The sequence below is a fragment of the Inquilinus limosus DSM 16000 genome (assembly GCF_000423185.1).
Classification (GTDB): domain Bacteria; phylum Pseudomonadota; class Alphaproteobacteria; order DSM-16000; family Inquilinaceae; genus Inquilinus; species Inquilinus limosus.
The window spans coordinates 1-55,701 of the sequence record NZ_KE383987.1; the positions used below are offsets into that span (position 1 = coordinate 1).

The following is a 55,701-nucleotide window of genomic DNA, read 5'->3' on the forward strand; positions in this document are numbered from 1 at the left end:
GGTCGAGGACCGCCCGGTGGGCTCGGTCGTGGCCGGGCTCGTCTGCGGCCTCGGCCTGGCCGGGGACTGGCGCCGCCGGACGCCGCGCTGCGGCAAAGGCCCGTCTCCGGGCCGGCCGGACGGCAGCCCGGAGGAGATCCGGGCCGAGCGCGCCCGCCGCCGGGCCGCGGTCGCCGCCGTGATCGAACAGGCCATCGCCGACCTCGCCCCTGCCGACCGGGCCGCCGACCTCAAGGCGGGGCTGGCGATCCGGATGCAGGAGCCCGATGTCGACACGCTGCTCGACACCGTGAGCATCGGCCGGGCCGTGATCCGCCTGTGCCGCTCCCTCGCCTTCGACATCTGGAACGACGTCGACGACTATCTCGACCGCCCCGCCCCCGACACCGGGTGAGCGGCCGGGGCGTCGCGGTGGCGGTGCGCCCTCGACCGCTGGGCTGAGACTCCCTATGGCCCATGCTTGGCGATATGATCTCGGCACCATCGGCAACCCATCGGGCGGATCGTGCGACGTTTCAGGCCCCCTCCCGGGTCGGCCGGCTTCACCCTGATCGAGATGCTGATCGTGCTCGTGATCCTCGGGCTGGCGATGGCCGTGGTCGGGCTGGCCGTGCCGGATTGGCGCGCCCGCTCGGCGCTGCGCGAGGCCGGCGCCGGGCTGGAGCGGCTGCTGGCGCAGGCGCGCGGCACCGCCTTGCGGCGGCAGAGTCCCGTGCTGGTCCGCTTCGATCCCGAGGACCGGCGCATCGGCATCCCTGCGCTCGACCGCTGGCAGGCGGTGCCGGACGGGGCCGTGCCGAGCCTCACCGGCGCTGCCGTCGCGCTTGGCGGCGACGCCCCTGCCCTGCTGTTCCTCGGCGACGGGTCGATCAGCGGCGGCGTCCTGACGCTCAGCCGCGGCGATCACCGCCTGGCTGACCGGCACCGTCCGGCAGGAGGATGCGCCGTGACCCGGACGCGGCGCGAGGCCGGCTTCACCCTGGTCGAGGTGCTGGTGGCCCTGGCCGTGCTGGGCGGCGTCGCCGCCACGGCCCTGGTGCTGCTGGTGTCGAGCCGCGACCGGGACGCCCGCGCGACCGCGCAGGCCCGGGCCACCCTGGCGGCCGAGGCGATCCTGGAGCGGGTCGGGCTGGACCTGCCGCTGGCGCCGCGCAGCGCCAACGGCCGCCTCGCCGACGGCAGCGCCTGGTCGCTCGCCATCGCCCCCTGGCGCGAGGAGGGGATGCCGCAGGCGCCGGGCCAGCCCGGGCTGCTGTCGGTCACCGTCCGGGTGGCGCCGCGGCGCGGGCCGGCGGTCCAGCTCACCACCCTCCGCGCTGCAGGGCTGCCGCCGTGACGGGCCGGCGCCGCGAACGCGGCTTCACCCTGGTCGAGGTGCTGGTGGCGCTGGTCCTGGCCGGGCTGGTGGTCGCCGCCGCCGTCGGGCTGCCGAACCTGTTCGCCCGCTTCGACCAGCAGTCGCGGCAGGCGGCGGAGCTGCGCGACCGCGTGGCCGCCGCCGGCCGGCTGCTGCGCGCCCTGGCCGAAGGCGCGGTGCCGGACCTGTCGCGCGAGGAGACTGCCGAGCCGGCCGACGCGGCGGGGCTGACCCTGTTGTCCTGGGGGCCGCCGATCCTGGCGCTCGACCGGCCGACCCCGCTGACCCTGCGGGTGGTGCAGGCCGACGGCCGGGCCGCGCTGCGGCTGTCCTGGACCGATCCCGGGACGGGCACGGCGCGGGAGGAGACGGTGCTGGACGGCGCCCGCTCGATCCGCCTGTCCTATTTCGCAACCGGGGGCAACGGCGGCAGCTGGCGGTCCGACTGGGCCCGGCCCTGGGCGCTGCCGGCGGCGGTGCTGCTGCGCATCGACGCGCCGGAGCTCGGCCCCCCGATCGACCTGATCGCCCGCACCCGCGCCCGGCTGCCGGAGGCCTGCCTGGCTCTGCCGCAGGAGCCGGCCTGCCGGCCGGGCTAGCCGCCGCAGGCGATCTCCGCCGGCTCGCCCTGGTCGCGCTGCGACAGGATCCGGATGTTCGGCGCCCGCGCCGACAGCAGGATCACGGCCTCGCGGGCGACACGCGCGCCGCGCGGCGTGGCGGCCTCGGCCCGCAGCCGGTAGACCGGCTCCTCATCGGCCAGGAAGCGCTGCAGATGGGCGAGGCGCGGATCGGCGGCCCCGGTCCAGCCGCCACGCAGCGCCTCGACATCGGCGCCGGTCACGCCGGGCAGCCGGTGCAGCCCCTGCTCCGCCAGGCCGACGGCGGAAAGGCCGCGGCTGCCGGTCAGCACCGTGAAGCGGTCCTCGAACAGCCGTGCCACCGGCGTCAGCCGGGCGCAGGGCGGCAGCAGCGCGAGCACGCTCGGCAGCGGCGCCGGCTGCCGCCGCGCCGCCTCGATCCGCTGCAGCGCTCGCTCGCGGAGATCCGGCGACACCGGCAGGCCGTCGAGCAGGGTCTGGATCAGCTCCATCGAGCCGGCATTGAGGTCGGCCCGGCCGCTCTCGCGCAGGAAGGACAGGCGAATCTCGGTGCCGGCGAAGCGCCACGGCACCGGCGCCGGCGAGGCCAGCATGCGTTTCAGGAGCGGGTCGTCCTCGGTGCGCAGCGCCTGGACCAGCCGGGCGATGCCGGCATCGGCGAGGGCGCGGGCCCGGGCCACCTCGCCCGCCGCGGCGGCGGTGCCGACCCCGGTGCGGCTCCGCTCCAGCAGCACCAGCGCCGCGGTGGCGACCGCCCCGACGATCACCAGCACCAGGATCAGGACGAAGCCCCGCTGGCGATCACGACGCGCGTTCATGCCGGGCGCCTCATTCGCATGCGGGATCAGAGCGCCAGGTCGTTGATGCCGAGGATGGCCAGCAGGATCGACATGACGATCCCCCCGACGGCGAGGCCCAGGACGATGATCAGCGTCGGCTCCAAGAGGCCGACCAGGCGCTTGACCGAGGTCTCCAGCTCCTGCTCGTAGGCGTCCGCCACATGGCCGGCGGTGAGGTCGATGCGGCCGGTCTCCTCCCCCACCTTCAGCATCTGCACCGCGAAGTCGGGGAACAGCCCGGTCGCCGCCAGCGGCTCCGACAGGCCGCGGCCCTGGCGCACGCCGGTGACCACGGTGTCGAGCGCCGCCGCCACGGCCCGGTTCGGCACCACGTCGCGCGACAGGATCAGCGCGTTCGGCAGGTCGACGCCGTTGCCGGCCAGGGTCGCGAGCGTCCGGCAGAACCGCGCCGTCACCAGGATGCGCAGCAGCGGCGCCACCACGGGCAGGCGCAGCAGCGCGCGGTCCCAGAGGAGGCGCGGTCCGGGCAGCGCCAGCGCCTGGCGCAGCAGCAGGGCGCCGGCGAGGGCGGCGAGCAAGATCAGCCAGCCCCAGCCCTGCAGGAAGCGGCCGAGGGCGACGACGATCGCAGTCGGCACCGGCAGCTCCGCCCCGGCGTCGCGGAACACCGTCTCGAACTGGGGCACGACATAGGTCAGGAGCAGGGCGATCGAGGCCAGCGCCACCACGACCAGCAGCACCGGGTACAGCATCGCCGAGGCGACGGTGTCGCGGATCTTCTGGGAGCGCTCGCGCAGATCGGCCAGCCGGTCCAGCACCAGGGCCAGCGTGCCCGAGGTCTCGCCGGCCCGGACCATGTTGACGGCGAGGCGCGGGAAGACCGGCCCCTGGGCGTCGAGCGCGGCGCTGAGGCTGTGGCCGGCGCGCACGCTGTCGAGGATCGGCTGCGCCAGCCGGCCGATCGCGCCGCCGCGCCGGCCCGAGGCTCCGGCGCCGCCCGTCATGGTCATCAGCGCCCGCTCCAGCGGCTGGCCGGCGGTGAGCAGGATGGCGAGCTGGCGGATGAAGGTGGTCACCTCCTTCGGCCGCACCCGGCCGAAGCCGCGCCGGGCCCGCGGCCGGGCGCCGTGGACCGGCGTCGCCTCCAGCGGGAACTGGCCGAGCTGCTGCAGGTGCCGGATCACCGCGGCCTCGTCGGCGGCCTCGAGCTGGCCCTCGATCAGGTTGCCGGCCCCGTCCGCGGCCTTGAAGGCGAAGAGCGGCATCGCCTACCCCTCCTCGGTGACGCGGCGCACTTCCTCCAGCGTCGTCAGCCCGGCCAGGGCCTTGGCGACGCCGTCCTGGAACATGGTGCGCATGCCGGCGGCACAGGCGATGCGGGTCAGCTCGGCGGTCGAGATCCGCCGGTGCAGCGCCTCGCGGACCGCGTCGGTCAGCTCGAAGAACTCGAAGATGCCGATCCGGCTGGTGTAGCCGAGGCCGTCGCAGGAAGGGCAGCCGACGGCGCGGTGCAGCGTGGCCTCGGCGTCCCCGGGCATTCCCATCTGGCCCAGCTCCTCGGCCGAGGCCCGGTACGGGCTGCGGCAGGCGGCGCAGAGCTGGCGGACCAGGCGCTGGCCGATCACGCCCCGGATGGTCGAGGTCAGGAGATAGCCGTCGACGCCCATGTCGAGCAGCCGGTTGATCGCGCCGGTGGCGCTGTTGGTGTGCAGCGTCGACAGCACCAGATGGCCGGTCAGCGCGGCATGCACCGCGATGTTCGCCGTCTCCCCGTCGCGGATCTCGCCGACCATGATCACGTCCGGGTCGTGGCGCAGGCTCGACCGCAGCACCCGGGCGAAGTCGAGCCCGATCTGCGGCTGGACATTGGTCTGGTTGATGCCGGGGATCTGGTATTCGATCGGGTCCTCGACAGTCAGGATCTTGCGGCTCGGCTGGTTCAGGATGCGCAAAGCGGCATAGAGCGTCGTGGTCTTGCCGCTGCCGGTCGGGCCGGTGACCAGGAGGATGCCGTGCGGATGCGCCAGGTGGCGGCGGAGGCCGGCCTCCTCGGCCGCGGGCAGGCCGAGCTCGCCGAGGTCGAGCGCCATGCCCTTGGTGTCCAGCAGGCGGATGACGACGGCTTCGCCGTGCATCGTCGGCATGGTGGCGACGCGCATGTCGACCTTCTGGCCGCCGGCGGTGAAGCGCGCCCGTCCGTCCTGCGGCAGCCGGCGCTCGGCGATGTCGAGCCGCGCCAGGATCTTGATCCGGCTGACCAGGGCCGGACCCAGCTTCGCCGGCGGCGCCTTCATGTCCTTCAAGAGGCCATGGATGCGGTAGCGCAGCTTCAGCTGCTCGCGATAGGTCTCGAGATGGATGTCGGAGGCCTGCAGCCGCATCGCGTCGGCGATGATCTGGTTGACCAGGCGGATGACCGGCGCCTCCTGCGCCAGGTCGCGGAGCTGCTCGACATCGGGGTCTCCCGCCGCATCGGCCTCGATCTCGGCACCGTCGGCGATGCGCTCGACGCCGGACCGGCCGCCTTCGTACCAGCGGGCGAAGGCCTCGGCGAGGTCGTCCTCGGCCGCGACCACCGGCGTGACCGGCCGGCCCAGCGCCATCGCCACCGCCCGCAGGGCGAAGCCGTCGCCGGGATCGGCCATGGCCAGGGTCACCCCGTCTTCGCCTTCCGCCAGCGGCAGGATCCTGGAGTCCTTGAGGAACCGCACCGGCAGCCGGTCGGCCAGGACCGGCGCGTCCGGGAAGTCGGCCCGGCCGGCGAGCGGCAGGCCGTATTGGATCGACAGCGTCTGGGCGTAGTCCCGGCCCGACACCAGCCCCAGCCGCGTCACCAGCGCGGCCACCGGCTCGGACGACGCCTCCTCCAGCCGCGCCAGCCGGGCGATATCGTCGGGGCCGAGCTTGCCGAGCTCGACCAGGATGTCGACCAGGGACCGGACCTGATCCATCAGCGATCCCTCGTCATTGCAGCGGCACCATCCCGCCCGGATTGGCCGCGTCGCCGACCGGGCGCGGGGCGAACAGCACGTGCTTGGCGTCGCCGGCCGGGCTGGTCAGGCGCACGGCGGTCGGGCTGATCGTCTCGACGTGCCAGCCGCCGGCGTCGTCGCCCTGCCGGGCGGTGACGACGGGGCCGCCGGCCCGCGGCTTCAACAGGACGAAGGGGCCCTCCGGCCGCTGCACGATGCCGACCAGCACGAACTCCGTCCGCTCGACCGGCGGCGGCGCGGGTTCCGGCACCGCCTCGATCATCGGGGTGGGCGCCGGCTCGGCGACGGGCTCGGGCGGCGGCGGGCGCCGGGTGGCGGCGAAGAGCGGCCGGGCGGTGGTCTCGGTCAGGGCCTCCAGCGGGGCCAGCCGCGCCGGCTCCACCGGCGTGGCGGCCGGCAGCGGTTCCGCCAGATCGGGGACAGCCGGGGCGTCGGCCCGCTCGACGGCGGCGACCGGCGCCGCGGACTGGTCGGGCAACAGCAGGGCGACAGGCACCGCGATCCCGCCGACGGCCAGGATGATCCAGGTCAGGGGACTCCAGGACCTCACGTCGCCCCTCCCGCCCCGGGCCGGTAGCCATAGACGTCGAAGGTGACGGACAGGACCGGGTCCGCCGTCTCCCGGTCCTCCGTCCGGATCTGCAGCGCGTCGACGAACAGGCTCGGCTGCCCGGCCTCGAGCGCGTGGAGGATGCGCTGCAGCGGGCCGATGCGGGTCGACAGCGACACCCGAAGCCCGATGCGCTGATAGGCCCCCTCGGCCCGTGCCGGCAGCACCAGCACGTTGTCGATCTGCGCCTCGGACCGGGCAGCGACGTCGCCGACCAGGCGCTGAAGCTCGGCGCCGCTGATCGCGGCGCCGGCGCCGCCGAGGAAGCGCTCGCCTTGCCCCAGCCCGGCCTTCAGCGCGTCGCGCCGGGCGGCGAGATCGGGCCGCGTGGCGGCGATCGTCTCGAACCGGGCGGCGGTGTCGGCCAGCGTGGCGGCCTCGGCATCGGCCCGCCACAGCCCGGACAGCGCGATGCCGAGCCCGGCGAGCGGGATCGCCACCAGGGCGACCAGCAGGGCCAGGGCGAGCCAGCGGGCGGGGAAGCGGAGCGACGCCATGCTCAGGGCTCCAGCCGCGGTTCGATGCGGGCGCCGACGCTGAACCGGTCGCGACCGGTGTCCCGGTCTCGCGTGCTCGGGGCCAGGAAACGGGTATCGGCGAAGCGGCCGGAGCCTTCGAGCACGCCGATCAGAGCGGAGGCGTCGGCGGCGCTGCCGCCGGCCCGCAGGCTCGTGTCGGCGATCGACAGGTCGGTCAGCCAGACGTCGTCGGGCAGCAGCCGGCTGACGGATTCGAGCACGATCGACGCCGCCGGGACGGACCGGCGCCTGTCGTCGAGGAAGCGCTGGCTGTCCGACAGATCGGCGATCTCCTGCCGCAGTTGCCGCACCTCCTCCACCGCCGGCCGCGCCGCCGCGATCCGGGCCTGCAGCGCCGCGATCTCGCGGCCACGCTCCCAGCTCTGCCAACCGATCCAGCCGCCGGCGCCGATCACCGCCGCCGCGAACAGAGCGGCCGCCGCCAGTGCCGCGCGCCGCAGCCGGCGGCGACCCGCCGCCGCGCGATCCTCACCGGGCGGCAGCAGGATGCGCCTGCCCTCCGGCCCGTCCAGCTCGATGGCCACGATCGGCACATCGAACTCCGCCAGGGCACGCCGGGCCGGCTCGACCGCAGAATCCGGCACCACGGTCAGCTCGATCTCGATCTTGCGCCCGCCCTCGGCGCGGCGCAGCACCTGCGCGGCGAGCCACACCCGGTCGCCCGGCCAGGGCATCAGCCGGTCCATCTCCCGGCGCAAGAGCTGCGGCAAGGTCGCCGTGGCCGCCGCGGGCAAGGTGAGATCACGGGACAGACCGGCTTCGGACTGGAGGCGCAGGACGACCGGCCGCCGCCGATTGTGCGCGGCCCAGTCTGCCAAGCCCCTGACCCTGGATCCCGTCTCCACCACCCAGCCATGGTCGGTCGACCGTGTCACCGGCAGCCGGTGGCGCGGACCGATGGTGCCCGTCAGCCGCTCGGGCAGGAACCCCGACAGCTCGCCGAACCACCATGCGACGAAGCGGCCCCAGGACCGGTGAAGCAGGTGAAACGGGGACGACTGCGACATGGGTCAGCCTGAAAAACGGCCTGGATCAGGCGCGGAGAATATTCCGCCCATAGAAGTCGAAGGACGGCTGCGCTGCAAGGGCCGATGCGACGCCAGACACGGACGAAAACCGCCGGACGTACATCGCCACCCGCGATCGCGGCTGCGGCGGCGCCGAGGCCATCCCCTCCCATTCGTGTTCGCGAATGGGCCCTCCCTCTCCCCGGGAGAGGGAAGAAAGTCCGGCGCTCCGATACGCCCCAGGCAGAAGGGCCAGCTCCGTGGCATCGTCGCGCGACAGGCCCGGCACCGCGCCTTTGGCCAGGGCACGCAGCAGCCGGCCAGGCAGGAGGAAAACGCCGTCTGCCCTTGGTAAACATTTTGTCCTGTTCCCCAAATGTTCTCATCCGGTTAGAGTCGATCTTGCGATCAGCGACGGGAGAGTCTCGATGCCGGAGAGCGCGGAGAACGTGACCTACGGCTTCAACCCCGGATCCGTCCTGCGGACCGTGGCGGCGCGGCTGCAGGAGGTCGCCTCGGCCAAGGATTTCGGGGCGAAGGGGGACGGCACGGCCGACGATACCGCGGCGCTAAAGACCGCAGCCGCCTATCTGGCGGGCCGCCCCGAAGGCGGTATCCTGTATCTGCCGTCGGGCGACTATCTCGTGACCGACACGGTGTTGTTCCACGGAAACGGGGTCTCGTTCCTGGGCGCCTGGCCGTCGACACGGATCATCAACGGCGCCGCCGATAAACCGGCGATCCAGTTCGGCGACGGCATCGGCATCAACTATCGATGCAGCGTCGAAGGCCTCGTCTTCGGGCAGAAGGCTGGGGTCACGGCCGGCGGCGGCAATTGCGGCCTGCGGCTGGTGAAGCAGCACAACGCCGTGGTCCGGGACGTGGAATGCTATTCGTTCCCGTCGAGGCTGCACCGCGGCATCGTCATCGAGGATTTCGCCGCGGCCGAGCTGCTCAACGTCAACGCCCAGGACATGATGGATGTCGGCATCTCGATCACCGACGGGCTGGACGTGCACGGCTTCCACCTGCGCTCCGACAACAACGACACCGTCGGCTTCGACATCGTCGACAGCGAAGGCATGTACATCGTGAACGGGACGGCCTACGGCAACGCCGCCAATGGCTGGCGGATCCGCAACGGCGCCAAGGCGGACAGCTATCACCAGTTCTACGTGAACTGTGTCGGCGACACCAACGGCACGACCAACTGGCAGATCGAGGGGCTGAAGCGCAGCACTTCACCGCCTGCTGGGGCGCGACGCAGAAGAGCACCGGGGTCGCCCCCTATGCCAGCGGCTTCCTGCTGGTCGGCGGCGGGTGCGAGAGCATCCTGTTCAACGGCTGCTGGGCGATCAGCAACAACGCCCACAGCATCCAGCTGTATCGTGACCCGGCGACCTGGACAGCGCCGAAGGACATCGTCATCGACGGCTGCATGGTCGGCACCCGCTCGGGCACCAATGCGGGCAACGGGCGCTCGGGCGCCGGCTACGGCATCTTCGTCGACACCGGCTGCGTCGGCATCAACGTGACGGGCGGGGATGCCCGCGGCAACACCAGCGGCGCGCTGCTGATCGCGGCCAATGCGGAGTGCCGGGTGACCGCGCTCGCCGGATATTCCTGACGAACTCGTGGGCTGGGCGCAGGCAGGGATCCACTGCCTGCGCCGGGGTCGCGTGTGTTGCGAATTGCAGCATCTGCTGTTTTTGGCGAGATGCGGGACGCCGCCACTGCTCGATCCGTCGCCCAGGACAGCAGGGCGCACTGTCCGGCTCGACTGTGGCGCCCGTGAGGCTCAGCTCGAACCGTCCGGCACCGCCCGCCGACGATCGAGCGCCAGAGGAATATGAAGCCGCTTTACCGCCCTTGCGGCAAGGGTGCGCCTCTGCCGCAAGGGCGTCAATCAACCTGACCTGCGCGAACTATCGGAGCTCACATCGGCGGTGCAGTCCAACGTTCGGACGTACCAATCAAGTGCACTATTACCGAATTCCTTCGTGGTTGGGAACTTCATCGATGCTCTCCTCACGGACGAATTGGCGTGATCGCTCTCCAGCAGCTGCCAACCGTACACCATTGACGCAGAGCCCTGATCCCGGCCTGTTCTGATGTCACCTTCCATTTTTGCACTATCTCGATTCGGCTATACGGACGATAAGCTATCTATTATTGAATTCGCCGATTTAGTCGAACGATTAATCTCCATAAAGCCGAACTAATTCAGAGCGCGCCTCCTCAAGAGCGGATTTGTATTCGCTCGAGAACAATAGGTTAATCTGCTTTTCAAGCTTGCCCTCAAGTCGCCATAACGCCTTTAGTTCCGCAGGATGGTCCGTTGGGAGGTTTTGAGCGTCATCGGTTCGAGCAAGCCACTCAAACAGCACCAACGCTTCAGCTGGGGTCAGCGTGATTGTGACGTCATCCTGTTCCATGATCCACCCTACCAAAGAACGCCACGAGCTAAAACATCATTGAGCTGTCTCGGCCCGAGCGAAAAGCCAGTCACGAAATTCCCCGCCGGCCCCTCAACAACGTTAAGACCGGTGCTCGGATCTACATGATGAGTAAATCCTGGTTGGCCATGATACTTACCTTTAATACTCTGCACTCCTGGACTGTTGATAAAAGATGTCACCTTTTCCTGCAACTCTGCTGCCTTGGTTGGATTCCAATTTCCTGACAGGCCGAAATCTTCGCCATGTTTTGTAAATGCCTTCTGTAATGATCTTTCCGTAAACGTTAGGACTTTGCCGGGCGTAGGCGCCGCTGCCGCACTCAAGCTTCTCGGCACACTCGCCAGAGGACCCGTCAGCGCGCCCGCAGCGGGCGCAAGCTCTTGAGCAGCCTGTTTGCCAATCAGGCGTCCCAACAGTTTAGCTGACGCGACGCCAATTCCAATTCCGGTTACAACATCAATAGGGTCTATTATTGGTTTCTCTAAGCATCGGAATAATTAGGATGCGTTCTGTCGAATTCTGACGAGCGGCTCGTTGTGCATCCTCGGTATCGCCACCAACCAAATGGCGGTCGTAATTACCCTGGACCGATGGAGAACTTCCTCCAAGGGCAGACGCAGCGGTATCGGATCCGATTCGATGACCACTCGGATCACTCTGATTGATCGGATCATTGAACGCGTATGCATACCGGTTCGTCCCGACCCCCGGCAGGATTGGATCCCACCAGTCGGGCGAGATGAAGCGGCCGATCTCCGGGTCGTAGTAGCGGGCGTTGAGGTAGACGAGGCCGACCTCCGGGTCCTCCCGCTCGCCGATGAAGCCCTTGGTCTCCTCCGTCGTCCCGCCCAGCGTCTGGCTGCGCTTGCCGTAGGGCGTGTAGGTCGACCACTCCTCGAACCCGCCGCCGCTGTCGGTCACCAGCCGGATCGTGTTCAGACCGTCCCGATGCAGATAGTAGGTCGCCGCCGCAGTGCCATTGCCCACCCGCTTCACGTCGGCGTGCGGGTACTTCGTCCACACGATCGGCGCGCTCCACACCCCGGCCGCGCACACCGGCTCCACCTTCCGCTCCATGTCGGCGCCGAAGGAGTACAGCTTGGTGTCTGCCGGCGTCCCCGGGCAGGCGGCGTTCGCCGCCGTCGGCGTGGTCTTCAACCAGCGCGACCCGTCCGGGCCGTAGGTGAACCGGGTGGTCTTGCCGCCCTTGGTCACCGCGACCGGCCGGTTCTCCCCGTCCCACGCGATCTCCCGGCCGCGGCCCCGGATCATGTTCCCGGCCGCGTCGTAGTGCAGCTCCCACTGCGCCGAGCAGCTCGCGGTGTTGCGCAGGCAGGTCGGCGTGTGCGGCCGCGGGTCGGTCGGCGCCGGGTAGTCGTACCAGCCGACATGGTTCTGCACCGTCATGTTCCCGGCCAGGTCATAGGCGAAGCCCAGGACCCGGGTGGGATCCTGCGTGTTCTCCGCCCGCACCAGCCGGAACAGCCCGTCATAGGTGTAGGTCCAGTGCTCCTCCTGCTTGACCGTCGAGATGTCGGCCTTCGCGATCAGGCCCTTGGCATGGTCGCAGGTATAGCCGGCATAGAACCGGCCCTGGTCCGCCCCGACGACCGTGTGCCGGACCAGAAGCCAGGCCCGGTTCGGATCGTAGGTGTCGGCCGTGCTCGCCCCGCTGGCAAAGCGCGTCAGCACCGGCTTGCCCGCCGCGTCATAGGTGATCGACGGGATCAGCCCCGGGGATCGACCTCAGCCGCCCAGCCCCGTCATAGGTGAACGGGCTGCCGCTGCTGCCGACCTTGCCGACGACGTCGTTCTCCGGATATTTCCGGCCCAGCACCCGGCCGCCGGCATCGTACTCCGTCCAGGCGGTGAAGGTCCCGGCCGGATCCGGATCGGTGCAGTAGGCGCCCTGGTTCGCCCCCGGCTGCCACACCGTCCAGCGCTGCTTCACCAGCCGGCCGGCCGCGTCGTAATCCGTGCACAGCCGCCCGAACTCGTTCCACTGCCGGACCAGATGCCCCTTGTTGTAGGTGCCGGCCGCATCGCCGTCATAGGCGTACTGAGTCACCGCCCCGCCGTCCTCCGGCTCGCCCGCCAACCGCACCCGCTTGCGCGTCACCCGGCTTAGCGCGTCATAGGCGAAGGTGATGATCGTGCCGCGCGCATCCGTCTGCCGGATCAGCCGGCCCGCCAGATCGTAGACGAAGCTGGTCTCCCCCAGATCCGGGTCCTTCGCCCAGATCCGGCGCCCCAGCGTGTCGTAGCTGTAGCTCCAAGTCGCGCCCAACGCCCCGGATGTGGTCGGATGCGGATCGCGGACTTCGACCAGCTGGTCTGCCGCGTCCCAGGTCAGGACCGTCTGCGCGACGGTGCTGTTGTCCTTCCACTGCTCGGTCGCCCGCACCCGGCCGAAGGTCCAGGTGGTGACCTGGGCGTTGAGGTCGGTCGTGGTCTTCGGCTTCAGGCAGACCGGGTCGACCTCCGCATAGGTCTTCTGCCCCAGCGCATTGGTCACCTGCGCCCGGAACAGGTGGAAGGTCGCGTCATAGGCCGTCGCCGTCCGGTTCCCCAGCGGATCGACCTCCAGCGTCCGGTTGCCCCAGCCCGTCGTAGCCGTAGGTCCAGGTCACCCATTGCGCCGCCGGGACGTCCAGCCGCCGCTGCTCCGCCGTCAGGTCGCCCTTGGTCGGCGCCACCGTGTAGCTGTCGGCCCCGTCATATTGGTACAGCGTCTGTCGTAGTGCCGTGCTCGAAGTCCCACCCGCCCCGAACAGCTTCTCATAGGCCGGCAGGCTGACGATGTAGCTGCTCGTGTTGTAGGCGAAGCCCTGGGTCTTGAACCGCTCGTCCCCGCCGCGGTCCCGGTCCCCAAGCTCGCGCAGCTCGATCACATTGCCGTAGGGGTCGAACGCCCGCTCCGTCCGCGTCGTCTTCCGCGACCCGCCGAGCACAATGTCGGTCTCGCTGGCGTTGTTGCGCGAGTAGTATGGGGCGACATTCCGCTCGTCATAGCCCTCTCGCTCCTCCTTCAGCAGCGCCGTCTGGTCGGACGAGCCGGCAAGATACCGGATCCGCCACGGCTTGCCGGCCGAGGCCAGGCTCGCCACAAAGTCGTAATAGACTCGCGGCCGTGCCGTGCCCCAGCTCTCCGGCCGCTCGGCGAAGGCCGTCTGGAACCCCAGGAACCGCCGCTCCCCGGCATGCCACATGCCGCCGCCATAGTTGAACACCGTCGTCCCGGCCGTTCCCTGGCCATTGTCCTGCGTCACCGTCAGAACCGTCTGCAGCACGAAGGGCAGATTGAGGTTCGTCCATGTCGACGAGGGCTCATAACCGACCGTGGTCACGCCGCCGATCGGATTCTGCACCCGGCTCAGCAAGTCCGGCACCGGGCCCGACGAGTACTTGATCGCGAAGCTGCGGCGTCTCCTGCGCCACCGCCCCTCCCAGCAGCGCCGCCAATATCAGCGCCGACACCGAGACCGCACGCACCATGCCCCGCGCCGGGCGCACAGCCGGACCCGACCAGACCCGAACGTCCGCCCGCATCTTTAGTCTCTCCCCACCACGCGCCGCCGGTCTCGTCTTCCTTCCGGCGCCACCCACTCTGATGGCGGGCTTCAACCGGTGCGACTCGACTCCAGACGCCGTTCCAGCACGACAGAATTCCCAAACCTGCGCAAAATCGAAACGAAGCGAGACGGCCTTTAGCCATATTTACGGAGTGGCGGCGCGATGAGCGCTGCATCCGTGCCCGTCGTCCCCGAATCCCGCTTGATCTCGGCCGATCTGTTGCACGGATGGGAAGCCGAGGACCTGCCACGACCAACGCGGCCGTGGTCGTTTGAGCCCCGTTCGGCATGGCTCTGCCAAGGCGCATCTTGGGGAAGAATCTGTCAAAACCGGACCGGAATCGGCAGCCCGTTTTCGACCGGACGGGCACGATGGCCGTCCGACCGGCAGGAGGCCTCACATGACCCGAATTGCGTCGCGGCAGCAGATCGAGAGCGTCATGCCGCAGATCGACCCGATCGAGGTGGTGGAGCAGGCGTTCCTGGCCTACAGCCGGGGGCAGGTCGTCGTGCCGCCCGTCGGCGAGCTGCTCTTCGCCGAGCCGCCCGGAGAGATGCACGTCAAATACGGCGCCGTGGCCGGCGACGACGTGTTCGCCGTCAAGATCGCGACCGGCTTCTACCGCAATCCGGCGCTGGGGCTGCCGCCCTTCGACGGGGTGGTGCTGGTGTTCAGCGCCCGGACCGGCCGGCTGGAAGCGATCCTGCTGGACGAGGGGCTCCTGACCAATCTCAGGACAGCGGCGGCCGGTGCCGTCGCCGCCCGTCATCTGGCGCCGCCGCACATCCGCTGCATCGGCATCTGCGGCTCCGGCACCCAGGCCCGGCTGCAGGCGGAGCTGCTGCGATCCGTGACCCCGTGCCGAGACGTGCTGGTCTGGGCCCGGGACGGAGAGAAAGCGGCGCGGTGCGCCGAGGATCTCGCCGCCCTCGGCTTCCGGGCGGAGCGCGCGGCCTCGGTCGCGGCGCTCGCCGCAGCCTCGGACCTGATCGTCACCACCACCGCCGCCACCGAGCCCTATCTGCTGGCCGGCCATGTCCGCCCCGGCACGCATGTCACGGCCGTTGGCTCCGACACGCCGGCGAAGACCGAGCTGGCCCCGGCCCTGCTCGGCCGCGCCGACATCGTGGTCGCCGACAGCCTGCCGCAGACGCTGGAGCGCGGCGAAATTCACCACGCCGTGGCGGCCGGCGCGCTGTCGCCGGACCGGGTGGTCGAGATCGGCGCGATCATCGCGGATCCGGCGCGCGGGCGGACGGCGCCGGAGCAGATCACCGTCGCCGACCTGACCGGCGTCGCCGCACAGGACATCTTCCTGGCGAAGGCGGTGTGCCGGGCGCTGCGGCCCGGCCCCGGCTGACGCCGCGTCAGCCCGCCTGCGGCGTCACGATGCCGAACTCGCTGCGCAGGAAACCGTCGATCCGCGCCAGCGCCTGCTCGAACTGCCCGGGCTCGCCGCCGATGCCGAGGCGCAGATGCCCCTCCATGCCGAACCAGCTGCCGGCGACGACGAAGACGCCGGTCGTCTCGCGCAGTCGGTGCGTCAGCGCCTCGGAGGCCATCGGCAGCCGATAGCGCAGGAAGGCCATCGCCCCGGCCTGCGGCGGCACCCAGTCGAAGATCCCGGGCCGACCGGCGATCCAGTCGGCCAGGTGGCCGATGTTGCGCTGAAGCAGGCGGCGGTTGCGTTCGGCGATGCGTGCCCGCCGCTCTGGCGCCAGCGACAACATCGCCAGGCGCTGGCCCAGCACATTGCTGCCGATCGTGGTGTAGTCCTGGCGACGCATCGCCTCGTCGATCAGGCTCCGGGGCGCCACCATCCAGCCGATGCGCAGCCCGGCCAGCGCCATCGCCTTGGCCAGGCCGCCGGTGACGACGACATCCGGGGCGGCGCCGAACAGGGTCCGCGTCTCCGGCCCGTCGCGCTCGGCGCCGCGGTAGATCTCGTCCGCGTGCAGGACGATGCCATGACGGGCGGCGACCACCGCCAGCCCCGCCCGTTCGGCCTCGTCGAGCACGGCGCCGGTCGGGTTGTTCGGGTTGCAGACCGAGATCAGCCGCGTCCGCGGCGTCACCGCCCGCTCCACCGCGTCGAGGTCGAGATGCCAGCGGTCGCCGTCCAGCCGCAGCGGCACCTCGCGGGCCACGGCCCCGAGCGCTCGGGCGATCCCAGGCATCTGCATGAAGTTCGGGGTGACGAAGACCATCTCGTCGCCGGGGCCGAGCAGGCTGAGCACCGTCAGGAGATTGGCCTCGGAGGATCCGGTGGTGACCAGCACCTGGTCCGGCTCGGCGCCCGGATGCAGTGCCGCGATGGCGGCGCGCAGCCCCGGCTCGCCCTCGGTGTGGCCGTAGCCGAGCGGCAGGTCGAGCAGCGCCGCGATCTCCTCCCCGCTCAGCAGCTCGCGCAGGGTGAAGGGGTGGAGGCCGCTTTCGGTCAGGTTGAACGCGACCGTGTTCTCCCACAGCGACTGGCTGCGCTCGAGCTGGAAGGTGTCGATCTGCATGGTCGGACTGCCTGTGATGGATTTGGGATGCGGCCGGTCAGCCGGCCATGGCGAAGCCGCCGCGACGCCCGATCAGCGCTTCGAGCGCGTGGACGCCGGCAGTCAGGACGGCGTTGAGCAGCAGGTAGATCGCCCCGGCGGCGACGAAGACCTCGACCGGCGCATAGGTCTCCGAGGCGATGATGCGGGCGGTGCCGGTGACCTCCAGGACGGTCACGGTGCTGGCGAGCGACGTCGCCTTGACCATCAGGATCAGCTCGTTGCCGTAGGCCGGCACCATCTGCCGCAGTGCCTGCGGGAAGATGATGCGGCGGAACCGCTGCCAGGCCGTGAAGCCGAAGGCCTGCGCCGCCTCCACCTGGCCGCGGCCGACCGACTGCAGCCCGCCGCGGATGATCTCGCTGCCATAGGCCGCGGTGTTCAGCGACAGCGCCAGCAGCGCGCACCAGTATTCGTCCCGGAACACAGGCCAAAGGAAGGAGTGGCGGATCAGGTCGAGCTGGGCCAGGCCGTAATAGACGAAGAAGATCTGCAGCAGCAGCGGCGTGCCGCGCACGACATAGACGAAGCCGTAGGCCGGCACCGCCAGCGGCCACGATCCCGACAGCCGGGCCAGCGCGATCAGCACCGCCAGCACGAAACCGGCCAGGATCGCCGCGACCGCCAATTGCAGGGTCAGCGGGACCGCCGCGACCAGCGCGGGCACCGCCTCGGCAAGCACATCCCACCTCATGCCGGGCGCCCCCGCACGATGCCGCGATTGAAGCGCTGCTCCGCCCAGTGGAAGGCGGCGTTGGACAGCGCGGTGAAGCCGAGGAAGACCAGGATCGCCAGGGTGTAGAAGACGAAGGGCAGGCGCGTGGACCCGGCGGCGATCTCGGTCGTGCGCATCAGCTCCACCAGCCCCGTCACGGAGATCAGGGCGGTGTCCTTCAGCGTCATCTGCCAGACATTGCCGAGCGACGGCAGCGCATAGCGCAGGAGCTGTGGCAGGACGACGAGGCGAAGGCGCTGCGCCGGGGACATGCCGAAGGCGCGCGCGGCTTCGATCTGGCCGGGCGGGATGGCCCGCACGGCGCCGCGGATCACTTCGCCGCTATAGGCGCCGGAGATGATGCCGATCGCGACCACGCCGGCCCCGAAGGCGTCGGCCGAGGCGGCGCCGCCATAGCCGAAGGCCTCGCCGACGGCCCGGAACAGCGCGCCGCCGCCGAAGAACAGCAGGTAGAGCACCAGCAGCTCCGGCACCCCGCGCACCACGGTGGTGTAGACGGCGGACAGCCAGCGCAAAGGGGTGACGCCGGACAGGCGGGCCGCCGCCGCCGCGGCGCCCCAGAGCAGGCCGAGGGCGAAGCCCAGCGCGGCGACCAGCAGCGTCATCGCCGCCCCTGCCGCGACGGCGCGGCCCCAGCCCTGCGGCCCGAGGCCGATCAGCTCGAACAGGCTCATTGGCCCGGGGCCTGCGGCACGGACCCGTCGAAGCCCATCCACTTCTCGCTCAGGCGCTTGATCGTGCCGTCCTCGGTGGCGGCGATGATCGCCTTGTCGAACTCGGCGCGCAGCGCGTCGCCGCCCTTGCGGAAGCCGAGCGCAATGCCCTTGCCGAGCACCCCGCCCTTGAGCGCCGGCCCGAAGACACGGAAGTCCTTCCCCTGCGCTTTCTGCCGCTCGATGAAGGTGCGGATCGAGCTGTAGCCGCTGACCACGATGTCGACCCGGCCGCTGGCGAGATCGAGATAGAGGCTCTCCTCCTTGTCGTAGACGCGCAGCTTGGCGTCCGGGAAGAGCTGGCGGACGAAGGTGGCATGGGTCGAGGCGCGCTCGACCCCGATGGTGCCGCCCTCGATGACCTCGCCGAGCGCGGCGAGGGCCGACTTCGTCTCGTCGGACATGGCGTGCAGGTCGAGGGTCCGGCCCTTGTCGACCCCGCTCTGCACGTAGCTGCTGTCGGCCGCGGCGACGAACAGCGTCGGCCCGGCATAGTAGGGCACGGAGAAGTCGATCGACTGGGCGCGCTTCTCGGTGATCGACAGCGACGCCATGATCGCGTCGAAGCGCCCGGCATTAAGCGACGGGATCATGCCGTCGAAGGCTTCCGTCACCCAGCCGCATTCGGCCTGGATCCGCGCGCAGAGGTCGGCGGCGAGGTCGACCTCGAAGCCGACCAGCTTGCCGGAGGCCTCGGTGTAGTTGAAGGGCGGATAGGCGCCGTCCGTCGCCAGCGTGATGCGCTTCTGCTCTGCGCCATGGGCGGCCTGGCCGGCGGCGAACAGCATCGCCGAGGCGAGCAGGAGACGAGGCAGGATGGTCGTCATCGTGAGCTTCCCTGATTGTCTGTTCTGATCGTGCTGCCGGTCCCGCTCCTCGCAGGGCGCGCAGAAGGCCGACGATACCCCGACCATCGGGAAGATTCGTGCAAAGAGGGGCGAACTTTGCCGAAACCTGTCCCGTTCCGCGGACAAATCGACAGCTTCTTTCCCCGGCCGGCTGGCCAGATGGCGGGGCGCGGCCGGACGCCGTGCCGTTCCCGGAACCGCCGAGAGGCACCCCGTGCAGCATTCCTCCGGACACTACATCGACGGCGCTTGGCGGGCGGGCGAGCCGGTCATCGAGCGCCGCAACCCGTCGGATCTGAGCGACCTGGTCGGCCGCCATCCGGCCGCAGGCCCTGACGAGGTCGAGGAAGCGGTGGCGGCGGCGCGGCGCGCGGCGCCGGGATGGGCCGAGGCCGCGCCGCAGGCCCGCTGCGACCTGCTGGACCGGATCGGCGCCGCGATCGCCGCCCGGGCGGAGCCGCTGGCCGAGCTGCTCTCCCGCGAGGAAGGCAAGACCCTGCCGGAGGCGCGCGCCGAGATCGCGAAGGCGTCCCACACCTTCCGCTACTTCGCCGGGGAGGCGATCCGGCAGTCCGGATACAGTCTGCGGTCGACCCGCGGCGGCGTCGATGTCGACGTCCGGCGCGAAGCGGTGGGCGTGGTCGCGCTGATCACGCCATGGAACTTCCCCTTCTCCATCCCCGCCTGGAAGACCGCCCCGGCCCTCGCCCATGGCAACTGCGTCATCCTCAAGCCGTCGGAGCTGACCTGCGGCACCGCCGCCGCCCTGGCCGCGGTGCTGGAGGAGGCGGGGACGCCGCGCGGCGTGTTCCAGATGCTGTTGGGCGAAGGCGCCGCGGGCGGCGCCCTGGTTGCGCATGACGGTGTCGACGCCGTCAGCTTCACCGGATCGGTCGAGACCGGCCGGCGCATCGCGGCCGTCGCGGCGCCGCGCGGGGCCCGGCTGCAGATGGAGCTGGGCGGCAAGAACCCTCTGGTCGTGCTGGCCGACGCCGACCTCGACAAGGCGGTGGATGCGGCGGTGCGCGGCGCCTTCCATTCGACCGGGCAGCGCTGCACCGCCTCGAGCCGGATCATCGTCGAGGCCGCAATCCATGACGTCTTCGTCGCCCGGCTGGTCGAGCGCACCGCGGCGCTCAGGGTCGGCCACGCCCTCGACCCGGCCAGCGACGTCGGGCCGATGGTCGGCGAGGCCCAGCGCCGGCGTGTCCTCGACTACATCGAATCCGGCCGGCGGGAGGCGACGCTGGCCCATGGCGGCCGCGTCCTGGAGCGGCCGACCGAGGGCCATTATCTCGAGCCCGCCCTGTTCCTCGACGGCGACATGAGCCAGCGGATCAACCGCGAGGAAGTGTTCGGGCCGGTCGCCTCGGTGTTCCGGGTGGCGGATCTCGACGAGGCGATCGCGGTCGCCAACGCCACGCCCTTCGGCCTCAGCGCCGGCATCTTCACGGCCTCGCACGCCAAGGCACGGGACTTTGTCCGGCGCCACCGCAGCGGCATGGTGATGGTCAACCTGCCGACGGTCGGGTCCGACTACCACGTCCCCTTCGGCGGCCGCGGCGCCTCGGCCTACGGGCCGAAGGAGATGGGCCTCGCCGCGGCGGAGTTCTTCACCCAGACCAAGACCGCCTACGTCGCCGACTGATGCTGCAGCCACCGCAACACCACGCCACGGCAAAGGCCGTTCCGGCGATCGAGACCCGGGCGCTCGGCAAGAGCTTCGGCCCGCTGCAGGTGCTGAGGGACGTATCCTTCCGGGCCTATGAGCATCAGGTCGTGTCGATAATCGGATCGAGCGGCTCGGGCAAGAGCACCTTCCTGCGCTGCCTCAACCTGCTCGAACACCCCGACGCGGGGGAGATCCTGGTCAAGGGCGAAGCGATCCGCGTGACCGGTCCGAAGCCGCCGCCGAGGCGGCAGGTGGAACGGCTGCGCCGGCGCTGCGCCATGGTGTTCCAGCAGTTCAACCTGTGGTCGCACTGGACCGTGCTGGAGAACGTCATGAACGTCCCGGTGCATGTCCATGGCGTGCCGCGCCCGGCCGCGCGGGAACGGGCCCTGGCGCTGCTGGCCAAGGTCGGGCTCGCCGACAAGCACGCCTCCTATCCCGCCGCCCTCTCCGGTGGCCAGCAGCAGCGCGTGGCGATCGCGCGGGCGCTGGCCGTCGACCCGGAGCTGCTGCTGTTCGACGAGCCGACCTCGGCCCTCGATCCGGAGCTGGTCGGCGAGGTCCTGACCGTGATCCGCGACCTCGCCGCCGAGGGCCGCACCATGATCGTGGTGACCCACGAGATGGGCTTCGCGCGCGAGGTCTCCGACCGCGTCGCCTTCTTCCATGGCGGCCGGGTCGAGGAGGAAGGCCCGCCCGGTGAGGTGCTGCGCCGCCCGAAGAGCGAGCGGCTGGCCGGCTTCCTCGGCGCCGTCCGCTGATCCGCGGCCGACCGGCCGCCCTTCCCGTCCGACCGGAGATACCGATGTTGAAGACATCCGCCGTCATCGACCCGTCCGCGATCGAGCCCGATCTGCGGTCGACCTATCCCGAGCATCTGCGCGGTGCCGTGCACGGGCGCCGCAAGCGCCGTCTCGGCGCCCTGGCCGGGCTGCGCCACCTCTCGGTCGTGCATGTCGAGCTGCCGCCTGGCGCCGCCTCCTCGCTCAAGGTCTGGCAGAGCCACGAGGACGAGTTCGTTCTGGTGCTGCAGGGCGAGGCCACGCTGGTGACGGACGAGGGCGAGGAGGTGATCCGCGCCGGGCAGTCGGCCGGGTTCCCGGCCGGCCGGTCCGTCGGCCACCAGATCGTCAACCGCGGCGACCGTCCGGTCGTCTTCGTCGAGGTCGCCAGCATCGCCGACGACAACGTCTCGACCTATCCGGACCACGACCTGGTCCAGGTGCCGGACGGCCGCGGCCGCCGCTTCGTGCGGCGCGACGGCTCCCCGTACTGACGATGGCGTCCCCCGCCCCGGCCGAGGCCGCCGCCTCGAAGGTGACGCCGCGCCTGTCCGAGCCGCTGGCGCCCGAAATCCTCGAGCTGGTGTTCCGGCCGCGGATCGCGCGCGAGCTCGCCTTCGGCACGGCGGATCTGGACGACGTCAACCAGGCGCATCTGGTGATGCTGGCCGAGACCGGGCTGATCGACGCCGGCCGGGCGTCGGCCCTAGCCGCGGCGCTGCTGGCGATCGAGGCGGAGGGCCCAGCCGCGATCGAGCAGGATCCGGCCCGGGAAGACGGCTACTTCAACTACGAGGCGGCGATCATCCGCCGAACCGGGGCGGAGATCGGCGGCAGCCTGCATCTCGGCCGCAGCCGCAACGACATCAATGCGACCCTCGACCGGCTGTGCGCCCGCCGTCTGCTGCTCGACCTCGCGGCGGGGACGGTGGCGCTGCGGCGGTCGCTGCTGGCGCGGGCGGCCGGCTTCGCCGACACGGTGATGCCCGGCTACACCCATCTGCAGCCGGCTCAGCCGATCACCTTCGGCTTCTATCTCACCGGCGTCGCCGAGGCGCTGGCCCGGGACACGGCGCGGCTGCTCGGTGCCCTGCCCGCTCTCGACCTGTGCGCGCTCGGCGCCTGCGCCTTCGCCGGCACCTCGGTGCCGATCGACCGGTCCCTCCTGGCCCGGCTGCTCGGCTTCGCGGGCGTCCTGGTCCACGCCCAGGACGCGGTGACCTCGCGCGACTACGCCTTCGATCTCGGCGGCGCGGCGCTGAGCCTGGCCGGAACCTGGGGACGGTTCGCGCAGGACCTCTATGTCTGGAGCACCCAGGAATTCGCCCTGGTCGTCCTGCCGGACCGGATCGCCGGCACCTCCAGCATCATGCCGCAGAAGAAGAACCCGGTGGCGGTCGAGTATCTCAAGGCCAGCGCCGGCGAGGTGGTCGGCGGGCTGATGGCGAGCTTCGCCATCATCAAGGGCGGCCATTTCTCCCATGCCGGCGACACCGGGCGGGCGTCGCTGGCGCCGCTGTGGCCGGCGCTGCGCCTGGCCGCGAACGCCCTGGTCGTCGCCCGGGTGGTGGCCGAGGCGGTCGAGCCCGCCATCGAGATCATGGCGCGCCGGTCGACGGACGGCTTCACGGCCGCCACCGATATCGCCGACCTGCTGGTCCATGACGCGGGGCTGTCCTTCCGGCAGGCGCATCACGTGGCCGCCGATCTCGTCCGCGCCGCCCTGGCCGAAGGGGTCGCGCCGACGGCCCTGACGGCGGAGCACATCGCCCGGGCCGGCGAACGGGTGCTGGGGCGCTGCATCGCGGTGGATCCGCAGATCGCGGCCCGGGCGCTCGACCCGCGCCGCTCGGTCGAGGCGCGCCGCTCTCTCGGCGCCGCCTCTCCCGCCGAGACGCGGCGGATGATCGCCGCCGGCCTGAAGGCGGTGGAGAGCGATGCCGAACGCATCCGGGAGCGCCGGGACACCATCGAGGCCGCCCGGGCGGAGCTGAAGCGTCGGGTCCGGCGCCTGGCCGGCGCGCCGTGACAGACTCTGTCATCCCCGCCCCCGACTTCGGGAAAGACCGCCCCACGCCCGGCGCTAGCCTGTGCCTAGACCTGAACCGGGAACACCGATGAGCTCAGACCACGCACAATTCGTCCGATTGGGGGAGACCGCCCGGCCGCCGGTCACGATCCGCGTCGACGGGAGGGACATTTCCTGCCTGGCCGGGGATACGCTGCTGACCGCCATGCTGCTGGCCGGGAGCCGCCTGCGCGACTCGGAGTTCGGCGACGGCCCCCGCGCCGGCTTCTGCAACATGGGTGCCTGCCAGGACTGCTGGATCTTCCTCGAGGGCGGCGACAAGCGGCGCGCCTGCACCACTTACGTCAGCGACGGGCTGCAGGTGCTGACGCGGGAGCCGGCCTGATGCCCGCCGACCGCATCGTCATCGTTGGCTCCGGCCCGGCCGGCACCCGCGCCGCGCAGACGCTGCACACCGCCGGCTGCACCAATCTGACGGTGATCAGCGAGGCGCCTGCCAGCGGCGGCCAGATCTACCGGCGCCAGCCCGCCGGCTTCCGCCGCGGCGCCGAAGCCCTGTATGGCGACGACGCGCCGAAGGCGACACGGCTGCACGCCGCCTTCGACGCGCTGACGGCGGCGGTCGACCACCGGCCGGACACGCTGGTCTGGAACATCGTCGGGCGGGACCTCTACACATATGGTCCGCGCGGCGTCGAGACCCTGTCCTTCGACCGGCTGATCCTGGCCACCGGGGCGATGGACCGCATCCTGCCGGTCCCCGGCTGGACGCGGCCCGGCGTCTTCACCCTCGGCGGCGCGCAGATCGCGCTGAAGCACCAGGCCTGCGCCATCGGCCACGCGGTCGCCTTCGTCGGCACCGGGCCGCTGCTCTATCTCGTCGCCTATCAGTACGCCAAGGCCGGCGCCACGGTCGCGGCCGTGCTCGATGCCGCACGGTTCTCCGGCAAGGCGAAGGCCGCGCCGCGCCTCGCCCTGGAACCCCGGCTCCTGCTGCGCGGCTTGGCCTATCGCCGGGCCCTCCGCCGCCGCGGCGTCCCGGTCCATGAGGGCGCGCGGCTGCGCGCCATCGAAGGCGACGGGCGCGTCTCCGGCCTGCGCTTCACGGACGGCAAGGGGCACGACCGGCGCCTGGCCTGCGACGCCATCGGCCTCGGCTATGGCCTCTCGCCCGAGATGCAGCTGGCCGAGCTGGCCGGCTGCCGGGTGGCGTTCGATCCGGCGAAGCGGCAATGGGGCGTCGCCCATGACGAGGGCGGACGGGCGGCCGACGGCGTCTACGTCGCCGGCGACGGAGTCTCGATCGGCGGCGCCGATGTTGCCGAGCTGACCGGCGAACGGGCCGCATTGTCCCTGCTGGCCGATCTCGGCCACCCCGTCGACCCGGCCCGGCTGCGGCGGATCGGGCGGCGGCTGCGACGGCAGGCCGCCTTCCGGGCCGGGCTGGACGCCGCCTTCCCCTACCCCGCCGCCTGGATCGCGGAGCAGCCGGACGACACCATACTTTGCCGCTGCGAGAACGTGACCTTCGGCGAGGTGCGCGACCTCGTGCGGCAGTTCGAGCCGCGGGAGGTCAACCGGCTGAAGGCGCTCGGCCGCCCGGGCATGGGACGGTGTCAGGGCCGGGTCTGCGGGCCGGTCCTGGCCGAGCTGCTGGCGGCGATGCTGGACCAGCCGCTGGACCGGGTCGGCCGGCTGCGCGGCCAGGCTCCGGTCAAGCCACTGCCCTATGCCGCCGCGGCGACGCGGGCGGCGCCCGAGATCGAGGCGTGGATGACGAAGGAGACGGCGCCGTGACCGAGAGGATCGACACCGAGGTCGCGATCATCGGCGGCGGCATCGTCGGGGTCTGCACCGCCTATCATCTGGCGAAGGCCGGCAGCCGGGTGACGCTGCTGGAGCGGGGCGCCGTCGGCGCGCAGGCCAGCGGGGTCAATTTCGGCGGGCTGCGGACGAACGGCCGGGCCGAGGCCGAGCTGCCGCTGAGCCTGCGCGCCAAGGCGCTGTGGCAGCGGATCGAAGCCCTGGTCGGGCATCGCTGCGAGGTCGAGGCGACCGGCCATCTGGAGGTGGCCGACCGGCCGTCGCAGATGGCGGCGATCGAGGATTGGGCGAAGGTCGCCCGGGCGCACGGCATCCGCTTCGAACTGCTTGGCGGCGCCGAGATCGCAGCGCGCTTCCCCTGGCTGCGCGGCGGCATGATCGGGGGCTGCTATGTCCCGGACGACGGCGCCGCCAACCCGCGCCTGGTCACGCCCGTCTTCGCCCTGGCGGCGCGCAGGCTGGGCGCCGACATCCGCGAGTTCCAGCCGGTGCGCGAGCTGCAGCACGACGGCGACCGCTTCCGGCTGGTCGCCGGCACCGGCCTCGAGATCCGGGCGGAGACGCTGGTCAACGCCGCGGGCGCCTGGGCCACGCGCCTGGCCGCAGCCTTCGGCGAGCACTTCCCGCTCGACGTCATGGCGCCGCAGATGACGGTCAGCGAGCCGATGGCGCATCGCATCGCCGCCACGGTCGACTATGCGGTGAACGGCCGCTACTTCTATGCCCGCCAGGTCCGGCGCGGCAACGTGCTGTTCGGGCGGGGGCCGGGCCGCGCGGATCTCGACCTCGGGCGCGCCTGGTTCCTGCCGCAGAACGGCTTCGACGCGTCCCGCATCGCCATCGACCTGCTTCCGGTGCTGCGCGGCCGCAGCTTCATTCGCACCTGGTCGGGGGTGGAGGGCAAGTCGCCGGATTCCCTGCCCTTCCTCGGCTTCAGCCGCGCGGTGCCCGGGCTGATCCACGCCTTTGGCTTCTCCGGCCACGGCTTCCAGCTGGGGCCCGGCACCGGCGCTGTGGTGGCCGAGCTGGCGCGCAGCGGCCGGACCTCGACCGAGATCGAGGCCTTCGATCCCTATCGCTTCCAGCGCAGCGCCGCGGCGGCGTGACCCTACGCCGCCCGGCGGATGGCAGGCGCGGCGTCGGCCCAGGCGGTCGGCGTCGCCGGCTCGTCCTTGATCTCGCGCAGCACGACATAGCTGTCGAAGCGCGAGAGCTGGATCTCGCCGGCCAGGAGCGCCGCCGAGACCGCCTCATAGGCCACCATGTCCCGGCAGTCGAAGCGCAGCATGTAGTCGTAGCTGCCGCACAGCCCGAAGCAGCTCGTCACCTCCGGGATCGCCTTCACCTGCCGCTCGAACATCTGGAAGTCGTGCACGCCGTGGGATTTGAGCGAGGCGAAGGCGAACACCGCGACGCTGGGGAACAGCCGGGACCAGTAGACCTCGGCACGGTAGCCTCGGATCAGCCCCATCCGCTCCAGCCGCTTCACCCGCTTGTGGCAGGGGCTGGCCGAGATGCCGACCAGCTCGGACAGCTTGAAATTGGTGATCCGGCCGCTCTTCTGCAGTTCGGTGAGGATCCGCAGGTCGATGCGGTCGAGCTTCTCCGTCATCGGGAACGCATCGCGGAACGCGGGCCGGGTCGTCATGGCTCTGGGCTCCTGGCTGGGGCGGGTTCGTCTCCGACCGTCCGGTTCGGCCTCTCGGGCGCGCGGAAGCGGTTGCTTCGCATCCTCCCAGCATGATCGGATTGGACCGTCCGGCAACCGAAACGATCTCAATCCTGCATGCAGAAAACGCAACCAGACCCGCTTCGGCTGCCGCTCAATTCGCTGCTGTTCTTCGAATCCGCGGCGCGCCACGGCAGCTTCACCCTGGCGGCGGTCGAACTCTTCGTCACGCCGGGCGCTGCCAGCCGGCAGGTCAAGTCGCTCGAATCCGCGCTCGGCGTCACGCTGTTCCGCCGCCGACACAACTCGATCGAGCTGACCGAGGCGGGCCGGACCTTCCTGGCCCATGTCAACGGCGCCCTCGCGCTGATCCGGACCGGTGCCGCGGAGATCACGCCGAACCGGTCGACACTGACCATTCGCGCCCCGCTGACCCTGACCCAGCGCTGGCTCATTCCCCGGATCGGATCGTTCCGGCAAGGCCATCCCGGCATCGATCTCTGGGTCCGCTCGATCATCGAGCCCGGCCATGAAGGGCCGGATGTCGAGATCCGCTACGCGCGTGCGGATGCCGCCAAGGCCGAGGGCGAGATCTTCCTGCCGGACCGCACCATCCCGGTCTGCCATCCCCGGCTCCTCGGCGCCGATGCGAGACCGGAGAGGCCGTCCGATATCCTGCGTCTGCCGGTCCTGCTGGACACGCTCGACGGCTGGTCATGGCACCGCTGGTGCGAGGCGGCCGGCATCCCGTTCCGCCCGCTGGGCGGCAGCATCACCTTCGACACCGACGAGGCGGCGATCGACGCATGCCTCTCGGGTCTCGGCGTGGCTCAGGCCAATGCGGCCTTCGTCGATCGCCACCTGCAGAGCGGAGAGTTGCTGCCTCTCTGTCCGCAGGTCGAAGCCATCGTCGGGACCTATCGAACCCTGGCCCGCAAGCCCGGACGGGCGGCCGATGCTTTCATCGTTTGGCTAAAGGGCTTCCACATCTGACGTCGCGCATAGCCGACGCTACCGCTCCGGCCGAGCGGCCGGCAATCCCGAGAGAATTCGGATCCAACTGCGGATTCCTTTGTGCAGACACCGCAAATCATATTTTTCATTGGGCGCGTGGATCGCGTCATCGCTCAGGCCGAACCCCACCATCACGCTGTCGAGGTCGAGGATGTCCTTGAGATGGCGGACAACGGGGATCGTCCCGCCGGATCCCTTCAGGACGGGCCTGCGCCCCCATTCCTCGGCAAGGGCGTCGGCGGCCGCCGACAGATACGGATTCCGCTCGGGCACGATGATCGCGCCGCTCCCTCCTTGCCCCTCGAATTCGACCCTGCAATCCGCCGGGATCATGGCGCTGACGAATGAGCGCAGTTGTGCCCTGACGCGTTCGGGGTCCTGATCCCCGACGAGCCGGATCGAGATACGCGCGCTGGCCTGCGCCGGCAGGACCGACCGCTCGCCCGGCCCCGCATTGCCTCCGTGGATTCCGTTGATGTCCAGCGATGGCCGAGCCCACATCTGCTCCAGGACGGATCGGCCGGGTTCCAGGATCGGCACGGAGAGCCCGACCTCCGACAGGATGTCCTGCGCGGTGACGCCGAGAGCCTCCCACTGCCGCAATGTCTCCAGCGGGACGTCCTTGACGTCGTCATAGAAGCCCGGAATGGCGACACGCCCATCCGGGTGATGGAGGCCGGTCACGATCCTCGCCAGCACCGCCAGCGGATTCGCCGCGATGCCGCCATAGAGCCCGGAATGCAGGTCCGAAGCCGGTCCCTTGAGGACGATGTGCTCATGCAGCAGGCCCCGCAACCGGCAGGTGATGGCCGGCGTATCGGCGTCCCACATCTCGCTGTCGCAGATATAGGCGGCGTCGCAGCGCAACTCGTCGGCGCAGCGTCTCAAGGCATCGAGGAGGCTGGGTGAGCCGCATTCCTCCTCCCCTTCCAGGAACACCGTGACATCGGCAGGGAGGTCTCCATCGGCCGCCAGCAGGGCGCGGCAGGCCTCGATGAAGGTCCAGAGCTGGCCCTTGTCGTCGGCCATGCCGCGGCCGACCAGGCGTTCCCGTCCGTCCGGACCGGCAACCCGGCGCGGTTCGAACGGCGGCGTGGCCCATCGGTCCAGCGGGTCCGGCGGCTGCACATCGTAGTGCCCGTAGAACAGGATGCGGGGCGGTTTCGGCGACCGGTCCCGCCGGCGGAAATGCCCGACCACCGCCGGATGGCCGGCCGTCTCCCGAAGACCGGCATCGAAGCCCAGCGCCGTCAGGGCCTCGACCAGCCACTCCGCGGCGCGGCGACACTCGTCGCGATAGGCCGGATCGCTGGAGACGGACGGGATCCGCACCAGCTCGAACAGCTGCTCGACCGATCGGTCGAGCCTTTCGTCCACCACCCGCAAGGCCGCCTGCACATCCGCCATGACGCGTTTCACCCTTCTTCGGGACGGCCGAGAGCTTGACCCACCGATTCCATTATGTCTATACAATTGAAGCCGAGGGAGCCGCCGGCCATCGGCACCGGCCGCCGCTCCATCGGGACCAAGCAGCGACCGTCCGGATTCCAAGGATGGCGCCGGACAACAGGAGGTTCTGCGATGGGAATGCGAGTGGCGACGGCCATGGCCGCTGCGGTCGTCCTGGGCCTGGCTTCGGCCGCCGACGGCAAGACGCTGATCTACTGTTCCGATTCGAGCCCGCAGGGCTTCGGGCCGCAGCTCTGGGACCTCGGCGCCTCGCTCGACGCCGTGCGGCCGGTGTTCAACCGGCTCGTCGAATTCGAGACCGGCACGACGCAGCTGAAGCCAGGTCTGGCCGAATCCTGGATCATCTCCGAAGACGGGCTGACCTACACCTTCCGCCTGCGGCAGGGCGTCCGCTTCCATTCCCGCGGGGACTTCAAGCCGACACGCGACTTCGACGCCGACGACGTGCTGTTCAGCTTCGAACGGATGCTGAAGCCGGATCACCCCTATCACGAGGTCTCGGGCGGCACGTATCTCTACTTCGCCGGCATGGGCATGCCCGAGATCATCAAGTCGGTCGAGAAGCTGGACCGGCACACCGTGCGGTTCACGCTCAACCGCGCCGAGGCGCCGTTCCTGGCCGACCTGGCGATGGACTGGGCCTCGATCCTGTCGAAGGAATTCGCCGACCACCTGATGGCCGCCGGCACGCCCGAGACGATCGACCAGGAGCCGGTCGGGACCGGGCCGTACATGTTCGTCGCCTATCAGAAGGACGCCGTCATCCGGTACCGCGCCAACCCCGACTATTTCCGGGGCAGGCAGGCGATCGACACGCTGATCTTCTCGATCGTGCCGGATCCGGCCATCCGGCGGGCCAAGCTGGAGGCCGGCGAGTGCGACGTGATGATGGCGCCCGCCCCCGCCGATATCGAGAGCCTGCGCGCCAATCCGGACATCGTCCTGCTGGAGAGCGCAGGCATGAACGTCGCCTATGTCTCGCTCAATGTCCGCAAGCCTCCCCTGGACGACAAGCGGGTGCGCCAAGCGATCAATATGGCGGTCGACAAGGACGCGATCATCCGGGCGGTCTATCTGGGCGGCGCCGTCCCCGCCAAGAACCCGCTGCCGCCGGTGATCTGGTCCTACAACGACGCCATCACCCCGTATCCCTACGATCCTGCGGCCGCGAAGACGCTGATCGCGGAGGCGGGCGCCGAGGGGGCGAAGATCGAGGTCTGGTTCCTGCCGACGGCGCGGTCCTACAACCCGGATCCGAAGCGGATGGGCGAGCTGATGCAAGCCGATCTCAACGCCATCGGCCTCGACGCCACGCTGATGACCTTCGATTCCGCCGAGTACCGCAAGAGGGTGGTCGCGGCGGAGCATTGGATGGCGCAGGGCGGATGGATCGGGGACAACGGCGACCCGGACAATTTCCTCTACGTGCTCAGCTGTGCCGGAGCGCAGGAGCCGCCGCCGCAGAACAATGCGAAATGGTGCAACGCCCGATATGACGAGCTGATCCGCAAGGCGAAGGAGACCGCGGACATCGCGGCGCGGACGGCGCTGTACGAGGAGGCCCAGCGCATCGCTCATGACGAGGCGCCGTGGCTGCCGGTCGCCCACGTCACCAGCTATATGGCCCTGCGGAAGAGCGTGCGGAACTACAACACCGGCCCGGTCGCGGTCCCGAATTTCGAGGGCGTCGACAAGAGCGAGTAGCGGCCGTCGCCATGATCCGCTTCGCCCTCGCCCGCCTGCTGTTCCTCGTGCCGGCCTTCCTCGGCATCGTCGTGCTGACCTTCGCCCTGCTGCACCTGATTCCGGGCGACCCGGTGCAGATGATGCTGGGCGAGCGGGTGCTCGATCCGGCACGGCATGCCGAGATCATGCGCGGCCTCGGCCTCGACCGGCCGCTCCCGGTCCAACTGCTCGACTATCTGGGCCGCATCGTCCGGGGGGATTTCGGGCTGTCGATCGCGACCAAGCAGCCGGTCCTGACCGAGTTCCTGACGCTGCTGCCGGCCACGGTCGAGCTGTCCGCCGCCGCGATGGTCTTCGCCGTCGGCATCGGCATGCCGCTCGGCATCACCGCCGCGCGGCGGCGCGGCACCACCCTGGACCACGCCATCATGACCGTCTCCCTCACCGGCTACTCGATGCCGATCTTCTGGTGGGGGCTGCTGCTGGTCCTGGCCTTCTCGGTCGGGCTGCAATGGACGCCGGTGTCGGGGCGGATCGGCGTCGAATACTATTTCGAGGGCGGAACCGGGCTGATGCTGGTCGATTCCCTGCTGTCCGACCAGGACGGCGCCTTCCGCTCGGCCGTCGCGCATCTGGTCCTGCCGGCCTTCGCGCTCGGCACCGTGCCGATGGCGGTGATCGCCCGGATGACCCGGTCCTCGATGCTGGAGACGCTGGGCGAGGACTACATCCGGACCGCGCGGGCCAAGGGCCTGCGGGAGGCGCGGGTGGTTGGGGTGCACGGGCTGCGCAACGCGCTGATCCCCGTGGTCACGGTCGTCGGCCTGCAGATCGGGACGCTGCTGGGCGGGGCGATCCTGACCGAGACGATCTTCTCCTGGCCGGGAATCGGCCGCTGGCTGGTCGATTCGATCTTCAAGCGGGACTATCCGGCGGTCCAGGGCGGCGTGCTCCTGATCGCCACGATGGTCATCCTGGTGAACCTCACCGTGGATCTCCTCTACGGCGTCCTCAACCCCCGCGTCCGCCACGCCGCCCGATGAGCGGGAGCATGAAGATCGGCGCGGAGGCCGCGAGCCCGGGCGAGACGGAGGCCCGCCCTCCGTCTCCGTCGCGCGAGCTGTGGCTGACGCTCGCCGCCAACCGTGCGGCGATGCTGAGCCTCGGCTTCATCGCCGCGCTGGTGCTCGTCGCCGTGTTCGCCCCCATTCTCGCCCCCAACGATCCGAACGCGATCGACAAGCTTAGCCTGCTGCTGCCGCCGGCCTGGGTCGACGGCGGCAATTGGACCTATCCGCTGGGCACCGACCCGGTCGGCCGGTGCACGCTGTCCCGCCTGATCCATGGTGCCCGCCTGTCGCTCCTGGTCGGCCTCATCGTCGTCACGCTCTCGTTCGGCGCCGGGGTGGTGCTGGGTCTGGTCGCCGGCTTCCGCGGCGGCTGGGTCGACAGCACGGTGATGCGCCTGATGGACCTGACCCTCGCCCTGCCGGGGCTGCTGCTGGCGATCGTCGTGGTCGTGATCCTGGGTCCCGGCCTGGTGAACGCCATGATCGCCGTTGCCATCAGCAACGTGCCCCACTACGCCCGTCTGACCCGGGCGGCGGTGCTGACCGAGATCACCAAGGACTATGTCATCGCGTCGAGGGTCGCGGGCGCCGGGACGCTGCGGCTGATGGTCGACACCGTCCTGCCGAACTGCCTGGCGCCGCTGATCGTGCAATCGACGCTCGGCATCTCCGCCGCCATCCTCGACACCGCCGCCCTCGGCTTCCTGGGCCTCGGCGCGCAGCCGCCGACGCCGGAATGGGGCACGATGCTGGCCGACAGCCGCGGCTTCATCCAGCGCGCGCCCTGGGTGGTCACGCTGCCTGGCCTCGCGATCCTGACCACCGTTCTGGCCTTCAACCTGCTCGGCGACGGGCTGCGCGACGCGCTCGACCCCCGCCTGAAGCGGTAGTGCCGGCCTGGTCAGAGATCGAAGCCGTATTCGGATTTCAGATAAGCCCGGATCGAGGCGAGGTTCGGCTCGGCCACCCGCACCTCCCGATGGGCGGCGGGCTCCTTCAATCCCGTCGAGCACCCGATCACCACCATGGGCCCGTCGTGTTCCAGCCGGTCGATCTTGCCGAGTGCCGCGACCGAGGCGCTGGGGGACAGCTCCTGCCACAGGCCCTGGCGCGCGAGCGCGCGCTGCGCCTGCCCGGCCTCTTCATCATCGACCAGGAGAGAGAGTCCGCCGCTCTCCCGGACGGCGACGACGGCACGGTAGCTGTTGACCGTGCAGGCGGTTCCGCTCTGCAGCGTGGGGCGGGGCTCGACCGAGACGGCCGGCACGCCGGTCGCGAGCGCCCTGTGCAGCGGCCCCCTGGCCGCCGGCTCGACCGAGACGATCTGCGGCAGATGGGCCACGAGCCCGAGGTCTCTCAGTTCGCGGAATCCTTTGAAGATCCCGAACAGCATCTCGCCATAGCCGGTCGGGACGACCACGGCCGCCGGGGCGCGGCCGAGATCCGCGGCGATCTCGTAGGCGATCGTCTTGTAGCCTTCCGGTCCCCAGGGGTGGCCGGTGTGGACCGGGGTGAGATTGCTGACCGGATAGACCGATTTGAGCTGCATCATGGCGCGCATCGCCGGCCACCGCGCCTCCGCCGGGAGGAAGACCGGGTGGGCGCCGTAGGCCAGGATCATCTCCCGGAAGGCCGGGCTCACCTCCGGCATCGTGACGACGACGCAGCGAAGGCCGGCCCGGGCGGCGTGGGCCGCGGCGGACACGCCATGGTTGCCCGAGGACGCCACGATCACGGTCGACGCCCCTTCCTGCAGGGCGGCGCTGACGGTGCAGACGTTGAGGCGGTCCTTGTGGCTCCAGGTCGGATTCCGGCTCTCGTCCTTCAGGAACACGCCGCGTTCGCGCACCGGAGCCTGGACCGCCGCGCCGATCTCGATCAGCGGGGTGTCGCCGGCGCCGAGACAGGCCTGCCTCGACAGGGGCGGCAGCAGCGCCTGCCATCGCAGGAAGCTCGGCTTCGCCCCGTCACCAAGCCGGTCCGGCGCGGTCCCGTAGTCGAAATCGAGCTCCAGCGGATACTGCATGTCCGCGGTGGACGTCCTCGGGCATCCGGACAGCTGGGCCGGCAGCAGGGGATATTCGGGACGGCCCGGGCCGAGCGATCTCTGGCATCTGGCCGACGAGGCTGTGGTCTCCGGCTCGACCGGCATCGCTGTGGTCCCCCCGCTTTCCCGAACGTCGCGGCAGAGTTGCAGCCGTCTGTTTATTTGTCTAGACAAAACTAAAGCGATCCGGCCTGGACAGCGAGGCGCCGGATCGGCTCTGTTTCAATGCTGCGGCGCGGCGGCCGGCCGCTCGCGCCCATGGGGAACATCGGATGGCGAAGACGAAGCCTGGATCCGAAGCGGTGCGGTTTGAGCTGGACGGCGAGGGTCCCGTCTACCACCAGATCGAGCGCGCGATCCGGGCGAACATCCAAAGCGGGGCGTGGGGCCCCGGCTTCAAGATCCCGTCGGAGCTCGAGCTGATGCGGCTCGCCGAGTGCTCGCGGGCGACGATGAACAAGGCGCTGACGAACCTCGCGAATGCAGGGCTGATCGTCCGCCGCCGCAGGAGCGGGTCGATCGTCCGGGAGTCGACGGAGGGGCACGCCGTCATCGGCATTCTCGACATCCGGAAGGACATCGAGGGCGCCGGGCGCCGCTATTCCTACCGCGTCACGTCGAAACGCATCCTGCCCGACGGCACCGCCAACGGGGAGTGGCCGGAAGCCCGCGGCGGCGAGCCGCTGCTCGCCCTCGAAGCCCTCCATTGCGGCGACGGGCTGGCCGAGGTGATCGAGGAGCGCCTGATCCGGCTCGCACTCGTGCCCGAGGCGGCGGAGGAGGATTTCGAGGACAATCCGCCGAGCAGCTGGCTGCTGGCCCGCCTGCCCTGCACCCGCCTTTCCCAGATCATCAAGGCCCGGGCGGCGGGCGCGAAGGAGGCCAGGCTGCTGCGGATCCGGAAGGGGGACCCGCTTCTGATCGCGGAGCGCCGCACCTGGAGCGAAAGCGAGCCGGTCACCTGGCTGCGCCTGACCTTCGCCGGCGCCCGCAACGAGTTCGTCGGCGAGTTCAACCCCCTCGACCCCAGACCCATGGGCGGCGACCGTGTTCCGGCCTGATGCCCATGAGCGGGCGGCGAAGATTCGGCGCCGCCTGTTCGAGTCCGCGGCGGCGGATCTGGATGCCGTGATCGGCCTGACGCCGGAATCGGTCACCTACCTGTCCGGCTACAGGAGCATGGCCCACGACACCGACCGCCATCACGCGATGGCCGCGGTGGCGACGCGGGAGCGGTGCCTTCTCGTCGCGCCCGCGGTGGATTTCGGCCCCGCCCTCGAGGTCATGCCCGACGCCGGCGACATCCGGACCTATGGCCGTTTCCGGTTCGACAGCGAGCCGGGCGCCCCCCGCCTGCCGAAGCCCTTCGGGAGCTTCGCCGCGGCCCTGGCCGACGGCCTGGCCTCGCTGGGCCGGATCGGGGTCGTCGGCCTCGACGAGGCACCCGGCGGAAGCGTCGCCGCGGCGGTGGCGGCCGCTTGTCCCGGCCTCCGGTTCGAATCCGCGCGCGGCCTGCTGCTGCGCGCCCGGTCGGTCAAGCTGCCGGAGGAGGTCGAGCTCCTCGCCCGTGCCACGGAGGTGGCGGAGCGGAGCCTCATGCGCGCCCTCGCGGCAGCGAAGGCCGGGATGACCGAATGGGAGCTCGCCGCCGCCATCACCCACGGCATCGTCAGCGGGGGCGGGGTTCCCGGCTTCGTCGTCGTGACCTCGGGGGAGCGAAGCGCCCTCGCGGACGCCTATCCGTCCCACCGTCACCTCCGGCCCGGGGATCTGGTCCGGCTCGATATCGGCTGCACGGTCGACGGATACTGGGCGGACATGGCGCGCACGGCCTTCGTCGGCACGCCCGACGCGCGGGTGCGCCGGACCTTCGCGGCGATCGACGCCGGGACGCGCTGCGCGGTCGAGCAGGTCAAGGCCGGAATGACCGCCGGAGACCTGTTCGACAGGGTGGTCGCCGAGGTCCGGCAACGCGGCCTGCCGGAGTTCGAACGGCATCACGTCGGACACGGGCTGGGGCTCGAATGCTTCGAGCATCCGGTGCTCAGCCCCCGCAGCGACGCGGTCCTCGAAAGGGGCATGGTCTTGTGCCTCGAGGCCCCGCTCTACACTCTGGGATGGGGCGGAATGATGGTCGAGGAGACGCTCGTCCTGGACGATGACCGTGTCCGGATGCTGACCCGCTCGACGACCGGGCTGATCCCGATCCCGGAATGACGCCGTTCAGCGACACGGCCGCGTGATCCGCCCCTCCTGTGGGCCGGGTTCAGTTGAACAGGAGCGGCACCATCAGCCCGCCGTCCCGGAACAGGCGGTTCGGACCGCGATCGAGCTTGAGCGGGCTGCCCATGCCGACATTGCGGTCGAAGATCTCGCCGTAATTTCCGAGCTGCTTGACGATGTTGTAGGCCCAGCGCTCGTCGAGGCCGAGCGCCTTGCCGTTGCCGGGGTCGACGCCGAGGAAGCGGCGGATGTCCGGATTGTCGGAGGTCAGCATCTGGTCGACATTGGCCTGGGTGATGCCGAGATATTCGGCCATGATCAGGGCCTGGAACGACCATTTGACGATGTCGAACCACTGGTCGTCGCCGTGGCGGACGGCGGGGGTCAACGCCTCCATCTTCTCGCTGGCCGGGAAGATGACGTAGTCGTCCGGGTTCTGCGCCTGGGTCGCCCGCACCGAAGCCAGCGCCGAGGCATCGGTGATCAGCGCGTCGCAGCGGCCGGAGAAGAAAGCCTGGCGCGTTGCCGAGACGCTGTCGAACATCACCGGCTTGAGGTCGAGACCCTTGGTGCGGGAGACGTCGGCGACCGTGACCTCGGTGGTCGAGCCGGTCTGCACGCAGACCGTCGCCCCCGACAGGCCCGACGGATCCGTGACGCCGAGCTCCTTCGGCACCATGAAGCCGGGATATTCGTAGTAGTCGGGGAAGGTGAAGTTGACGCCGTTGGCGTCGCGCAAGAGCGTCCAGGTGGTGGTGCGTGGCAGGACGTCGACCTCGCCCGTCTGCAGCGCCGTCAGCCGCTGCTGGCCGGACAGGGGCACGAAGCGCGCCTTGTCCTTGTCGCCGAGCACGGCCACCGCCATGGCCCGGCAGATCTCGACATCGAGGCCGCGCCAGACGCCCTTGTCGTCCGGCGCGCCGAAGCCGACCGTGCCCTGGCTGGCACCGCAGAGGACGTGGCCTCGCTGCCTGATGGCATCCACCGTCTGCTGCGCGAAGGCCGGAGAGCCGGCAACTGCTGTGGCGACGGCGATGAAAAATGCGGCGCTGCGAAAGGTCGACATGAAACCTCCTGTGCGTTCTTGTTTGGATTGACGGGATCAGATCCGGACCGTCGAGCCGGCCATGCGGTGCTCCAGCCAGCGCGAATACCGCGAGATGCCGAAGCAGATGACGAAGTAGATCGCCGCGATGAACAGGTAGGTCTCGGCATAGGGCGCGGGCCAGAGCGGATCGGTCATGGCGGCGCGCCCGGCGCTGAGCAGATCGAACAGCCCCACCACCAGCACCAGGCTGGTGTTCTTGACCATCACGATCAGCGTGTTGGTCAGCGGCGGGATGACTTTGCGCAGGGCCTGCGGGATCACCACCTCGCGCATCGTCCGGAACCAGCCGAGCCCGAGGGCGCGGGCCGCCTCGTACTGGCCGTTCGGTATCGCCTGGAGGCCGCCGCGCACGACTTCGGCCAGATAGGCGGCGGAGAAGATCGTGAGCGCGATCAGCGCGCGGGCCAGCTTGTCCGGCGCGAGCCCCTCCGGCAGGAACAGGGGAACCAGGATCGAGGCGACGAAGAGCAGGCTCACCAGCGGCAGGCCGCGCACGATCTCGATCGCCGCGACGCAGACGGCCTTCGCGATCGGCAGCCTGCTGCGGCGGCCGACCGCTAGCGCGACGGCGAGCGGAAAGCCGAAGGCGATCGACATCGTCGCCAGCAGCAGCGTGACCGGCAACCCGCCCCAGGCGGAGGTCGGCACCGGTGCCAGGCCGAACACGCCGCCCGCCATCAGCACGAGGCATGCGGCGAGCCCGGCGATCCAGCACGCGATCAGGCGACGCCCCCAGGCGCCCGGCGGCAGGCTTCCGAGAGCAAGGGCGAGGACGATGCCGACGACCAGCATCGGCCGCCACTGCTGATCCGGCGGATAGATTCCAAACAGGATGAAACGGTACTTCTCCCGCAGGAAGGCCCAGCAGGCCCCTTCTCCGGTGCAGGCCGACCCGTCGCCGCCGGACCACACGCCCTGCAGGATCGCCCAGTCGACCAGCCGCGGCACCACGACCGACAGCAGGCCCAGCGTCCCGACCGTCACCGCGGCGCTGAGGAGATCCCCGAACAGGAGCTGCCGCATGGAGCGGCGGGCCGGCTTCGGAGGTTCGACCGCCTCGGCTTCGACAGCGTCTCGAGGAAGGGAGTGCGCCGTCATGGTCATCAGGACACCAGCGTGACGCGGCGGTTGAACCAGTTGATCAGGGCCGAGATCGACAGGCTGATGGTCAGGTAGACCGTCATCAGGATCAGGACCCCTTCGATGGCCTGGCCGGTCTGGTTGATCGTCGTCGCCGCGACCGAGGCGAAGTCGGGATAGCCGACCGCCAGGGCCAGCGTGATGTTCTTGATGATCGTCAGATACTGGCTGCCCATCGGCGGCACGATGATCCTGAGCGCCTGGGGAAAGACGATCAGGGCCAGGATCCGCCTCTCGGACAGGCCGAGCGAACGGCCGGCCTCCCATTGCCCCCGGCCGACCGCGTCGATGCCGCCGCGCACGATCTCGCCGATGAAGCTGGCCGAATAGAGCGTCAGGCCGACGAGGAGGGAGACGAATTCGGGGGTCAGCGACAGGCCGCCGGTGAAGTTGAAGCCGCGCAGCCGCGGCAGGTCGAGGGAAAGCCGGCCGCCGCCGAGGCCACACACGACGGCGACCAGAAGCCCGCCCGCCAGGAGCCATGCCGAGCGCCGGAGGGCGAGCCCGCCCCGACCGATCGCCTGCCCCAACCGCGGACCGAGCGCGATGCCCAGCGCCGCCATCAGCACCGCCGCCCAAAACCAGGAACCGATATCGCCGAGCCCGAGCCGGGGAAGAGCGAGGCCCCGCACCGACAGGAAGACACCGGGCAGCGGCTGGAGCGCCTGCCGCACGGCCGGCAGCCCGGTGGTCACGAGCGCGTACCAGAACAGCAGTTGCACCACCAGCGGCGTGTTGCGATGGACCTCGACGAAGACCGTCGCGATGCCGCTGAGGGACGGGTGGCGCGAGCGGCGCGCAAGGCCGATCAGTGTGCCGAGCACCGTCGCCAGCAAGGTCACCAGGACCGCAATCTGGACGGTGTTGACCAGGCCGACGACATAGGCCCAGCCGTAGCTGTCGGCCGGCGAATAGTCGACGACGTGCTCCGCGATCGGAAAGCGCGCGGACTGCCCGAGGAAGCCGAAGCCCATCGTGATGCCGCGGCTCGCCAGGTTGGCGCCGGCATTCAGGGCGAACCAGGCGAGGCACCCGGCGATCCCGGCCAGGAGGGCGAATTGCAGTGTCCAGGCCCGGACCCGGCCGTCATACCAGAGGGTGTGAAGCTTGCGCATGGTCGAACTCCGACACAGCCGGGCCGGTCACGTGAAGACAAGCTGGCTCAGGCCACGTTCGGCACGGCCTCCGGCTCGAGCCGCTTCAGGATCTGATCCAGATCGGCCCAGAGATCGTCGATACCTTCGAGGCCGATGCTGATCCGCAGGATCGGACCCGGAGCGGTCCAAGGCACCGCCGTGCGCTCGGCCGTCACGGACATCGGCGCGATCAGGCTGCGCGTCCCGCCCCAGGAGGCGCCGATCGCAAACACCCCGAGATCCGCCAGCGCCGCCGTGAGCCGCGGTTCCGTCTCGGGCTTCAGCACGACGCTGAAGACGCCGCTGGCGCCCCTGAAATCGCGCTTCCACAGCGCGTGCCCGGGACAGGCCGGCAGTGCCGGGTGCAGCACCCTGTCGACGAGCGGCGACCGCGACAGGCGCTGCGCGAAGTCCAGGGCGACGCGCCCGACATGGGCGAGCCTCACGCCCATCGTCTCGAGGCCGCGCAGCGCCAGGGCGGCCTCGTCCGGCGAGACGCCGATGCCGAGCATCCGCAGCGTGTCCTTGAGCCGGCGATGCAGCGCCAGATCCGCAACGGTGACGGACCCGAGCAGCAGGTCCGAATGCCCGCCGACATATTTCGTCAGCGCCTCCATCGCGAAATCGGCGCCGAAGGACAGCGGCTTGAACAGCAGCGGCGACGCCCAGGTGTTGTCGCAGCCGACCAGGGCGCCCTTCGCCTTCGCGGCCGCGACGATGGCCGGCAGATCCTGCACCTCCATCGTGCCGGATCCGGGGGATTCCACCCAGACGAGCTTCGTCCGCTCGTCGATCAGCCCGGCGATGCCCGCGCCGATCATCGGGTCATAGGCGTCGAAACGGATGCCGCGCGGAGCCAAATAGCTGGCGCAGAAGCCGCGGACCGGGCCGTAGACGGTGTCGGGGATCAGGACATGGTCGCCCGGCGTCAGGAGCGTCAGCATCACGACCGCGATGGCCGCCTGGCCGGAGGGGGCGAGGATGGTGCGGCCCCCGCCATGGAGCGCGGTCAGTTGCGCTTCCAGGGTGCGGGTGGTCGGCGTGCCGTGCAGGCCGTAGGTGTAGCCGTCGGGCCCGCGATGCTTGCGCCGGGCGAAGGATTCCGCGTCCTCGTACACGATCGTCGAGGCGCGGTAGGTCGGCACCGCGAGGCTGGCGAAGCCCTCATGCGAAACGGCGGGATGGTGGACGCAGCGGGACAGGTCGTGCATGGGCCTTCGCCTCGGTTGATCGGGCGAATGGTATGGACGACTGTGATAAAAACCACTGACCTGCGGTGAACGCTCTATGAGCAAACCTTATAGTCTGCCCGGATGAACCATCGGCAGTTGGAGACCTTCCGCGCCGTCATGCTGGCGGGATCGGCGTCGCGCGCGGCGGAGCGGCTGGACGTGACCCAGCCCGCGGTCAGCCGGTCGATCGCGGAGCTGGAGCGGTCGATCGGCTTCCTGCTGTTCGAGCGCGTGCGGGGCCGCCTGGTGCCGACCACCGAGGCCAAGCTGCTGATGCAGGAGGTGGACCGCAGCTTCGTCGGGCTGGACCGGCTGCGTGCCGAGGCCGCCCGCATCCGCGATTTCGGGTCGGGCAGCATCCGCATCGCCAGCCTGGCGGCGCTGGGATCGACGCTGGTGCCGCGCGCGATCCGGCGGTTCCAGGATCGGCATCCGGGCATCGCGCTGACCCTGCAGATCCACTCCACCGCCGCCGTCCGCGACATGGTCGCCAACGGTGTCTTCGATCTCGGCCTGGTCGCCGACGAGGCCGACCTGTCGGGCATGGAGCACCGCCCCTTCGCCACCATCCGGGCGCAATGCGTCATGCCGCGGGGCCATCGCCTCTGCGACCGCCCGGCGATCGAGCCGATGGACCTGGACGGGGAGCGGTTCGTCGCCCTGGCTCCGGAGGATCGGGCCCGCCAGCGCCTCGAAGCCGTCCTGACGAAGGCGGGGGCGAAGCCGCGGATCGTGGTCGAGACCCCCGGCTCCGCCACCATCTGCGCCCTGGCGCTCGAAGGGGTCGGGATCGGGATCACCAACCCGGCCGCGGCGGACGGCTTCACCAACCGCGGGCTGGTGTTCCGGCCGTTCGAGCCGGCGGTCCATTTCAGGAGCTTTCTGCTGTTTCGGCCCGACGCCCAGAAATCCCGGCTGGTGAAGCAGTTCGCGGCGGAGCTGATGAACGCCCGCCCGTAGTGCGCCCGCTGGCCGCCGCCACTTACGCTCAGCCGGCCTTATTCTCTCTTGCTGGCATTGGAGCCTCCGCGGCCCGGGCAAATCTCAATCCATGTGCCACTGCAGCGGGAGCAGGAAGGGGAAGCCGGTGCGGCTGTCGATCTCGACCTTCATGATCGGCGCCATGTACTCCCCCCAGCGCCTGTTGACCGGGTCGTCGCGCAGCGCCGCGACGGTGCGGTCGAGGTCGTCGGTCTCGAAATGGCCGAACAGGGTCAGGCCGTATTTGAAGATCGAGTAGTTGCGGATCCCGGCCGCCTTCAGCGCCGCCACCATCTCCGGCCAGATCTCGTCGTGGCGGCGCTTGTACTCCTCCTCATAGCCGGGGCGGATTTCGAGGATCCAGGCGTGCTGCGTCATCGCGGTCTCCGTCGTCAGCGGCGAGGTAGTCGTGCAGGATGCGGCCCGGCGCCAGGGTGAAGTCGGCGCGCCAGTAGAAGCCGTCGAGCATCTCCCTGACCGGCAGCCGGTAGACCGGCGCCTGGATGTTGGGCCTGAGCTCGACCGTGCAGGGTCCGGTCCAGCATTCATGCACCGCCACCTCGGCCAGGCGGCGGGCGGTGAGCTGGCGGATGGCCGGCCGGCCGTCGATATGGTCGATCGCCTTCAGGTTGATGTTGGTGGCGAAATCGAAATGCGCGGCCAGGCTCTCGATCCGGTCGCGCCGCTGCTTGTAGGCCAGGGTGCCGGTGATCACGTCGATGCCGTTGCGGGCGACCGTGCCGACCCAGGCGTCGCCGCGCGCTTCCAGCACAGGCGTGCCGAACTTCTTCGGCTGGCCGTGCACCTCGCGGCCATGCGAGACACCGATGTCGGAGGACAGGAACAGATAGGGCGAGTAGGACCCGGCCTCTCCCGTCCCGGGCAGCCGGCAGCCGACCATGATGTTGGACTCGCCATAGGGGCCGAGCCAGTCAGTGTCGTTCATCCTGTAGATATGCGCCAGGACCACATCGCTGGTCGGCTCCAGCGGCGGCGGCAGCAGCCGCTCGACCGCGTCGGCGTCGGTGCGCCAGGCCAGTGTCAGCACCTCGACGTCGCGGAAGCTGAACGGGAAGGGCGGCACCATCGGCGCGTCCCAGGGGGTCGAGAAGCCGCTCCTCAGGATCTCCTCGACCGTCAGCCGGCGCCCGGTCATGCCAGCCAGCCTCGCACCTGGTCACGCAGACGGATCGTCTCCGTCAGCACGTCGTCATAGAGCGTCGCCATGTAGTCCTGGTGCACATATTCGAGCGCGAGGTGCCCCTGGAACCCGGCGTCGCGCAGGGTGGCCAGCTGAGCCTCGATGTTGATCGTGCCCTCATGCCCCTTGGCCTGCAGCGCCCCCGGCCGGGCCTGGCGCAGATGGACATGTGCGGCGTGGCGGGCCAGCGGATCGATCTCCTCCTGCCGATATCCGAGGCAGACGAAATGGGCGTAGTCGAGGGTCAGCCGCAGCCCCTCGACCCGGCCCAGCAGCTCCTCGACCAGCGTCGGGGATTCGAGGAAGGAGTGGACATGCGGCTCGATCGTCGGCGTCACGCCGGCCTCGCGCGCTATCGGCACCAGCGCGTTGAGCGAGCGGGCCGATTCCTCCAGCGCCTGCGCCCTCCCCTGCCCCGGATTGCACACGCCGGGCAGGATGAAGACGGTGTCGATCCCCGCGCGGGCGCAGAACTGCACGGCCTTTCGGAAATCCGCGACGTTGCGGTCACGGTGGCGCGGATCGGCCAGGTTGCGGTCGGACAGGCTGTCGCCGAACAGGTGGTAGAGGCTGGGCACGTGGACGCCGAGCGCCCGCACCGTCTCCGCCATGCCGTCGGGATCGGCCAGCAGCGCCGCCTTGTCGAGGGCGGGGCCGTAGAAATAGCCGAGGTCGAGCGCGCCGATGCCGAGCGCCCGGGCTATCCCGGCGGCCTCCTGCAGCGAGCAGGCGCGCAGGGACCAGGAGGTGAGTGAAAGCTGCATGGGTCACACCCTCTCGACTTGGCCGCTGGCGGCGGAGCGGTACATGGCGTCCAGCACTTCGACCGCGCGCATCCCGACTTCGCCCGGCGCGTCGTTCTCGACCGCGCGGCCGAGGCAGAGATCGACGAAGACATCGACCGGCCGCTCGCAATCATAGGCGCCGTCGCCCGGCGCCATCGGCACGATCGTGTCGCGCCCGTCGCGGCGCCGCACCTCCAGCCGCTCGCGCTCGATGTCGAGCAGCAGCAGGCCCTCGGAGCCGTAGATCCTGAGGTCGATATGCGGCCCGCGATGCTTCGGCACGGTGGAGGCGCCGGACAGGGCGGCGGTGGCGCCGCCTTCGAACCGCACGGTGGCGGCGTCGTAATAGTCGACGCCGGTCGGCGAGGCGCCGGTCATGGCGAAGACCTCGCGCGGCGCCAGATCGGCGATGCGGAACAGGAGGCCGAGGGCGTGGACGAGCTGGCCCCAGCCATAGCCGCCGGCGCGCTTCGGGTCGGCCCAGGTCGAGGGCGGCGGCCGGAACATGTGGTCTTTGGTCTCGACCATCGGCTGGCCGGCGAACAGGTCCTCCAGCGCCGAGCCCATCTGCAGCACCACATGCTCGACCCGGCCGATCTCCCCCTCTCCGACCAGCCGGCGCGCCTCGCGCATCCAGGGCAGGAAGTTCCAGCCATAGGGCACCAGGATGGCGCGGCCGGCCTGGCGTGCCCGGGCGACCAGGTCGCGGGCGTCCTCGGCGCGGGTCGCCAGCGGCTTCTCGACCAGCACATGGCAGCCTCGGTCGAGCGCAGCGGCGGCATGCTCGTGATGCAGCACATGCGGCGAGGCCACCACCACCCCGTCCGGCTTCACCCGGTCGAGCAGCTCGCGATAGTCCTCCGAGGCATCGGGGATGCCGAAGCGCTGCTGCAGCGCCGCCAGCTCCGCCGCCCCCAGCCGGTTCACCCCGACCAGCTCGCAATCGGGGTTCCGCTGCAGCACCGGGATGTGGTTCTGCGCCGCCCACCAGCCGGCGCCGACCACCGCGATCCGAGCCTTTCGTGTCATCGCGCCTTCTCCATCGCCGCCAGCGTGGTCTCGTAGACGCTGGTCATGTGGCGCCGCATCGCCTCTCCCGCCGCCGCGGCGTCGCGGGCATCGAGCGCCGCCAGGATCGCCTCGTGGTCGGCGAAGCTGCGCTCCAGCACCCCCGGCGTCTCGGAGGCGATGCGGCGATACTCCATGCCCAGCACGAAGAAGGAGCCGGCGACCCGCTCCAGGAACGGGTTGCCCGAGGCGGCGTAGATGACGCGGTGGAACTCCATGTCCGAGACGCGGAAGCCGACCGGATCGCGCAGCAGGCCGCGCTGCACCGCCAGCAGCGCGTGCAGCCGGGCCAGCGAGGCGGTGTCGATCCGCTCCGCCGCCAGGCCGGCGATGGTGCCCTCGACCAGAATGCGCGCCTCGTGCAGCGCGTCGACCGTCGGCGCGTTCAGCTCCAGCAGGAACTGCAGCGGCGCCAGCAGGTCCGACGCCTCCAGCGCCGTGACATAGACGCCGCCGCCCTGCCGCATCTTGACCACGCCCAGGATCTGCAGGCCCCGCAGCGCCTCGCGCACGCTTGGCCGGCTGACCTGCAGGATCTGCGCCAGCTCGCGCTCCGGCGGCAGCTGGTCGCCCGGCTTCAGGCTGCCGGTGCGCACCAGCTCCATCAGCTTCTTCGCCACCTGCTCGGCGACCGACTGCCGCTCGATCGGGGCGACGGTGTCGAGACCCATCACCACGCGCAATCCTCCATCCTCAGTCCCCCGCCGCGCGGCTGCGGATCTGGTCGAGGCTGACCGCCAGCAGCAGCACGATGCCGCGGGTCACGTCCTGCCAGAAGCTGGAGACGTTGAGGAGGGTGAGCCCATTGTTCAGCGTGCCCAGGATCAGCACGGCCAGCAGCGTGCCCCAGACGCTGCCGCGGCCGCCGAACAGGCTGGTGCCGCCGAGGATGATGGCGGCGATCACGGTCAGCAGGTGCTTGCCCGCCGCGTCCGGCGCCGCCGCCCCCAGCATCGCCGCCAGCACCAGCCCGGCGACGGCGCCGCTGACGCCGGACAGGACGTAGAGCGTGATCTGGGTGCGCGCCACCGGCACGCCGACCAGGCGGCTGGCCTCCGGATTGCCGCCCGAGGCGTAGACGAAGCGGCCGAAGCGGGTCTTGGCCAGCACCACCCAGAGCGCGCCGTAGCACAACAGCATCAGGATCAGCGGCACCGGGATGCCGAAGAGACGGCCGCTGCCGATCCAGTTGAAGCCGGGCACCATCAGCGGCCGGGTCAGGCCGCCGGTCATCACCAGGGCGCTGCCGGTGATGATGCTCATGGTCGCCAGGGTGACGATCAGCGGGTTCAGGCGCAGCCCTGTGGTGAAGATGCCGTTGATGAGGCCGATCGCGGCGCCGAACAGGATCGCCGCCACGGCCGCCACCCAGATGTCGAGCCCGAGACCATGGAGGAGCGCCAGCACCACGCCGGTCAGCCCCGCCACGGCGGCGACCGAGAGGTCGAGCCCGCCGGCGATGATCAGCGGCGTGCCGGTCGCCGCCATCAGCCCGATGAAGGCGACGTTGGAGCCGATGCTCATCATGTTGTTGAAGGACAGGAACCAGGGCGACAGCAGCGAGAAGGCGACCAGCAGCGCCACGTAGAACAGCAGCAGCACCGCCACGCCGGACCAGGTGCGGCCGAGCGCGCCGCGGGCCAGGCCCTGGGCGCGGCGGGGAGTGTCGATCGTCGTCATGCCCTCAGCTCCCCGTTCTCTGCCGGCGTGCTTGCCGCCGCCATCAGCTCCGCCGGCTCGCGGCCACGCGGGAATTCCGCCACCGCCCGGCCGCGGTCGAGCACGATGGCCCGGTCGCACAGACCCGCCACCTCCTCGACGTCGGAGGACAGCACCAGGATCGCCCGGCCGGCATCGGCCAGGCGCCGCAGCTCGGCATAGATCTCGCGCCGCGCGCCGACATCGACGCCGCGGGTCGGCTCCTCCAGGATCAGCAGGCGCATGCCGTCGACCAGCCAGCGGGCGATGCAGACCTTCTGCTGGTTGCCGCCGGACAGGGTGCGCAGGCGCTGCTCGCTGCCGCGCGTGCGGATGCCGAGCTGGTCGATCCAGCCCTCGGCGTGGTGCCGCTCCGCCGCCACGTCCATGAACGGGCCGGACCGGAAGCGCTCCAGGAACGGCAGGGCGATGTTCTCGCGCACCGTCAGGTCGGCGACGATGCCCTCGCGCTTGCGCTCCGCAGCGATGAAGCCGATGCCGGCCGCCTTGCCGGCCGAAGGATTGCGCGGCGCGTAGAGGGCGCCGCCGATCGCGACCCGCCGCGCCGCCACCGGCCCGAGCGCGCCGTACAGCGCCCGGCCCAGGCTCTCCACCCCGGACCCGACGAGGCCGAAGATGCCGACGATCTCGCCGGCCCGGACGGTCAGGTCGACATCCTCGACCTCGCCCGGAATCCGCAGCCCCTCCACCGCCAGCACGGCCTCGCCCGGCGGCTCCGCGGGGCCGGCGCCATACAGGTCGTCGACCACGCCGCCGAGCATGGCCCGCAGCACCTCGGCCGGCGTCGCCTCGGCGGTGCGGAAGCTGCCGGCGTTGCGGCCGTCGCGCAGCACGGCGATGCGGTCGGAGACCGCGAACACCTCGGACAGGTAGTGCGAGATGTAGATCACCGCGACGCCCTGCGCCTTCAGCCGGCGGATGATGGCGAACAGCGTCGCCGCCTCCTGCTCGGTCAGCGACGCCGTCGGCTCGTCCATGATCAGCACACGCGCCTTGCCGGCCAGAGCCCGGGCGATCTCGACGATCCGCTGCTCCGGCACGCTCAGCGCCTTGACCCGGGCAACGGGGTCGATGCCGGGATAGCCCAGCTGCTGCAGCAGCTCCTCCGCCTGCCGGCGCATGGCGGCTGTGTCCACCACCCGGAAGCCGGGGCCGGCGCGCATCGGCAGGTCGCCGATGCAGATGTTCTCGGCCACGGTCATGTCCGGGATCACCGAGATCTCCTGCGGCAGCAGGCGCACCCCGGCGGCCACGGCCTGGCGCGGCTGGTCGAAGCTGACTTCGGCGCCGTCCAGCCGCACCGTGCCGGCGTCGCGGCCGTAGCTGCCGGCCAGGATCTTCACCAGGGTCGACTTGCCGGCGCCGTTCGAGCCCAGGAGGGCCAGCACCTCCCCCGCCTCAACCGTCAGCTCGACCTCGCGCAGCACGTCGACGCCGCCGAAGGCCTTGCGGATGCCGCGCATCTCGAGACGGGGGGCGGTCATCGTCACTCCTTCGGGATCAGGGTCTCGTAGCCCTTCAGCTCCTCCAGACCGCGCAGGGCGGCGAGGTGCTTGGCGAAGGCCTCCTGCGGGAACTTGAAATCGAGGACCTCGGCGTCCTCGGCGCAGGCGGTGTCCGGGTAGAACTCGCAGATATTCGCCTTGGTCACCATGACGTGATTGACCAGCACCGCCGGCGGCAGGGTCTTGCCGGCCAAAGTGGCGAGGGCGATCGGGATCAGGTAGTTGCCGTAGCGCTCCGGGAAATAGCCGACCGAGGCGACGAAGCGCGGCTCCTTCGCCAGGGTCTCGGTCTCGTCCGCGCCCATGCCGACGACGATCGTGTCGGCCTCGCGCCCCGCCTGCTGGGCGGCGCGCAGCATGCCGGTCGCCGCCTGGTCATTGATCGCGGTCACCATGATCGGCACCCCGGCCGGGATCCGGCCGATCAGGTTGCTCATCTGCTGGAAGCTCTCCTGCAGCGTGTTCTTGGTGTCGATCTTGAGGATGTGGTCGGCCGGGAAGTCCGGCAGCACCGCCTGGAATCCCGCGACCTGCCCGCCGGTGCGCATCGCCGGGATGGCGCCGGACTGCGGCAGCTCGCCGACCACGAGGTAGCCCTGCGCCACCTTGTCGGCGCCGTATTCCGCCACCGCGGCCTGGGCCAGGTAGGAGCCGCCCATGAAGCCGGAGCGCGGGTTGTTGGCGCCGAAGAAGATCGCGTTCGGCATCGGGATGTCGATCGCCGCCACCTTGATCCCGGCATTGTCGAACTGGTTCATCACCGCCGGGCCGAAATTCACGTCGGTCTGGAATTCGATGACGAAGTCGGCGTTGCGGCGGACGAAGCTCTCGGCATTGGCCAGGGCCGTCGGCCCGTCCAGCCGGTTGTCGGCGACCGCGAGCTCGACCCCCGCGGCATCGGCATTGGCCTTGATACCGGTCTCGACCTTCACCCCGAAGGCGATGTCGCGCTGGAGGTTGGCGAAGCCGATGACGTAGCCGGAGCCGTCGCGCGGCGGCGTCACCGCCTTGGCGTCCGCCACCATGGCCTTGAGCTGGTCGGCGGAGAGCATGGCGCCGGAGAAGGCAGTCGGATCGAAGCCGTGGAACTCCTCGGCCCAGGCCGCGGCACCCGCGGCGAGCATGATGGCGGCGGCGACGACGAAACCCGCCGGGCGGACGCGGTGCGCGCGGATCATCCCTTTCCTCCCTTTCATCCGGTCCATTGGTCAATTGGACAGGCCAATTCTTTTCAGGCATCGTAGTGTCGGTTCCGCCGCCCTGGCAAGAGGGTGTGCGTGACCAAGCAAAGGACGAGCCGCCGAAGCGGCCGGCCGGTGGGAGGAGAAAGCATGCGCATCCAGGGCATCACCCCGATCGTGCTGCGCTATCCGGAGCCGAACGACCACGGCAACATCCGGCACACCGTGCTGCTGCGGCTGGAGGCCGAAGGCGGGCTGACCGGCTGGGGCGAATGCATCGCCATGTGGCCGGAGGCCTGCCGCGCCGTCGCCGCGCTGATCCAGGGCGGCTTGGCCGAGGTGGTCGCCGGCATGGATGTGCGCGAGCCCGAGACGGTTTGGCAGGCGCTGAAGCGACACACCTGGTGGTATGGCGAAGGCGGCCTCGCCACCATGGCGCTGGCCGGCATCGACATGGCGGTGTGGGACGCCTGCGGCAAGGCGGCCGGGCTGCCGCTGTGGCGTCTGTTCGGCGGCCGGACGCACGAGGCGCTGCCGGCGATCGCCAGCATGCATGTCAACCGTGCCACGATCGAGGAGGGCGCAGCCGAGGTGGCAGACCACATCGCCCGCGGCTTCCACGGCGCCAAGCTGGGCTTCGGCAAGCGCGGCCTGTCGCGGGTCGGCCAGGACCCGGACCACGATGTCGACTATGTCCGCGCGGTGCGCCAGGCCGCCGGCCCGGCCGCCCGGCTGATGGTCGATATCGGCAACGGCGTGCGCTGGGACGCCGCCACCGCCATCGCCACCATCCGCCGCTTCGAGGCCTTCGGCATCGACTGGGTGGAGGAGCCGCTGCATCCGGACGACCTCGACGGTCTGGCCCGGCTGCGCGCCGCCGTCGCGACCCGGATCGCGACCGGGGAGCGGGAATGGACCGTCGCCGCCTATGCCCGGCTGATCCGCACGGGCCTGGTCGACGTGCTCGGCATCGACCCCGCCCGGGCCGAGGGCATCACCGGCTTCCGCAAGGTGGCGGCGCTGGCCGAGGCGGCGCGCATCGCCGTCAACGCCCATGCCTGGAGCACGGCGGTGACCAGCGCCGCCAGCCTGCACCTGTCGATCGCCAGCCCGGCGGCGCGGCTGTTCGAGCTGAAGCCGCTGGAGAACCCGATGCAGCACGAGCTGGTTGAGACGCCGATCTGGCACCAGGACGGGTTGGTGCGGCCGCCTGAAGGGCCCGGCCTGGGCGTCGAGCCGCGCCCCGCCTGTATCGAGAAATACCGGCTGCCGCTGTGACGGAGGGGCCGGACATGACCGACGATCTGGGCCTGGCCGGCCGCATCGCCGTCGTCACCGGGGCGGCGAGCGGCATCGGCCGGGCGACGGCGCTGCTGCTGGCCCGGCTCGGCTGTATCGTCACCGCCGCCGACCGCGACGCTGCCGGGGCGGACGAGACCGCGCGGCAGGGCGCTGACGGCCGGATCGCGCCGGCGGTGTTCGATCTCGCCGAACCCGCTTCCTGCCGGGAGCTCATCGAAACCACCATCCAGGCCTATGGCCGGCTGGATATCCTGGTGAACGCGGCGGCGCTGATGATCCGGCAGCCGATCGACGAGGTCGGCGACGACGCCATCGATCGGCAGATGCGGGTTAACCTCGCCGGCCCCTTCCATCTCTGCCGCGCCGCCCATGCCGCGATGGCGCCGCAGGGACGCGGCCGGATCGTTCTCTTCGCCAGCCAGGGCGCCCATACCGGCGGCTATGTCGGCTCCGCCGTCTACGCCGCGACCAAGGCCGGGGTGATCGCCCTGGCCAAGTCCTTCGCCCGCGCCTGGGCGCCGGACGGGCTCACGGTCAATGTCGTGTCCCCGGGCGCCGCCGACACGCCGATGCTGCGCGACGGCGTGGCCCCGGACGCGCTGGCCCGCTTCCTCGCGACCATCCCGCTCGGCCGCGCCGCGACGCCGGAGGAGGTGGCGCGCTGCGTCGCCTTCCTGGCCAGCGATTGGGCCGGCTACGTGACCGGCCACACGCTCGACGTCAATGGCGGCCAGCTGATGCGCTAGCCGTTCCCACCACCCTCCGGACATCCGTCATGACCGCACCGCGCATCGTCGACATCCGCACCCATCTGATCGAAGGCACCGGGGACGGCGGCGACTATCACCGCCAGAAGGGCGGCCACTGGATCGTCGACACGCTGATCGCCAACCCGATGTCGGGCTACGCACCCTACAAGGCGTCGCGCCTCAGCTGGGGCATCGACGTGCTCGGCTCGATCCTGGTCGAGATCGAGGACGACCGGGGCCGCATCGGCTTCGCCACCGGCTTCGGCGGCCCGCCGGCCTGCTGGCTGATCGAAAGGCATTTCCGCCGCTTCCTGATCGGCGCCGACCCGCGCGACCTCAACCTGCTGTGGGACCAGATGTTCCGCGCCAGCATGTTCTACGGCCGCAAGGGGCTGCCGCTGGCCACCATCAGCGTGGTCGACCTGGCGCTGTGGGACCTGGTCGGCAAGATTCGGCAGGAGCCGGTCTACAAACTCATCGGCGGGCGGACCAAGCCGGATCTCGCCTTCTACTGCACCGGCCCGCTGCCGGCGGAAGCCAAACGCATGGGCTTCTGGGGCGGCAAGGTGCCGCTGCCGCACGGCCCTGCCGACGGCCGCGACGGGGTGCGGGCGAACCGGGAGTTCCTGGCCGGGCACCGCGTCGCCATCGGGCCGGACTTCCCGCTGATGGTCGACTGCTATATGGCGCTCGACGTGCCCTACACCATCGAGCTCGCCACCGCCTGCGCCGATCTCGGCATCCATTGGTGGGAGGAAGTGCTGCACCCCGACGACGTCGAGGGCTACGGCCTGCTGAAGCGCGCTTTGCCGGCCGCGCGCTTCACCACCGGCGAGCACGAATATTCCCGCTACGGCTTCCGCCGGCTGATCGAGGGGCGGACCATCGATATCCTGCAGCCGGACGTGATGTGGGCCGGCGGCCTGACCGAGCTGCTGCGCATCACCGCGCACGCCGCCGCGTACGACATCGCCGTGGTGCCGCATGGCAGCGGGCCCTACAGCTACCACTATGTGATGTCGCAGCCGAACGCGCCGTTCTGCGAGTATGTGGCGAACAGCCCGGACGGGCGCAGTGTGCGCCCAGTGTTCGGCAGCCTGTTCCGGAACGAGCCGGTGCCGCAGGACGGCCGACTGGACGTGTCGGATGCCCCCGGCTTCGGGCTGGAGCTCAACCCCGACGCCCCGCTGAGACGGTTCGATGCCTCCGGAGTCTGAGCTGGGTCATACCGCCGGGAGTGACGACTTTCCCTCGCGGCTCCCTTGCGATCGAAGTCATGCAAAGGGTGCCGGACCAGCCTCGGCCGTCTCGGACGTGGCCCCGGAGCGGCGGCCTGTCCAGCTCAGCGCAGCGCCTCCGAAGCTGACGTCGACCGCGTAGAAGTACGCCCTCAACGACGAGGCATGGGCTATAGGCCGCCCTTCTGGCTCAGACGTTACTCCGTTCCGGCCGGCACGGAATTTCTTCCGACTGCGCTCAACAATATGTCTGATAAACTGAACTGCGCCGTACACCCTCACGGCGTCGGCGACCCGGTCGCTATGATGAAGCCTCGCATGGCGGCCGGGCCGCATCGACGCATCGGTTGGCCCAGCCGGAAGACGTGAAGCGACGCGACCAGTCAGTCGGCATTGGTTCGACCGGACCATGCCACTGCCAATTCAGAGGCTCTCCTGTTTGGACCGAATGGCCCACGCGACGCCAAACGGACCAACACGGAAATCCATGGACGGGTGGTCCACGAATCCCGCCTGCGTCAGCATCTCTGCCCTGCGCCACGCCCCCGGCGGCAGCGGCAGCGTGACCTCGTCGTTCCGGACGTGGGCGATGCAGAGTGCGTCGTGCTCCGGCATCTGGATCAGCAGACCGTATACGCGCGGGCGCCCGGCCCAGCGCAGAACCGAAACGGTCCGACCAGCACAGCGCACCAGGCGGGCCAGAAGATGCGCCGCAGGTGTCCAAATGCCGTCGTCTGCGATCAGCCCTTTGGGCCCGGCAGGCTCGAAGAAGGTCAGCGCCTCAACGTCTTGATCCAGAAAGCCTGCCGTGGTGCCGGCCAGCCAGGCAGCCGCGATGACCTGGCGTTGCCGCGGGTCCGGCGGCACCGCGCTGCGGCGGCCCTCCGGAGACGTGGCGTTCGGGTTGTAGCGCAGACCGAGCGTCATAGGCCCGATCTGGAAGCGCCGGACAGGCAGCTTGGCCCTGGCAGAGGCCAGAATGTCGCCGAGCGGCTCGGTCGTCTCCCCGATCGTGTCATCGTCCGAGCCGTGCACGGTGGGGTTGGAGGTCCAGGCCAGGTAGTCCGCCGCCGGCCAGTGGGCCATGCGGTTGAGCTCCGTGAAAAAGGCCCCCGTCCCCGCCCCGATGGCGACACCGGGCAGCACGGCCCGAGCCGCCGCGACGACGGCGTCGTCGGCCTCCCACAACGACACGCCGACCATCGGCCGGCGCGTCAGAACTAGGGAAAGCTCCTCCACCGCCGCGATCATGTCGAGTGCGGCAGCGCCTCTGATGTCGATGCGCAGCGGGTTCGGAACGGCCGATATCTTGGCACGCGTCTCTTCCAGCCAAGCCGGATCGGACAGGTCGATCTCGATCGCGGTGAAACCGAGGCCGAGCGCCTCGAGCGCACCGGCCTGAGCAGGGGTCATGGGTCCCGGCGGAAGGCTCGTTCCGAGAATGGGAAGAGGCGCCGTCTTCTGGACGGTCGGCTCGCCCGATTGGAGGTGAACCGCTGGAGCCGCCGCCTGCGCCAGGATCTCCAGCCGCACGACCTGCTCCACCACCGCGGACGGTTCGATCCGATACGGGTACGGGAGCGCCAGGGGCCGGCAGTAGGTCTTGTACGACGCGTCGGTCCAGTTGCGCTGGTCCTCGGTCTCGAACACCTCGCCCTCGAAGGTCAGGCGCAGCCGATGGCCGGCGCTGGTTTCATAGTCCATGCCCGCGATGTCGAAGAACGGCTGATGCGGCGAGACCAGTTCGGGAAACCGCGCCTCCTCGATGCGGCCGTCCGGGTGGGTCACCGCGACCGGCCGGCCCCGCGCTGCCCCCAAGCTGTGCAGCACGACGAAGCCGGTCCGGTTGGTCTCGAAGCCGGAGGTCGACGTCACCCGGGCCCGTCCCTCGATCATCCGGTCTGTCACTGTCCAGGTGACCGACCAGTTCAGGTCGCCCGCCGGATGGTCGAGGGTGCCGGAAGCCGTGGCGGTCGCCCGGCCGGGGTCACGCGTCACCCTGGCCTTTGCGGGCAGGTGGGGCGTCCCCCAATTGGCATCGCGGACGACGAAGCCGATGCCCCGGAACAGCTCCTCCCCGTCGAGGACGATCTCGCGGGCGAAGGCGCCGTTGCGGTCGAGCCGAAGCGCGAGGGGACCCAGCGTGAGAGGTTCGGACGAAGTCGCGGTCATGACGGCCTCCCTGCATGGATTCCCTTTGACGAGGGGGGTTCGGTCCGAATAGCGTAACGTGACGCTGGTATAAAAGGTATACCAAATGGCCACGGTGGCGATCCGGCGCCGCAAGCTCTACGAGGATGTGGCAGAGCACCTGGAGCGGATGATCCGGGACGGCACCTACGCGCCGTCGGACCTCCTTCCTTCCGAGCGCGATCTGATGCGGCAGTTCGGGGTCGGCCGGCCGGCCATCCGCGAGGCGCTGTTCCATCTGCGGAAGATGGGGCTGGTGGAACTGCGTTCGGGCGAGCGCGCCCGGGTGACCCGGCCGACGCCGCAATTCGTCATCGACGCCCTGTCCGGCACGACCCGGCACATGCTCGCCGCACCCGGCGGCGTGCAGCATTTCCAGAGCGCCCGCAGCTTCTTCGAGACCGGCCTCGCCCGCTATGCGGCGCTGCACGCCACCCCGGAGGATCTGTCGGATCTCGAGGCCGCGCTCGCCGCCAACCGGGAGGCGGTCGGCGACCTCAAGCGCTTCCAGGAGACCGATGTCGGCTTCCACTACGTCCTGGCGGTGACCCCGCGCAATCCGATCTTCATCGCCATCCACGAGGCGCTGGTGGAATGGCTGCTGGAGCAGCGCAAGACCACCCTGACGGCCGGCGGCTTCGAAATCGCCTACGAAGCGCACCGGCAGATCTTCGAGGCCGTGGCGGCCCGCGATCCCGATCGCGCCGAACAGGCCATGCGCGATCATCTCGACTACGTCGCCCGCCGCTACAACGAGATCGTCGGGGGGCAGTGATGGGAGGCTACGTCGTCCTGGTCGAGTTCCGGTTGAAGAGCGGGTCGCGCGGCGACTTCCGGTTGCTGGTGGACGAGAACGCCCGGATGTCCATTCGCGTGGAAACCGGGTGCCGCCGCTTC

Annotated in this window: 55 protein-coding genes (1 of these 55 only partly in view); 24 read left to right on the forward strand and 31 right to left on the reverse strand. The window is 70.4% G+C overall.

Features of this window, described 5'->3' with window-relative positions:
• From G537_RS44440 to G537_RS44445, 3 genes are all read left to right on the forward strand, one after another.
• A partial coding sequence (locus G537_RS44440; protein WP_034853885.1) for a hypothetical protein occupies window positions 1–394 on the forward strand: 394 nt, incomplete at its 5' end.
• A 111-nt stretch (window positions 395–505) separates the two neighbouring features.
• A complete protein-coding gene (locus tag G537_RS42610; RefSeq protein WP_162146186.1) occupies window positions 506–1,336 on the forward strand; it encodes a GspH/FimT family pseudopilin in 831 nt (276 codons plus the stop codon).
• Window positions 1,333–1,956 carry a prepilin-type N-terminal cleavage/methylation domain-containing protein gene (locus G537_RS44445; protein ID WP_026873684.1) on the forward strand — a complete coding sequence of 208 codons (624 nt, stop codon included), beginning with the start codon at window positions 1,333–1,335 and terminating at the stop codon, window positions 1,954–1,956. Before G537_RS42610 ends, G537_RS44445 begins: the two co-directional genes overlap by 4 nt.
• On the opposite strand, the gene G537_RS0133110 is transcribed toward G537_RS44445, so the two are convergent.
• From G537_RS0133110 to G537_RS42620, 6 genes are read right to left on the reverse strand one after another with little or no spacing between them, the layout of a single operon-like run.
• Window positions 1,953–2,777: a hypothetical protein gene (locus G537_RS0133110; protein WP_026873685.1), complete on the reverse strand. Its 825-nt coding sequence runs from the start codon at window positions 2,775–2,777 to the stop codon at window positions 1,953–1,955. The two genes, G537_RS44445 and G537_RS0133110, sit on opposite strands and share 4 nt — an antisense overlap.
• 26 nt (window positions 2,778–2,803) lie before the next feature.
• The gene (locus G537_RS0133115) at window positions 2,804–4,024 is read right to left on the reverse strand and encodes a type II secretion system F family protein (protein WP_026873686.1); all 1,221 of its coding nucleotides are present in this window, start codon (window positions 4,022–4,024) and stop codon (window positions 2,804–2,806) included.
• Between the two features lie 3 nt (window positions 4,025–4,027).
• Window positions 4,028–5,710 (reverse strand): GspE/PulE family protein, encoded by a 1,683-nt coding sequence (locus G537_RS0133120; protein WP_034853887.1) that lies wholly within the window; start codon window positions 5,708–5,710, stop codon window positions 4,028–4,030.
• A 13-nt stretch (window positions 5,711–5,723) separates the two neighbouring features.
• Window positions 5,724–6,302, reverse strand: coding sequence for a hypothetical protein (locus G537_RS42615; protein ID WP_026873688.1), 579 nt, complete (start codon window positions 6,300–6,302; stop codon window positions 5,724–5,726).
• Window positions 6,299–6,859, reverse strand: a complete 561-nt coding sequence (gspM, locus tag G537_RS0133130) for a type II secretion system protein GspM (RefSeq protein ID WP_026873689.1) — start codon at window positions 6,857–6,859, stop codon at window positions 6,299–6,301. Before gspM ends, G537_RS42615 begins: the two co-directional genes overlap by 4 nt.
• A gap of 2 nt (window positions 6,860–6,861) precedes the next feature.
• Entirely contained in the window at window positions 6,862–7,908 is a 1,047-nt protein-coding gene (locus G537_RS42620; RefSeq protein WP_051249443.1) for a PilN domain-containing protein, read from the reverse strand.
• A gap of 428 nt (window positions 7,909–8,336) precedes the next feature.
• Between G537_RS42620 and G537_RS43320 the strand changes: the two genes are divergently transcribed.
• Window positions 8,337–9,443 (forward strand): glycosyl hydrolase family 28-related protein, encoded by a 1,107-nt coding sequence (locus G537_RS43320; RefSeq protein ID WP_162146187.1) that lies wholly within the window; start codon window positions 8,337–8,339, stop codon window positions 9,441–9,443.
• Window positions 9,444–10,106: 663 nt separating this feature from the next.
• Here G537_RS43320 and G537_RS44155 read toward each other — a convergent pair.
• The 5 genes from G537_RS44155 to G537_RS0133165 are packed head-to-tail and all read right to left on the reverse strand — an operon-like array spanning window position 10,107 to window position 13,756.
• The gene (locus G537_RS44155; protein WP_155888896.1) at window positions 10,107–10,343 is read right to left on the reverse strand and encodes a hypothetical protein; all 237 of its coding nucleotides are present in this window, start codon (window positions 10,341–10,343) and stop codon (window positions 10,107–10,109) included.
• Window positions 10,344–10,351: 8 nt separating this feature from the next.
• On the reverse strand, window positions 10,352–10,780 hold the full coding sequence (locus G537_RS43325; protein ID WP_162146188.1) for a colicin D domain-containing protein: 429 nt from the start codon (window positions 10,778–10,780) through the stop codon (window positions 10,352–10,354).
• Between the two features lie 43 nt (window positions 10,781–10,823).
• On the reverse strand, window positions 10,824–12,059 hold the full coding sequence (locus tag G537_RS0133155) for an RHS repeat-associated core domain-containing protein (protein ID WP_026873692.1): 1,236 nt from the start codon (window positions 12,057–12,059) through the stop codon (window positions 10,824–10,826).
• Between the two features lie 16 nt (window positions 12,060–12,075).
• Window positions 12,076–12,882 carry an RHS repeat protein gene (locus G537_RS0133160; protein WP_026873693.1) on the reverse strand — a complete coding sequence of 269 codons (807 nt, stop codon included), beginning with the start codon at window positions 12,880–12,882 and terminating at the stop codon, window positions 12,076–12,078.
• A gap of 28 nt (window positions 12,883–12,910) precedes the next feature.
• The gene (locus tag G537_RS0133165) at window positions 12,911–13,756 is read right to left on the reverse strand and encodes a toxin TcdB middle/N-terminal domain-containing protein (RefSeq protein ID WP_155888897.1); all 846 of its coding nucleotides are present in this window, start codon (window positions 13,754–13,756) and stop codon (window positions 12,911–12,913) included.
• A 584-nt stretch (window positions 13,757–14,340) separates the two neighbouring features.
• Here G537_RS0133165 and G537_RS0133170 point away from each other — a divergent pair.
• On the forward strand, window positions 14,341–15,300 hold the full coding sequence (locus tag G537_RS0133170; protein WP_026873695.1) for an ornithine cyclodeaminase family protein: 960 nt from the start codon (window positions 14,341–14,343) through the stop codon (window positions 15,298–15,300).
• Window positions 15,301–15,307: 7 nt separating this feature from the next.
• On the opposite strand, the gene G537_RS0133175 is transcribed toward G537_RS0133170, so the two are convergent.
• From G537_RS0133175 to G537_RS0133190, 4 genes are read right to left on the reverse strand one after another with little or no spacing between them, the layout of a single operon-like run.
• Window positions 15,308–16,447, reverse strand: a complete 1,140-nt coding sequence (locus tag G537_RS0133175; protein ID WP_026873696.1) for an aminotransferase class I/II-fold pyridoxal phosphate-dependent enzyme — start codon at window positions 16,445–16,447, stop codon at window positions 15,308–15,310.
• 37 nt (window positions 16,448–16,484) lie between these two features.
• The gene (locus tag G537_RS0133180; RefSeq protein ID WP_026873697.1) at window positions 16,485–17,180 is read right to left on the reverse strand and encodes an ABC transporter permease; all 696 of its coding nucleotides are present in this window, start codon (window positions 17,178–17,180) and stop codon (window positions 16,485–16,487) included.
• Window positions 17,177–17,896 (reverse strand): ABC transporter permease subunit, encoded by a 720-nt coding sequence (locus G537_RS0133185; RefSeq protein ID WP_026873698.1) that lies wholly within the window; start codon window positions 17,894–17,896, stop codon window positions 17,177–17,179. Before G537_RS0133185 ends, G537_RS0133180 begins: the two co-directional genes overlap by 4 nt.
• Entirely contained in the window at window positions 17,893–18,762 is an 870-nt protein-coding gene (locus tag G537_RS0133190; protein ID WP_026873699.1) for a transporter substrate-binding domain-containing protein, read from the reverse strand. The genes G537_RS0133185 and G537_RS0133190 overlap by 4 nt, the downstream gene beginning before the upstream one ends.
• 235 nt (window positions 18,763–18,997) lie before the next feature.
• Here G537_RS0133190 and G537_RS0133195 point away from each other — a divergent pair, with 235 nt between their 5' ends.
• The 7 genes from G537_RS0133195 (at window position 18,998) to G537_RS0133225 (ending at window position 26,196) form a co-directional block, all read left to right on the forward strand.
• Window positions 18,998–20,431: an aldehyde dehydrogenase family protein gene (locus G537_RS0133195; protein WP_026873700.1), complete on the forward strand. Its 1,434-nt coding sequence runs from the start codon at window positions 18,998–19,000 to the stop codon at window positions 20,429–20,431.
• A complete protein-coding gene (locus tag G537_RS0133200; RefSeq protein ID WP_051249444.1) occupies window positions 20,431–21,216 on the forward strand; it encodes an ATP-binding cassette domain-containing protein in 786 nt (261 codons plus the stop codon). The genes G537_RS0133195 and G537_RS0133200 overlap by 1 nt, the downstream gene beginning before the upstream one ends.
• Before the next feature lie 44 nt (window positions 21,217–21,260).
• On the forward strand, window positions 21,261–21,731 hold the full coding sequence (locus G537_RS0133205; protein WP_034853890.1) for a cupin domain-containing protein: 471 nt from the start codon (window positions 21,261–21,263) through the stop codon (window positions 21,729–21,731).
• Window positions 21,732–21,733: 2 nt separating this feature from the next.
• The gene (gene argH, locus G537_RS0133210; RefSeq protein ID WP_026873703.1) at window positions 21,734–23,266 is read left to right on the forward strand and encodes an argininosuccinate lyase; all 1,533 of its coding nucleotides are present in this window, start codon (window positions 21,734–21,736) and stop codon (window positions 23,264–23,266) included.
• Between the two features lie 88 nt (window positions 23,267–23,354).
• The gene (locus G537_RS0133215) at window positions 23,355–23,651 is read left to right on the forward strand and encodes a (2Fe-2S)-binding protein (protein ID WP_026873704.1); all 297 of its coding nucleotides are present in this window, start codon (window positions 23,355–23,357) and stop codon (window positions 23,649–23,651) included.
• A complete protein-coding gene (locus G537_RS41355; protein WP_051249445.1) occupies window positions 23,651–25,063 on the forward strand; it encodes an FAD/NAD(P)-dependent oxidoreductase in 1,413 nt (470 codons plus the stop codon). The genes G537_RS0133215 and G537_RS41355 overlap by 1 nt, the downstream gene beginning before the upstream one ends.
• Window positions 25,060–26,196: an NAD(P)/FAD-dependent oxidoreductase gene (locus G537_RS0133225; protein WP_026873705.1), complete on the forward strand. Its 1,137-nt coding sequence runs from the start codon at window positions 25,060–25,062 to the stop codon at window positions 26,194–26,196. Before G537_RS41355 ends, G537_RS0133225 begins: the two co-directional genes overlap by 4 nt.
• Window positions 26,197–26,198: 2 nt before the next feature.
• On the opposite strand, the gene G537_RS0133230 is transcribed toward G537_RS0133225, so the two are convergent.
• Window positions 26,199–26,738, reverse strand: a complete 540-nt coding sequence (locus G537_RS0133230; RefSeq protein ID WP_051249446.1) for an Lrp/AsnC family transcriptional regulator — start codon at window positions 26,736–26,738, stop codon at window positions 26,199–26,201.
• 138 nt (window positions 26,739–26,876) lie between these two features.
• On the opposite strand from G537_RS0133230, the gene G537_RS41360 reads away from it, so the two are divergent.
• Window positions 26,877–27,752: a LysR substrate-binding domain-containing protein gene (locus G537_RS41360; protein ID WP_051249447.1), complete on the forward strand. Its 876-nt coding sequence runs from the start codon at window positions 26,877–26,879 to the stop codon at window positions 27,750–27,752.
• An 18-nt stretch (window positions 27,753–27,770) separates the two neighbouring features.
• Here G537_RS41360 and G537_RS0133240 read toward each other — a convergent pair whose 3' ends face one another.
• Window positions 27,771–29,324: a M20/M25/M40 family metallo-hydrolase gene (locus tag G537_RS0133240; RefSeq protein WP_245579193.1), complete on the reverse strand. Its 1,554-nt coding sequence runs from the start codon at window positions 29,322–29,324 to the stop codon at window positions 27,771–27,773.
• A gap of 30 nt (window positions 29,325–29,354) precedes the next feature.
• Here G537_RS0133240 and G537_RS0133245 point away from each other — a divergent pair, with 30 nt between their 5' ends.
• Genes G537_RS0133245 through G537_RS0133255 form a run of 3 tightly spaced genes read left to right on the forward strand, consistent with a single transcriptional unit; the run spans window position 29,355 to window position 32,889 of the window.
• Window positions 29,355–30,947: an ABC transporter substrate-binding protein gene (locus tag G537_RS0133245; protein ID WP_245579194.1), complete on the forward strand. Its 1,593-nt coding sequence runs from the start codon at window positions 29,355–29,357 to the stop codon at window positions 30,945–30,947.
• A gap of 11 nt (window positions 30,948–30,958) precedes the next feature.
• The gene (locus G537_RS0133250) at window positions 30,959–31,972 is read left to right on the forward strand and encodes an ABC transporter permease (RefSeq protein WP_026873709.1); all 1,014 of its coding nucleotides are present in this window, start codon (window positions 30,959–30,961) and stop codon (window positions 31,970–31,972) included.
• An 8-nt stretch (window positions 31,973–31,980) separates the two neighbouring features.
• Entirely contained in the window at window positions 31,981–32,889 is a 909-nt protein-coding gene (locus tag G537_RS0133255; protein ID WP_026873710.1) for an ABC transporter permease subunit, read from the forward strand.
• Window positions 32,890–32,900: 11 nt separating this feature from the next.
• Here the strand turns inward: G537_RS0133255 and G537_RS0133260 are convergent, their stop codons facing one another.
• Complete coding sequence (locus tag G537_RS0133260; RefSeq protein WP_211230603.1) at window positions 32,901–34,025, reverse strand: threonine synthase; 1,125 nt, start codon at window positions 34,023–34,025, stop codon at window positions 32,901–32,903.
• A gap of 293 nt (window positions 34,026–34,318) precedes the next feature.
• Between G537_RS0133260 and G537_RS41365 the strand changes: the two genes are divergently transcribed.
• Together G537_RS41365 and G537_RS0133270 are read left to right on the forward strand one after the other, a co-directional pair.
• A complete protein-coding gene (locus tag G537_RS41365; RefSeq protein ID WP_051249448.1) occupies window positions 34,319–35,107 on the forward strand; it encodes a histidine utilization transcriptional repressor HutC in 789 nt (262 codons plus the stop codon).
• Window positions 35,094–36,263, forward strand: coding sequence for a M24 family metallopeptidase (locus G537_RS0133270; protein WP_026873712.1), 1,170 nt, complete (start codon window positions 35,094–35,096; stop codon window positions 36,261–36,263). The genes G537_RS41365 and G537_RS0133270 overlap by 14 nt, the downstream gene beginning before the upstream one ends.
• Window positions 36,264–36,312: 49 nt before the next feature.
• Here the strand turns inward: G537_RS0133270 and G537_RS0133275 are convergent, their stop codons facing one another.
• The 4 genes from G537_RS0133275 to metC form a co-directional block, all read right to left on the reverse strand.
• A complete protein-coding gene (locus G537_RS0133275; RefSeq protein WP_026873713.1) occupies window positions 36,313–37,335 on the reverse strand; it encodes an amino acid ABC transporter substrate-binding protein in 1,023 nt (340 codons plus the stop codon).
• 36 nt (window positions 37,336–37,371) lie between these two features.
• The gene (locus G537_RS0133280; protein WP_026873714.1) at window positions 37,372–38,400 is read right to left on the reverse strand and encodes an amino acid ABC transporter permease; all 1,029 of its coding nucleotides are present in this window, start codon (window positions 38,398–38,400) and stop codon (window positions 37,372–37,374) included.
• Window positions 38,401–38,480: 80 nt separating this feature from the next.
• Window positions 38,481–39,632, reverse strand: a complete 1,152-nt coding sequence (locus tag G537_RS0133285; RefSeq protein ID WP_026873715.1) for an amino acid ABC transporter permease — start codon at window positions 39,630–39,632, stop codon at window positions 38,481–38,483.
• A gap of 47 nt (window positions 39,633–39,679) precedes the next feature.
• Window positions 39,680–40,864: a cystathionine beta-lyase gene (gene metC, locus G537_RS0133290; protein WP_026873716.1), complete on the reverse strand. Its 1,185-nt coding sequence runs from the start codon at window positions 40,862–40,864 to the stop codon at window positions 39,680–39,682.
• A gap of 117 nt (window positions 40,865–40,981) precedes the next feature.
• On the opposite strand from metC, the gene G537_RS0133295 reads away from it, so the two are divergent.
• Window positions 40,982–41,845, forward strand: coding sequence for a LysR substrate-binding domain-containing protein (locus G537_RS0133295; protein ID WP_211230604.1), 864 nt, complete (start codon window positions 40,982–40,984; stop codon window positions 41,843–41,845).
• A gap of 84 nt (window positions 41,846–41,929) precedes the next feature.
• Here the strand turns inward: G537_RS0133295 and G537_RS0133300 are convergent, their stop codons facing one another.
• Genes G537_RS0133300 through G537_RS0133335 form a run of 8 tightly spaced genes read right to left on the reverse strand, consistent with a single transcriptional unit; the run spans window position 41,930 to window position 49,322 of the window.
• Complete coding sequence (locus tag G537_RS0133300) at window positions 41,930–42,244, reverse strand: L-rhamnose mutarotase (RefSeq protein WP_026873718.1); 315 nt, start codon at window positions 42,242–42,244, stop codon at window positions 41,930–41,932.
• Window positions 42,201–43,022: an acetoacetate decarboxylase family protein gene (locus tag G537_RS41370; RefSeq protein ID WP_081689222.1), complete on the reverse strand. Its 822-nt coding sequence runs from the start codon at window positions 43,020–43,022 to the stop codon at window positions 42,201–42,203. The genes G537_RS0133300 and G537_RS41370 overlap by 44 nt, the downstream gene beginning before the upstream one ends.
• A complete protein-coding gene (locus G537_RS0133310) occupies window positions 43,019–43,831 on the reverse strand; it encodes a sugar phosphate isomerase/epimerase family protein (RefSeq protein WP_026873719.1) in 813 nt (270 codons plus the stop codon). The genes G537_RS41370 and G537_RS0133310 overlap by 4 nt, the downstream gene beginning before the upstream one ends.
• Window positions 43,832–43,834: 3 nt before the next feature.
• Complete coding sequence (locus tag G537_RS0133315; RefSeq protein ID WP_026873720.1) at window positions 43,835–44,881, reverse strand: Gfo/Idh/MocA family protein; 1,047 nt, start codon at window positions 44,879–44,881, stop codon at window positions 43,835–43,837.
• Window positions 44,878–45,591 carry a FadR/GntR family transcriptional regulator gene (locus G537_RS0133320; RefSeq protein ID WP_026873721.1) on the reverse strand — a complete coding sequence of 238 codons (714 nt, stop codon included), beginning with the start codon at window positions 45,589–45,591 and terminating at the stop codon, window positions 44,878–44,880. The genes G537_RS0133315 and G537_RS0133320 overlap by 4 nt, the downstream gene beginning before the upstream one ends.
• A 22-nt stretch (window positions 45,592–45,613) precedes the next feature.
• On the reverse strand, window positions 45,614–46,600 hold the full coding sequence (locus tag G537_RS0133325) for an ABC transporter permease (protein WP_026873722.1): 987 nt from the start codon (window positions 46,598–46,600) through the stop codon (window positions 45,614–45,616).
• On the reverse strand, window positions 46,597–48,123 hold the full coding sequence (locus G537_RS0133330; RefSeq protein ID WP_026873723.1) for a sugar ABC transporter ATP-binding protein: 1,527 nt from the start codon (window positions 48,121–48,123) through the stop codon (window positions 46,597–46,599). The genes G537_RS0133325 and G537_RS0133330 overlap by 4 nt, the downstream gene beginning before the upstream one ends.
• A 2-nt stretch (window positions 48,124–48,125) precedes the next feature.
• Window positions 48,126–49,322 (reverse strand): sugar ABC transporter substrate-binding protein, encoded by a 1,197-nt coding sequence (locus G537_RS0133335; protein WP_051249449.1) that lies wholly within the window; start codon window positions 49,320–49,322, stop codon window positions 48,126–48,128.
• A 153-nt stretch (window positions 49,323–49,475) separates the two neighbouring features.
• Here G537_RS0133335 and G537_RS0133340 point away from each other — a divergent pair, with 153 nt between their 5' ends.
• The 3 genes from G537_RS0133340 to rhmD are packed head-to-tail and all read left to right on the forward strand — an operon-like array spanning window position 49,476 to window position 52,593.
• Window positions 49,476–50,603 carry a mandelate racemase/muconate lactonizing enzyme family protein gene (locus tag G537_RS0133340; protein ID WP_211230605.1) on the forward strand — a complete coding sequence of 376 codons (1,128 nt, stop codon included), beginning with the start codon at window positions 49,476–49,478 and terminating at the stop codon, window positions 50,601–50,603.
• 14 nt (window positions 50,604–50,617) lie between these two features.
• Window positions 50,618–51,373 (forward strand): SDR family NAD(P)-dependent oxidoreductase, encoded by a 756-nt coding sequence (locus tag G537_RS0133345; protein ID WP_034853895.1) that lies wholly within the window; start codon window positions 50,618–50,620, stop codon window positions 51,371–51,373.
• A gap of 29 nt (window positions 51,374–51,402) precedes the next feature.
• A complete protein-coding gene (gene rhmD / locus G537_RS0133350; protein WP_026873727.1) occupies window positions 51,403–52,593 on the forward strand; it encodes an L-rhamnonate dehydratase in 1,191 nt (396 codons plus the stop codon).
• 444 nt (window positions 52,594–53,037) lie between these two features.
• On the opposite strand, the gene G537_RS0133355 is transcribed toward rhmD, so the two are convergent.
• On the reverse strand, window positions 53,038–54,786 hold the full coding sequence (locus tag G537_RS0133355) for a D-apionate lactonase family protein (RefSeq protein ID WP_026873728.1): 1,749 nt from the start codon (window positions 54,784–54,786) through the stop codon (window positions 53,038–53,040).
• Window positions 54,787–54,871: 85 nt separating this feature from the next.
• Here G537_RS0133355 and nanR point away from each other — a divergent pair, with 85 nt between their 5' ends.
• Both nanR and G537_RS41375 read left to right on the forward strand, forming a co-directional pair.
• Window positions 54,872–55,579 carry a transcriptional regulator NanR gene (nanR, locus tag G537_RS0133360; protein ID WP_026873729.1) on the forward strand — a complete coding sequence of 236 codons (708 nt, stop codon included), beginning with the start codon at window positions 54,872–54,874 and terminating at the stop codon, window positions 55,577–55,579.
• Window positions 55,579–55,701 carry the 5' end (the start) of a putative quinol monooxygenase gene (locus G537_RS41375; RefSeq protein WP_051249450.1) on the forward strand. 183 nt of this gene lie beyond the right edge of the window, so only the first 123 of its 306 coding nucleotides appear in the window; its start codon is at window positions 55,579–55,581; its stop codon lies beyond the right edge, outside the window. Before nanR ends, G537_RS41375 begins: the two co-directional genes overlap by 1 nt.

Bases quoted from the DNA above. Each gene is read 5' to 3' on its own strand.
- G537_RS0133215 (WP_026873704.1), top strand. From the start codon at position 23,355: ATGAGCTCAGACCACGCACAATTCGTCCGATTGGGGGAGACCGCCCGG.
- G537_RS41370 (WP_081689222.1), bottom strand. From the start codon at position 43,022: ATGACCGGGCGCCGGCTGACGGTCGAGGAGATCCTGAGGAGCGGCTTC.
- G537_RS0133260 (WP_211230603.1), bottom strand. From the start codon at position 34,025: ATGCAGTATCCGCTGGAGCTCGATTTCGACTACGGGACCGCGCCGGAC.
- G537_RS0133170 (WP_026873695.1), top strand. From the start codon at position 14,341: ATGACCCGAATTGCGTCGCGGCAGCAGATCGAGAGCGTCATGCCGCAG.
- G537_RS42620 (WP_051249443.1), bottom strand. From the start codon at position 7,908: ATGTCGCAGTCGTCCCCGTTTCACCTGCTTCACCGGTCCTGGGGCCGC.
- G537_RS0133285 (WP_026873715.1), bottom strand. From the start codon at position 39,632: ATGCGCAAGCTTCACACCCTCTGGTATGACGGCCGGGTCCGGGCCTGG.
- G537_RS0133175 (WP_026873696.1), bottom strand. From the start codon at position 16,447: ATGCAGATCGACACCTTCCAGCTCGAGCGCAGCCAGTCGCTGTGGGAG.
- G537_RS0133320 (WP_026873721.1), bottom strand. From the start codon at position 45,591: ATGGGTCTCGACACCGTCGCCCCGATCGAGCGGCAGTCGGTCGCCGAG.
- G537_RS41355 (WP_051249445.1), top strand. From the start codon at position 23,651: ATGCCCGCCGACCGCATCGTCATCGTTGGCTCCGGCCCGGCCGGCACC.
- G537_RS0133300 (WP_026873718.1), bottom strand. From the start codon at position 42,244: ATGACGCAGCACGCCTGGATCCTCGAAATCCGCCCCGGCTATGAGGAG.
- gspM (WP_026873689.1), bottom strand. From the start codon at position 6,859: ATGGCGTCGCTCCGCTTCCCCGCCCGCTGGCTCGCCCTGGCCCTGCTG.
- G537_RS0133355 (WP_026873728.1), bottom strand. From the start codon at position 54,786: ATGACCGCGACTTCGTCCGAACCTCTCACGCTGGGTCCCCTCGCGCTT.
- G537_RS0133115 (WP_026873686.1), bottom strand. From the start codon at position 4,024: ATGCCGCTCTTCGCCTTCAAGGCCGCGGACGGGGCCGGCAACCTGATC.
- G537_RS0133110 (WP_026873685.1), bottom strand. From the start codon at position 2,777: ATGAACGCGCGTCGTGATCGCCAGCGGGGCTTCGTCCTGATCCTGGTG.
- G537_RS0133205 (WP_034853890.1), top strand. From the start codon at position 21,261: ATGTTGAAGACATCCGCCGTCATCGACCCGTCCGCGATCGAGCCCGAT.
- G537_RS0133255 (WP_026873710.1), top strand. From the start codon at position 31,981: ATGAAGATCGGCGCGGAGGCCGCGAGCCCGGGCGAGACGGAGGCCCGC.
- G537_RS44155 (WP_155888896.1), bottom strand. From the start codon at position 10,343: ATGGAACAGGATGACGTCACAATCACGCTGACCCCAGCTGAAGCGTTG.
- G537_RS0133330 (WP_026873723.1), bottom strand. From the start codon at position 48,123: ATGACCGCCCCCCGTCTCGAGATGCGCGGCATCCGCAAGGCCTTCGGC.
- G537_RS0133275 (WP_026873713.1), bottom strand. From the start codon at position 37,335: ATGTCGACCTTTCGCAGCGCCGCATTTTTCATCGCCGTCGCCACAGCA.
- G537_RS0133245 (WP_245579194.1), top strand. From the start codon at position 29,355: ATGGGAATGCGAGTGGCGACGGCCATGGCCGCTGCGGTCGTCCTGGGC.
- G537_RS0133200 (WP_051249444.1), top strand. From the start codon at position 20,431: ATGCTGCAGCCACCGCAACACCACGCCACGGCAAAGGCCGTTCCGGCG.
- G537_RS0133325 (WP_026873722.1), bottom strand. From the start codon at position 46,600: ATGACGACGATCGACACTCCCCGCCGCGCCCAGGGCCTGGCCCGCGGC.
- G537_RS0133345 (WP_034853895.1), top strand. From the start codon at position 50,618: ATGACCGACGATCTGGGCCTGGCCGGCCGCATCGCCGTCGTCACCGGG.
- G537_RS0133310 (WP_026873719.1), bottom strand. From the start codon at position 43,831: ATGCAGCTTTCACTCACCTCCTGGTCCCTGCGCGCCTGCTCGCTGCAG.
- metC (WP_026873716.1), bottom strand. From the start codon at position 40,864: ATGCACGACCTGTCCCGCTGCGTCCACCATCCCGCCGTTTCGCATGAG.
- G537_RS0133180 (WP_026873697.1), bottom strand. From the start codon at position 17,180: ATGAGGTGGGATGTGCTTGCCGAGGCGGTGCCCGCGCTGGTCGCGGCG.
- G537_RS0133230 (WP_051249446.1), bottom strand. From the start codon at position 26,738: ATGACGACCCGGCCCGCGTTCCGCGATGCGTTCCCGATGACGGAGAAG.
- argH (WP_026873703.1), top strand. From the start codon at position 21,734: ATGGCGTCCCCCGCCCCGGCCGAGGCCGCCGCCTCGAAGGTGACGCCG.
- G537_RS41365 (WP_051249448.1), top strand. From the start codon at position 34,319: ATGGCGAAGACGAAGCCTGGATCCGAAGCGGTGCGGTTTGAGCTGGAC.
- G537_RS0133250 (WP_026873709.1), top strand. From the start codon at position 30,959: ATGATCCGCTTCGCCCTCGCCCGCCTGCTGTTCCTCGTGCCGGCCTTC.
- G537_RS0133340 (WP_211230605.1), top strand. From the start codon at position 49,476: ATGCGCATCCAGGGCATCACCCCGATCGTGCTGCGCTATCCGGAGCCG.
- G537_RS0133280 (WP_026873714.1), bottom strand. From the start codon at position 38,400: ATGCGGCAGCTCCTGTTCGGGGATCTCCTCAGCGCCGCGGTGACGGTC.
- G537_RS0133120 (WP_034853887.1), bottom strand. From the start codon at position 5,710: ATGGATCAGGTCCGGTCCCTGGTCGACATCCTGGTCGAGCTCGGCAAG.
- G537_RS0133190 (WP_026873699.1), bottom strand. From the start codon at position 18,762: ATGACGACCATCCTGCCTCGTCTCCTGCTCGCCTCGGCGATGCTGTTC.
- G537_RS41360 (WP_051249447.1), top strand. From the start codon at position 26,877: ATGCAGAAAACGCAACCAGACCCGCTTCGGCTGCCGCTCAATTCGCTG.
- nanR (WP_026873729.1), top strand. From the start codon at position 54,872: ATGGCCACGGTGGCGATCCGGCGCCGCAAGCTCTACGAGGATGTGGCA.
- G537_RS0133315 (WP_026873720.1), bottom strand. From the start codon at position 44,881: ATGACACGAAAGGCTCGGATCGCGGTGGTCGGCGCCGGCTGGTGGGCG.
- rhmD (WP_026873727.1), top strand. From the start codon at position 51,403: ATGACCGCACCGCGCATCGTCGACATCCGCACCCATCTGATCGAAGGC.
- G537_RS0133185 (WP_026873698.1), bottom strand. From the start codon at position 17,896: ATGAGCCTGTTCGAGCTGATCGGCCTCGGGCCGCAGGGCTGGGGCCGC.
- G537_RS43320 (WP_162146187.1), top strand. From the start codon at position 8,337: ATGCCGGAGAGCGCGGAGAACGTGACCTACGGCTTCAACCCCGGATCC.
- G537_RS0133335 (WP_051249449.1), bottom strand. From the start codon at position 49,322: ATGATCCGCGCGCACCGCGTCCGCCCGGCGGGTTTCGTCGTCGCCGCC.